General features: G+C 33.6%; 51 protein-coding genes and 2 pseudogenes. 18 read left to right on the forward strand and 35 right to left on the reverse strand.

From position 1 onward, the window contains the following. Nucleotides 1–72 precede the first annotated feature (72 nt). The 10 genes from EKL97_RS13025 to EKL97_RS13070 form a co-directional block, all read right to left on the reverse strand. Nucleotides 73–447: a DUF4236 domain-containing protein gene (locus EKL97_RS13025; RefSeq protein ID WP_126569025.1), complete on the reverse strand. Its 375-nt coding sequence runs from the start codon at nucleotides 445–447 to the stop codon at nucleotides 73–75. A 12-nt stretch (nucleotides 448–459) separates the two neighbouring features. Then, nucleotides 460–1,365 (reverse strand): hypothetical protein, encoded by a 906-nt coding sequence (locus EKL97_RS13030; RefSeq protein ID WP_126569026.1) that lies wholly within the window; start codon nucleotides 1,363–1,365, stop codon nucleotides 460–462. A 4-nt stretch (nucleotides 1,366–1,369) separates the two neighbouring features. Then, complete coding sequence (locus EKL97_RS13035; protein WP_126569027.1) at nucleotides 1,370–2,638, reverse strand: ABC transporter permease; 1,269 nt, start codon at nucleotides 2,636–2,638, stop codon at nucleotides 1,370–1,372. 3 nt (nucleotides 2,639–2,641) lie between these two features. Next, nucleotides 2,642–3,052 carry a hypothetical protein gene (locus EKL97_RS13040; protein ID WP_126569028.1) on the reverse strand — a complete coding sequence of 137 codons (411 nt, stop codon included), beginning with the start codon at nucleotides 3,050–3,052 and terminating at the stop codon, nucleotides 2,642–2,644. A 47-nt stretch (nucleotides 3,053–3,099) separates the two neighbouring features. Further along, nucleotides 3,100–3,369 carry a hypothetical protein gene (locus tag EKL97_RS15715; RefSeq protein ID WP_199742843.1) on the reverse strand — a complete coding sequence of 90 codons (270 nt, stop codon included), beginning with the start codon at nucleotides 3,367–3,369 and terminating at the stop codon, nucleotides 3,100–3,102. Between the two features lie 7 nt (nucleotides 3,370–3,376). Further along, nucleotides 3,377–3,655, reverse strand: coding sequence for a DUF4236 domain-containing protein (locus tag EKL97_RS16105; protein WP_126563031.1), 279 nt, complete (start codon nucleotides 3,653–3,655; stop codon nucleotides 3,377–3,379). Further along, nucleotides 3,636–3,842 carry a hypothetical protein gene (locus EKL97_RS13055; protein WP_126563030.1) on the reverse strand — a complete coding sequence of 69 codons (207 nt, stop codon included), beginning with the start codon at nucleotides 3,840–3,842 and terminating at the stop codon, nucleotides 3,636–3,638. Before EKL97_RS13055 ends, EKL97_RS16105 begins: the two co-directional genes overlap by 20 nt. A gap of 158 nt (nucleotides 3,843–4,000) precedes the next feature. Further along, nucleotides 4,001–4,669, reverse strand: coding sequence for a response regulator transcription factor (locus EKL97_RS13060; RefSeq protein ID WP_126563029.1), 669 nt, complete (start codon nucleotides 4,667–4,669; stop codon nucleotides 4,001–4,003). 9 nt (nucleotides 4,670–4,678) lie between these two features. Beyond that, on the reverse strand, nucleotides 4,679–6,319 hold the full coding sequence (locus EKL97_RS13065) for a tetratricopeptide repeat protein (protein ID WP_233588589.1): 1,641 nt from the start codon (nucleotides 6,317–6,319) through the stop codon (nucleotides 4,679–4,681). A gap of 130 nt (nucleotides 6,320–6,449) precedes the next feature. Then, nucleotides 6,450–6,683 (reverse strand): hypothetical protein, encoded by a 234-nt coding sequence (locus tag EKL97_RS13070; RefSeq protein ID WP_126569029.1) that lies wholly within the window; start codon nucleotides 6,681–6,683, stop codon nucleotides 6,450–6,452. 344 nt (nucleotides 6,684–7,027) lie between these two features. Here EKL97_RS13070 and EKL97_RS13075 point away from each other — a divergent pair, with 344 nt between their 5' ends. After that, nucleotides 7,028–7,906, forward strand: a complete 879-nt coding sequence (locus tag EKL97_RS13075; protein ID WP_126569030.1) for a hypothetical protein — start codon at nucleotides 7,028–7,030, stop codon at nucleotides 7,904–7,906. A 627-nt stretch (nucleotides 7,907–8,533) separates the two neighbouring features. Here EKL97_RS13075 and EKL97_RS15900 read toward each other — a convergent pair. From EKL97_RS15900 to EKL97_RS13090, 3 genes are all read right to left on the reverse strand, one after another. Beyond that, nucleotides 8,534–8,914 carry a Fic family protein gene (locus EKL97_RS15900; protein WP_255416348.1) on the reverse strand — a complete coding sequence of 127 codons (381 nt, stop codon included), beginning with the start codon at nucleotides 8,912–8,914 and terminating at the stop codon, nucleotides 8,534–8,536. A gap of 397 nt (nucleotides 8,915–9,311) precedes the next feature. Then, a complete protein-coding gene (locus EKL97_RS13085; protein ID WP_231507358.1) occupies nucleotides 9,312–9,779 on the reverse strand; it encodes a transcriptional regulator in 468 nt (155 codons plus the stop codon). Nucleotides 9,780–9,781: 2 nt separating this feature from the next. Beyond that, on the reverse strand, nucleotides 9,782–10,297 hold the full coding sequence (locus EKL97_RS13090; RefSeq protein WP_126463460.1) for a hypothetical protein: 516 nt from the start codon (nucleotides 10,295–10,297) through the stop codon (nucleotides 9,782–9,784). Nucleotides 10,298–11,183: 886 nt separating this feature from the next. On the opposite strand from EKL97_RS13090, the gene EKL97_RS13095 reads away from it, so the two are divergent. Further along, nucleotides 11,184–11,489, forward strand: a complete 306-nt coding sequence (locus EKL97_RS13095) for an HNH endonuclease (RefSeq protein ID WP_126455293.1) — start codon at nucleotides 11,184–11,186, stop codon at nucleotides 11,487–11,489. A 65-nt stretch (nucleotides 11,490–11,554) separates the two neighbouring features. On the opposite strand, the pseudogene EKL97_RS16110 reads toward EKL97_RS13095, so the two are convergent. Next, nucleotides 11,555–11,790 (reverse strand): annotated as a pseudogene (locus tag EKL97_RS16110) (group II intron reverse transcriptase/maturase); the annotation flags it as partial. 263 nt (nucleotides 11,791–12,053) lie between these two features. Here EKL97_RS16110 and EKL97_RS13105 point away from each other — a divergent pair. From EKL97_RS13105 to EKL97_RS13115, 3 genes are read left to right on the forward strand one after another with little or no spacing between them, the layout of a single operon-like run. Further along, a complete protein-coding gene (locus tag EKL97_RS13105; protein WP_126463458.1) occupies nucleotides 12,054–12,260 on the forward strand; it encodes a hypothetical protein in 207 nt (68 codons plus the stop codon). Then, entirely contained in the window at nucleotides 12,223–12,600 is a 378-nt protein-coding gene (locus EKL97_RS13110; protein WP_126569031.1) for a hypothetical protein, read from the forward strand. Before EKL97_RS13105 ends, EKL97_RS13110 begins: the two co-directional genes overlap by 38 nt. Further along, complete coding sequence (locus EKL97_RS13115) at nucleotides 12,601–13,053, forward strand: hypothetical protein (RefSeq protein ID WP_126463454.1); 453 nt, start codon at nucleotides 12,601–12,603, stop codon at nucleotides 13,051–13,053. Between the two features lie 356 nt (nucleotides 13,054–13,409). Here EKL97_RS13115 and EKL97_RS13120 read toward each other — a convergent pair whose 3' ends face one another. The 5 genes and pseudogenes from EKL97_RS13120 to EKL97_RS13140 form a co-directional block, all read right to left on the reverse strand. Continuing rightward, nucleotides 13,410–14,483 carry a PepSY-associated TM helix domain-containing protein gene (locus EKL97_RS13120; protein WP_126463452.1) on the reverse strand — a complete coding sequence of 358 codons (1,074 nt, stop codon included), beginning with the start codon at nucleotides 14,481–14,483 and terminating at the stop codon, nucleotides 13,410–13,412. Between the two features lie 10 nt (nucleotides 14,484–14,493). Beyond that, nucleotides 14,494–16,881, reverse strand: a complete 2,388-nt coding sequence (locus tag EKL97_RS13125; protein ID WP_126569032.1) for a TonB-dependent receptor — start codon at nucleotides 16,879–16,881, stop codon at nucleotides 14,494–14,496. Nucleotides 16,882–17,429: 548 nt separating this feature from the next. Next, nucleotides 17,430–17,498: pseudogene (locus EKL97_RS15905) on the reverse strand (histone H1); the annotation flags it as partial. A gap of 546 nt (nucleotides 17,499–18,044) precedes the next feature. After that, nucleotides 18,045–18,197 carry a hypothetical protein gene (locus tag EKL97_RS15605; RefSeq protein WP_158614932.1) on the reverse strand — a complete coding sequence of 51 codons (153 nt, stop codon included), beginning with the start codon at nucleotides 18,195–18,197 and terminating at the stop codon, nucleotides 18,045–18,047. 82 nt (nucleotides 18,198–18,279) lie between these two features. Beyond that, the gene (locus tag EKL97_RS13140; protein ID WP_126569033.1) at nucleotides 18,280–19,368 is read right to left on the reverse strand and encodes a Fic family protein; all 1,089 of its coding nucleotides are present in this window, start codon (nucleotides 19,366–19,368) and stop codon (nucleotides 18,280–18,282) included. 271 nt (nucleotides 19,369–19,639) lie between these two features. Here EKL97_RS13140 and EKL97_RS13145 point away from each other — a divergent pair, with 271 nt between their 5' ends. Then, a complete protein-coding gene (locus EKL97_RS13145; RefSeq protein WP_126462673.1) occupies nucleotides 19,640–20,485 on the forward strand; it encodes an RteC domain-containing protein in 846 nt (281 codons plus the stop codon). 95 nt (nucleotides 20,486–20,580) lie between these two features. Here the strand turns inward: EKL97_RS13145 and EKL97_RS13150 are convergent, their stop codons facing one another. Next, nucleotides 20,581–20,859, reverse strand: a complete 279-nt coding sequence (locus tag EKL97_RS13150) for a hypothetical protein (RefSeq protein ID WP_126569034.1) — start codon at nucleotides 20,857–20,859, stop codon at nucleotides 20,581–20,583. Between the two features lie 386 nt (nucleotides 20,860–21,245). Between EKL97_RS13150 and EKL97_RS13155 the strand changes: the two genes are divergently transcribed. The 7 genes from EKL97_RS13155 (at nucleotide 21,246) to EKL97_RS13180 (ending at nucleotide 26,776) form a co-directional block, all read left to right on the forward strand. Next, nucleotides 21,246–22,880, forward strand: a complete 1,635-nt coding sequence (locus EKL97_RS13155) for an AraC family transcriptional regulator (protein ID WP_126462679.1) — start codon at nucleotides 21,246–21,248, stop codon at nucleotides 22,878–22,880. Between the two features lie 569 nt (nucleotides 22,881–23,449). Beyond that, nucleotides 23,450–23,737, forward strand: a complete 288-nt coding sequence (locus EKL97_RS13160; RefSeq protein ID WP_039107836.1) for a helix-turn-helix domain-containing protein — start codon at nucleotides 23,450–23,452, stop codon at nucleotides 23,735–23,737. A 142-nt stretch (nucleotides 23,738–23,879) separates the two neighbouring features. Beyond that, nucleotides 23,880–24,818 (forward strand): transcriptional regulator, encoded by a 939-nt coding sequence (locus tag EKL97_RS13165; protein WP_126462682.1) that lies wholly within the window; start codon nucleotides 23,880–23,882, stop codon nucleotides 24,816–24,818. After that, nucleotides 24,802–25,461: an ATPase gene (locus EKL97_RS13170; protein WP_126569035.1), complete on the forward strand. Its 660-nt coding sequence runs from the start codon at nucleotides 24,802–24,804 to the stop codon at nucleotides 25,459–25,461. The genes EKL97_RS13165 and EKL97_RS13170 overlap by 17 nt, the downstream gene beginning before the upstream one ends. 100 nt (nucleotides 25,462–25,561) lie before the next feature. Then, complete coding sequence (locus EKL97_RS13175; RefSeq protein ID WP_126462688.1) at nucleotides 25,562–26,233, forward strand: hypothetical protein; 672 nt, start codon at nucleotides 25,562–25,564, stop codon at nucleotides 26,231–26,233. 152 nt (nucleotides 26,234–26,385) lie between these two features. Beyond that, the gene (locus EKL97_RS16000; RefSeq protein ID WP_255416347.1) at nucleotides 26,386–26,514 is read left to right on the forward strand and encodes a hypothetical protein; all 129 of its coding nucleotides are present in this window, start codon (nucleotides 26,386–26,388) and stop codon (nucleotides 26,512–26,514) included. A 52-nt stretch (nucleotides 26,515–26,566) separates the two neighbouring features. After that, on the forward strand, nucleotides 26,567–26,776 hold the full coding sequence (locus EKL97_RS13180; RefSeq protein ID WP_126462691.1) for a hypothetical protein: 210 nt from the start codon (nucleotides 26,567–26,569) through the stop codon (nucleotides 26,774–26,776). Between the two features lie 184 nt (nucleotides 26,777–26,960). Here EKL97_RS13180 and EKL97_RS16115 read toward each other — a convergent pair whose 3' ends face one another. From EKL97_RS16115 to EKL97_RS13220, 8 genes are all read right to left on the reverse strand, one after another. Next, on the reverse strand, nucleotides 26,961–27,092 hold the full coding sequence (locus tag EKL97_RS16115) for a helix-turn-helix domain-containing protein (protein ID WP_126462693.1): 132 nt from the start codon (nucleotides 27,090–27,092) through the stop codon (nucleotides 26,961–26,963). Between the two features lie 196 nt (nucleotides 27,093–27,288). Beyond that, a complete protein-coding gene (locus EKL97_RS13190; RefSeq protein ID WP_126462696.1) occupies nucleotides 27,289–28,560 on the reverse strand; it encodes an ice-binding family protein in 1,272 nt (423 codons plus the stop codon). A gap of 276 nt (nucleotides 28,561–28,836) precedes the next feature. Beyond that, nucleotides 28,837–29,325 (reverse strand): hypothetical protein, encoded by a 489-nt coding sequence (locus EKL97_RS13195; protein WP_126462698.1) that lies wholly within the window; start codon nucleotides 29,323–29,325, stop codon nucleotides 28,837–28,839. 191 nt (nucleotides 29,326–29,516) lie between these two features. Then, nucleotides 29,517–30,434, reverse strand: coding sequence for a hypothetical protein (locus tag EKL97_RS15720; RefSeq protein ID WP_199739624.1), 918 nt, complete (start codon nucleotides 30,432–30,434; stop codon nucleotides 29,517–29,519). Between the two features lie 5 nt (nucleotides 30,435–30,439). Further along, nucleotides 30,440–30,925 (reverse strand): T9SS type A sorting domain-containing protein, encoded by a 486-nt coding sequence (locus EKL97_RS13205; RefSeq protein ID WP_126462701.1) that lies wholly within the window; start codon nucleotides 30,923–30,925, stop codon nucleotides 30,440–30,442. Nucleotides 30,926–30,930: 5 nt separating this feature from the next. Then, on the reverse strand, nucleotides 30,931–31,371 hold the full coding sequence (locus EKL97_RS13210; RefSeq protein WP_126462704.1) for a response regulator: 441 nt from the start codon (nucleotides 31,369–31,371) through the stop codon (nucleotides 30,931–30,933). A gap of 257 nt (nucleotides 31,372–31,628) precedes the next feature. Then, the gene (locus EKL97_RS13215; protein WP_126462706.1) at nucleotides 31,629–35,915 is read right to left on the reverse strand and encodes a PAS domain S-box protein; all 4,287 of its coding nucleotides are present in this window, start codon (nucleotides 35,913–35,915) and stop codon (nucleotides 31,629–31,631) included. Between the two features lie 26 nt (nucleotides 35,916–35,941). Then, the gene (locus EKL97_RS13220) at nucleotides 35,942–37,291 is read right to left on the reverse strand and encodes a sigma-54-dependent transcriptional regulator (RefSeq protein WP_126462709.1); all 1,350 of its coding nucleotides are present in this window, start codon (nucleotides 37,289–37,291) and stop codon (nucleotides 35,942–35,944) included. 404 nt (nucleotides 37,292–37,695) lie between these two features. Here EKL97_RS13220 and EKL97_RS13225 point away from each other — a divergent pair, with 404 nt between their 5' ends. From EKL97_RS13225 to EKL97_RS13240, 4 genes are all read left to right on the forward strand, one after another. Continuing rightward, on the forward strand, nucleotides 37,696–38,043 hold the full coding sequence (locus tag EKL97_RS13225; protein WP_126462711.1) for a hypothetical protein: 348 nt from the start codon (nucleotides 37,696–37,698) through the stop codon (nucleotides 38,041–38,043). A 199-nt stretch (nucleotides 38,044–38,242) separates the two neighbouring features. Then, nucleotides 38,243–38,533, forward strand: a complete 291-nt coding sequence (locus EKL97_RS13230) for a helix-turn-helix domain-containing protein (RefSeq protein ID WP_126462714.1) — start codon at nucleotides 38,243–38,245, stop codon at nucleotides 38,531–38,533. 191 nt (nucleotides 38,534–38,724) lie between these two features. Next, nucleotides 38,725–39,972, forward strand: a complete 1,248-nt coding sequence (locus EKL97_RS13235; RefSeq protein WP_126462716.1) for a type II toxin-antitoxin system HipA family toxin — start codon at nucleotides 38,725–38,727, stop codon at nucleotides 39,970–39,972. A gap of 161 nt (nucleotides 39,973–40,133) precedes the next feature. Then, on the forward strand, nucleotides 40,134–40,679 hold the full coding sequence (locus EKL97_RS13240) for a hypothetical protein (protein ID WP_126462719.1): 546 nt from the start codon (nucleotides 40,134–40,136) through the stop codon (nucleotides 40,677–40,679). Nucleotides 40,680–41,026: 347 nt separating this feature from the next. Here EKL97_RS13240 and EKL97_RS13245 read toward each other — a convergent pair whose 3' ends face one another. The 7 genes from EKL97_RS13245 to EKL97_RS13275 all read right to left on the reverse strand — a co-directional run bounded on the left by EKL97_RS13245 (nucleotide 41,027) and on the right by EKL97_RS13275 (nucleotide 56,084). Beyond that, nucleotides 41,027–42,754 (reverse strand): hypothetical protein, encoded by a 1,728-nt coding sequence (locus tag EKL97_RS13245; RefSeq protein WP_126462722.1) that lies wholly within the window; start codon nucleotides 42,752–42,754, stop codon nucleotides 41,027–41,029. Nucleotides 42,755–42,803: 49 nt separating this feature from the next. Then, on the reverse strand, nucleotides 42,804–44,093 hold the full coding sequence (locus tag EKL97_RS13250) for an MFS transporter (protein WP_126462724.1): 1,290 nt from the start codon (nucleotides 44,091–44,093) through the stop codon (nucleotides 42,804–42,806). Next, nucleotides 44,093–45,151, reverse strand: coding sequence for a glycoside hydrolase family 130 protein (locus EKL97_RS13255; protein WP_126462726.1), 1,059 nt, complete (start codon nucleotides 45,149–45,151; stop codon nucleotides 44,093–44,095). The genes EKL97_RS13250 and EKL97_RS13255 overlap by 1 nt, the downstream gene beginning before the upstream one ends. 47 nt (nucleotides 45,152–45,198) lie before the next feature. Beyond that, on the reverse strand, nucleotides 45,199–46,905 hold the full coding sequence (locus EKL97_RS13260; RefSeq protein ID WP_126462729.1) for a hypothetical protein: 1,707 nt from the start codon (nucleotides 46,903–46,905) through the stop codon (nucleotides 45,199–45,201). Between the two features lie 163 nt (nucleotides 46,906–47,068). Next, a complete protein-coding gene (locus EKL97_RS13265; RefSeq protein WP_126462732.1) occupies nucleotides 47,069–48,544 on the reverse strand; it encodes a RagB/SusD family nutrient uptake outer membrane protein in 1,476 nt (491 codons plus the stop codon). 23 nt (nucleotides 48,545–48,567) lie between these two features. Continuing rightward, a complete protein-coding gene (locus EKL97_RS13270) occupies nucleotides 48,568–51,663 on the reverse strand; it encodes a SusC/RagA family TonB-linked outer membrane protein (protein ID WP_126462735.1) in 3,096 nt (1,031 codons plus the stop codon). A gap of 212 nt (nucleotides 51,664–51,875) precedes the next feature. After that, nucleotides 51,876–56,084: a two-component regulator propeller domain-containing protein gene (locus tag EKL97_RS13275; protein WP_126462739.1), complete on the reverse strand. Its 4,209-nt coding sequence runs from the start codon at nucleotides 56,082–56,084 to the stop codon at nucleotides 51,876–51,878. A 424-nt stretch (nucleotides 56,085–56,508) separates the two neighbouring features. Here EKL97_RS13275 and EKL97_RS16120 point away from each other — a divergent pair, with 424 nt between their 5' ends. Next, complete coding sequence (locus EKL97_RS16120) at nucleotides 56,509–56,823, forward strand: helix-turn-helix domain-containing protein (RefSeq protein WP_126462742.1); 315 nt, start codon at nucleotides 56,509–56,511, stop codon at nucleotides 56,821–56,823. The last annotated feature ends 675 nt before the right edge of the window (nucleotides 56,824–57,498 follow it).

Consider the following 57,498-nt stretch of genomic DNA (forward strand, 5'->3'; position numbering starts at 1 on the left):
AAAATACTTTCTCCTGTAAATTTTTCCATACTTTAAATATACATAAAAATCATAAGTATTTATCGGAACACCTCAATTTATTTTTAATAAATCATTCTTTAAATCTACAGTTTGTTTCTGTACAGTTAAGATTACTTCTTTTATACCTTGCATATCCTGGCTGGTTATTTCTTCTACATCGGAACTAAAAATGTTGTCTTCAGTTTCACAAAGTATCGGATCTACATTTTCAGATAAATTTTCAAGTAAATTCGGAATAGAATTATGATTTAATTTTTGTCTATTATGCAACCCTAACCCAGGAATAGATGTATTTAAATAAGTCCCCGATTTGCCAAAATTAATACTTGCTCCACGTACTCCAATTGAAGTACTGATACCTTTCTTACTGAAGTTCAAATGAATTCCAGGTATTATCTTTACTCTTTTATGATAACTCCATGCCATAGTACTAAGTGTTTATTGATGATTTTTATCTAGTATAAAGTCCTTTATGATTGCATCCATATTAGAGGGTAAGTCTGCGGTTTTAATTTCAAAATGTTTTATTTTCATTGCTGCAAACCATTTACTCCAATAGGCTCTGATTACTTTTTCTTCATAAGGATTGTTTTTGTTTGGGTTTATTCCTAAAACTAGAACTTCAAGATTTGATAAGCCATCGTTTGCTTTTATAAAACCATAATTCTTATTTTTAAGTTTTTCATTCCAATCCTTATTATTTAATCCATTTTTTCTAATGAGTTCCGGAGTGATATATGTAGTCAAATTCCCTTCTATAATTCTGGTGTCTTCATAAAACATATATCCATCAGTTAATACTACAAGTATGTTTCTGTGTTTATCATCTATACATTGATCTTTTACTTTGTTTTCAAAAAAACTCCATATATCTGAGCCTATATAATTATCATCTTTTATTGCGGATTCATATATTTTTGAAGTCTGGGAAGCATAATTTGAATTTATGGAATTCAGATACTCTTTGGACGCGTTATTTTTATCAATTGCAATTCTTAATTTTTTAGAAATGGAATTAATTTCAGGGTCTAATGGTTCTGGATTGAAAAATAATTGCATTTTATCATCAATCTGTTTTATTCTTTTTGATCTCAAATGTTGAGTGAAGGCTTCAGAAATGGATTTTATATACCCTAAATCCCTTTGGTAATATTCCATTGCTGGGTTAGGATTCTTTTTGATACTAATCCTGTCCGATAAATCTAGAAGTATACTAATGTTGTAATTTTCCTGAATAGGGTGACTAATTATAGTTTTATCGTTCTTATTTTCGGAATCTTCTTTACATGAAGATATAGAAACGATCAAAAATGATAGTAAAATAGTTTTTAAAATAGCTTTCATAAGATTAGTTTTTAGAATATACTAAATGTTGGAAATCAGGATCAACTAGATTTAGTTTGTCCAAATGTTCAATTGATAAAATATCGCAGTTTACCAATAATTCTGTTTTCTCCTTATGCGGCAAAGCTATTTCAGTATTAATGGCTTGAAACCAGCCTTCTTTATATTGATGATGATAATGAAGGTATTCTTTAACAGGAAAGACAAAACCATCTATTTTAGATTGCAGTTCTGAAATCTTACCATTAATGGTAACCATTTGTTGTTTAAAGTCATTGACTTTATTACTATATTCTGTTTTTAGTTTTTCTAAATCAATAAGTTTCTCTTTTTGTCCTCTAATGTAAGCTCTGATTTTATCGATGTTTTCGAATTCTTTCATCACAAAATCAAAAACAAGTCCCCAAATAATATACACTACAAATCCAGCAAATATGATCATCCAGAATTCAGCCTCGCCTAATGCAATGTTTAAATTATAAGGAGAGGAATCGGTAGTTTTATTAAATTCATATATTTTTTTCTCAATTTGATAAGCCAGAAGTGCGTCAAACAAAAATGTTGTAATAAATAAACCAATGATTCTAAAGATATTTTTGATACCCTTTACTTTTTGCACCATATGAATTACATAGCCTAATCCCATGAAGACAAAAGGAATAGTAATTACTAAAACCCCTTCTAACCAACTTGCTTTAAATGAGTTTGTCAATGCATCTGCATCAAAAATGGCAGCTGTTAAACTATCATTTGAAAACTCTTTGAAAAATGCAGAATAAGAGGCCGAGATATAAAATACTAATAAATAAAGAGTTATAGGTAATAACAAGATTAGTCCAATATAAAAATGTGCTTTTAGACCTTTGCCGTCTTCAATTCCAAATTTGTCAGGATTACGCTTTACTTCAACAATTTCACTTTTTATCTGATTAATATCTTCATTCAGGTCTTGCTCTTTTTTTTCGTAAATTCCTATTGCCGCCTCACACTTTTTTAGTTCTGTCCTGTTTTTTTCTTGCTCTTCTCTGTAAGGTTGCTTCAAACGGTCTTGCTCTAATTTTTGCTTTCGACATTGATCTTCAAAACTCATATATAAATTTTGCAGACAAGCTTTTAGAACGATTGGTTTTCCAGTCGCTTTTATTGATGCGGCAAAGCCACTCTGATAATAAGTGATTCTTATTTGTTCCCTGTCATTTTCATTTTCATCAATATCATTTTTAGGAGATTCATCAACTTTTTTAAGACTGAATAACTGTGTTAGTGATTTCATAATTTAAGAGTTTAGTTGATTAATAATTTCTTCTTTGCTAATGCCTTTCTTAACACAATCAATTAGATAACCGGTTAACTCGTTTATGTTTTCATCCAAAAAATTAAATTTACGACAGTATTTTTTGAGCATATTTAATTCATCATCTGTTACCTTCTCATCAGCCCAAATAATTCTGGCAAAATCATATAAGTATTCAATCCTTGTATCTAAATTTTCTGGAATACTCAACTCGGTATTGATTGGATTAAGAAAAAGTTTATCGAGTTCTTCTTTTGGAATCCCACGTTCATCCGCAAAATGATATAGCATTTGAAGTTCTAACACGTCAAATTGATCATCTGTTAAGGCCATTTGGTAAAGTCGAAGGAAATGACTTTTTAGTTGAATGCTCATGCTATCATTTGAATTCATATTTTGAAAATTAGATTATTAAAAATGTCTTATTTACTTTATTCAAACTAAGATTTTCTTGCTTTTTTTGAATTTTTTCTACTTTTGATATTTTTTGAAACTGGTTCCTTTTTTGGAGTAGGCGCACAAACACCGCAGGTTCCTCCTTCTTTGGCACAGTGTTTACAACCCGAACAATTTTTACATGCTGAACAATATTCAGAACCGGAACATCCCCTGCTCTCACAGGTTGAAGCAATTAATTTTTCCGAAGTGGTTTGACCTGAAATGGTCCAAGTAAAAAGGAAAAATAAAAAGGAGTATAAAAATATTTTCATAATAATATTATTTTAAGATTTGATAAAATAGTGCGCCAAAACTGAAGTAGATAATAACCGTCAAAAGACATCCACTTGATTTTGATGAATTAAATGATTTTCTATAAGAAACGCCAGACACCCCGGTCCTTACCGAGAAAGCCTTGTTACTAATCGTTCCGCCTTTAGTCCTTAGACTCGGAGAAATTCCTGATTTGCTTATATTCAAACCAAGTCCTCCTCCAAGCTTAATTCTTTTTTGAAATCGAAAGCCCATCACTTGAATCCTAAGTGGTATGACATTCATTAGAACATGTTCTGCATCCGTTGGATTTAGGATAGGTTCTCTTTGCTTCTACAACTGCCGGTTTACAATTTGAATATTCTCCCAAATATTTTCTATTTTCTGAGTTTGGAAGATAGCTACAATCTTCATTATGCACTTCATGGTCACCGTTTAATTGTGCATTTTTGTTCACATAATACTTTTTCATACTTTTTAATTTAATAATTTGTTTCAAATATAAAACCATTAAAATTCAACACCTTACGGTAAACCGTAATCCAACTCATTATTTTATTTGAGCCATAAAAAAAGCCCCCGAAGGAGCTAGAATGTGAAGAATAAATGTGGGTTGCTAGGAGTGAAACTTTAAATAATTCCTAAATCCTTGGCTATTGCTACAAGATGTACCGTATTATTTGCTTTGAAATAAATTTTGAGTTTATTGATATGTTTTTCAATAGAACTTTTACTGTTAGGACCTATGCCTTCTTTTTTAAATTCCAATTCTATATTTTCTTGAGATATTCCTATAGAGAGATACTTGATTAACTGCACGTCATAATTATCTATTTCACTTGTAGCCCTATCTTGAAGCAGATACAACAATTCAGGAGAAATATTTTCTTTTTCATCATTGTAGGTTTTTTGAATAGCTCTTTTAAGGTCGTATATTGTGTTTCTTCCTTTTATTACATAGCCATCTATATTAAGCTCGTCAAATAGTAATTTGACACGATGTGCTCTGTCTTCAATAGAAAAAACAATTATTTTAATGTTAGGACACTGCTTTTTAACCGCAGCTATCAGTTCTTCTCCCGAATTGAGTTGGTTCAATTGGTGATCCGCTTTAAAGGACAAATCAGAAATAAGCAGTTGAAAAGGAGCACCGTCTAAATGTGCTTTTTTAACCTTTAACAAAGCTTCATCACAATATTTTGCATATTGAATTTCAAGAACATTCAGTTCATTTAGTATCTGGGCAGCACCCAAATCATTAAAATCAATATCATCCGCAATTAAAACTTTTGTAAACATATTTATATATTATTTTGGAACTAAAATTTTAGCTTTGAAACCTTTATTGGTTTGAGAATCAAAAGTAAGTATTCCATTTACCGTATGAATACGGTTTTCCGCATTCTGGAGACCATTTTTTAAAATTAGTTTTTCTGAAAAACCAATTCCATTATCTGAATAGTCAATTTTAAGAGAATTTTGTTCCATATCAAAACCAATGACCACAAAACTGGCTTGACTGTATTTTTTCATATTAACCATAAGTTCTTGTAATACTCTTTGTATAGCGATCTTTTTTTCCGTTTGAACTTTTGACCAATCTATTGGGGTACCATTTTTAATAATAACTTCGGTACTACTACTTTTATAGCTATTGAGCATTTGTTTTAAATTCTGTTCAAAACGTTCTCCTGTTTCTATAGGACTATTCGCTTTAGAAAAATTTCGGGTCCTAATATATATTTTATCAAGATTATCTAAAAGAGTTTCTTTTTTTATCGGATTCTGTAAATCTTGAGTTCCAGCAAAAGTCATGGCATAAAAAACATCATTAGCCAATTCATCATGAAGTTCTTTAGAAATTCGGGTTTCGGTACTATAACTTGCCTCTAAGCGTTCACGTTTGGTTTTACTTTTATAGTAATTGATTATAAGTACAATCCCGCCGAGCAGTGTAAAAAATCCAAAAAACAACAGGTACTTTTGGTTCTTTTGCGTTTCAAGTTCCAAAAGGGTTTCCGCTCTTTGTCCCTTATATTTGATGCTTTCCAGGTTGGCTTTCCTAGAATCATATCTAATTTTAGCAAATTGATTTTTAGCATTATTTCGTGCTTTTTTAATACTATCATTTAAATTCACAAACAAAATGGCGTAAATATTTTCTCCTTTTTCTTGATTATGTGACATTAAAAATGCCAAAGCTTCCAATCGTTCGTCAATACTTTGCCGTTTCGTTGCTTCATCATAAGCATATAAAGCATTTACTTTCGATTTTTGGTAATCTTTATTTTGATAGTAATCGGCTAAATGCAAATAGCTTTCAATACTTCCATAGGAATCGTTAATGCTAGTTCTGATTGCTAAAGCCTGATTCATTAAAGCTAGTCCCTTTGGAATCTGATTGTCTTTATAATAAGCAAACCCCAAATTATCAGTAATGATGGCTTTTTTATACGGTAGTGTATCTAAAACATTCAATTTTAAAAGTGGCCCTAAAAGAATAATCGCATCCTTATATTTTTTTTGTTCTATATACACGTTAGCTATATTATTAAGGGGCGTTACCCTTAATAGTGAATCGCTCACAGTTTCTAAGATTTTATTGTAATAAAAAACGGCATCATCATAATTCTTTAGCTCTTTCGCCGAGATACCAAATAAATTATTTGCAGCTACCTGATATTGTAAATTATCATGCATATAAGGTAACGCCTCGGTCAGCGTTTCTTCACTGTTACTATAATCCCCAAATGTCTGCTGGATTCGTGCCAACTGAATTAACGTGTAAGCAGAGTATGTGCTGTCTTTTTCAGTTTCAAATATCTCTTTTGATTTATTGTAATAATAATAGGCACTATCAAATCTTTTTGCATTGTAATAAGAATCCCCTAAATTGGCGAATTTCTTAGCAAGGATACTTTTAGCCGTTTCTCTATTTTTAACATTCACAGAAGTTGTTACTGTCCCTTTTTGGCAAGATAAAATTGCAAATAACAACAATAAAACTAAAATCGGGGAACGCACCATACAATGTTACTTTCCCCGAAATTAGTAATTAATTATAAGCAAGGACTTATAATTAAGGTTTTTTTGGTGGTGTAATAATAATTACGTCGTCTCCAGGGCCGTCACTAGCCATTGGAGTACTTGTATTAGACAAGGGACTAGTATAACTTTGATTGAATTTCTGATCTGTTTTTTGAACTCCAAAATCTTTTGCTTGCGCACTTGCACTATCAATCGCATCAGCATCACATGAAACCATAACTAAGCCCGATACTGCCATAGCAGCTGTAAAAAATATTTTTTTCATTACTTTAATTGTTAAAAATTTGACTTAGGTTTGGCCGTTCGATATCTTTTATCGAATAATTAGTAAAGGCCAAACCATTAAAATGAGAACAGTTTTTTTGGTTGCGGGAAGTAAAGTGGGCTCTTACGGAATCATTTAATTATACTTCCCGGAATAAAAATTCTCTTCTGTATAGCCTCACTTTTATAGAAGTAGTTTTGTACATTTGTCCGTATCGCGAAATAGAACAAGAACTAATTCTGAAGCAAAGTAATGATGCTCCTGCAGTAAAATTGATCCGGAATTCCTATGATTCCCAGCAATACCGAGGATTCCTGAAAATTCCTAAAAATTCCTTTAAGCTTATGATGAAAAATACTTTAGAAGATTATAAAGCAGCGGTTAAATTGAAGTATGAGATTGAAAAGGTTGGCATTCATTCCAGTTTTTTGCTGAACCCTTCTCGTGCTAAATTGCGAAAATTGTGTGGTGAGTTATTTAAGAATAATGCTAACGCTGATGATTTAAAAAGCTTTTCTGCTTTTTTTCAATTTGATTTTATTTTAAATTGCTCCAACAAATTGAAAGACCAAACAGATAAATTCAGGCCTATTGAGACATTTTTTAAAGGAGAGACTGATTTAACTGATATTGAAGCAGTAAATATTGCAGCAATACTAGTCGATTTTAATCCGCGACCTTACCTAAAATTCTCAAGACTGGAGGCTCTTAAAAAAGAGAATACCTCCATTGCTAGTATTGAAAGTATAGATAAAGAAGATGTTGCTGGAGCATCTACGATTATTAAAAATAGCAGCATTAGTCTCGACCAATCAATGAAACCATCATCCTTGGAAAAGAAAGATTTAAATATTTTTCAAAAAAAGCTATTTATTCCTGGACTGATAATAGTTACAATGTTGTGTGGTTTTGGTTATGTTTTTTTGCCAAAAAAAGAGTGCATGCAATGGCAAAAAGACCATTTTGAAGCAGTTGTTTGTGAAACTAAAGCAAATGGTATAGTAAACTTGTATTCAACGATGCCTCTAAATAAAAATATGCTGAGTTTTAGAAAGATTGAAATTTGTGATACCACAACCTTTTTTAAACATGATAAACCAATATTGTGGTATTGTAAAACTGGAGATCATTTGGATTTTTTTAATGGACCAGGTTTTAACCCTGAAAATGAAAAACCTTTAAAACCGATTACCCAATATATGATTGATAAATATATTAAGTAAACCCGATAGTATAGGTTTGCAGTCCGTGAAAGTTCTCGATAAGAAAATGCCTCCGATGATTTTTGGGATAAAAACATTCAGGCTTGAAATCGAAGATTCATGAATACAAAAAACAATAATAACCCATGAATATTTTATTGTTACTTTTTTTTCATCAAGACAAATCGAAGATTCAGCCACCCGAGCGAAGCGAACAGGCGAAGCAAACTCCACTTATAATAAAAGTTAAGTGAGCTAAAAAAGCAAAGATTTTCTTCATCAACCAACCAAAAAAAATCAACAACAATAAACTAACAATAATGTCTTTTAAACCGCCCTGATAGTTGCCATACAAAAAAATCACGGTAAGGATTTTAGCATTTGCCTCAAGGAGTAACCCAAGAGTTGAGTGATAGAGTAAAACTTCACTTCTCCACGCCCTTAAATAAAAAGCATAGAAAAACAACGAGGAAGTGAAGTGGCAGGACGAATGGCTCGGGGTGCGGAACGGAACTTCAAGGTAGTTTTCAAGCTTTTTATTTGCAGGCTTGATTTTTTTGTTACTTTTTTCATCAAGGAAAAAAGTAAAGATTTTTCTTCATCAACAAAAAACTTGTATGCACAGTCTCACCCCAGCTGGCTTGAGCATTAAGTAACACAGGTGCTGGCGCGAGCGTCTCGCTCGTGCACGCAATCCGAGTTTTTACAGTAATATAAACAAAAGCAACCTCTTAACTGGGTTGCTTTTTTTACTTTACGGGATATCTTGGGATTTTTAACCAACCAGTCAGTAATATCCAAATCACCTTTTTGTGTACTTTCCAATATAGCATAATACGTATCACGTTCAGCTTGGATTTGAGCCGACATCGAATAAAATCGTTTTTTACTTTGGTCGGCGCGTGCCAGTTGCATATCAGTTATAGCTCTTGTGATGCGTCCGTTACCGTCTTCAAATGGATGTATGGTAACAAACCACAAATGGGCAAAAGCGGCCTTCAATACAGGATCAATATCTTGATTTGAAATACACTAGTTTCGGAACTCATTTATAAAAATTAAAATTGATTATTACAAAAATTTTGATTAACCGCTTTATGGGTATACTCATTTATTTTCCTGAATTATTAATGTTCTGGATTTGTCATCTAAAAATGTTGAAGTGCAAAAAAAAGTATTTTTCCTTTCTCATTAATTATTATTTCACTCAGATTTGATTCCATTTTAGAATTATTATTTCAGCTAATATAGAACTATTTTTACTACTAATTACAAGTATCTAGTATTCTATAAATCATATTTCTTTAGCAAATTTCACATAAGTCTTGACTGATTCTTTGTAAAAAAGCCCTCGTTAGAGAGCTTTCCATTTTTTTTCATAAAAAAAAATATTTTCACAATGAGTTCAGATTTATTTTTTTGATTATTATACTTCTACTAAATTACGGTAGTCATATTTTTCGTATTCTTTTGTATTAGCTTTTTCTTTGTTTAACTCAATCATCTCATTTTTTAGTTGAACTTTATACCATTGTTCTGGTTTAGTATGAGAAAATGTACTAAGTTTCAATGCTACTTGTGCATTTAATTTTCTTTCCCCTGAAAGATATTTATGAAGATTACTATCTCTCATTTCAAAATAAGTTGCTAATCTTTTTTTAGAAAGATTAAGGACTTTTAAATACATCTTAACAAAATCAAGAATTTTTAAAACCTCTGTATCATCACTTTCATTTCGAATATAATCTTCTAATTTATACTGAATAGAAAGTAACCGATTGCTTAATATTCGTTCTCTGGATTGAGTAGTAGAATGGGATAATATAGCTTTTTTTAATTCCCCTTTCTTTTTATCATTCCAAATATCTTCAATTTGAATTTCTTTAGTTTTCATATTCATTCATTTAAAAATTCATCAATTAATTTTTGCCCACCTTCAGGTGGAATAATCATAGAGGTATCACCAACCTTAAAAGCATTGTATTTTTTTGAATATACTGCCATTAGTTTTATTTCCTCTTCTTTATGTTCTTCAAAAACATCAAATGCTAAATAGCCTTCAAAGTCACCTTCTCCTTTTACGAAACTTAACCGACAAGCATATGCAATTAAACAACCTGCAACATTATCATATTCTTTTATCGTTCCTTTGTTATGAGGAGCAATTTCAACATAAGCCATATAGGGTTCAATCTTTTCCTTCATTTCAAAAATTAAACAACCTTCAATTTTTTCAGAAGTTTCTTCAGACACCAAAATATATGTTTCAAAACCTTTCTTTTTCGAGTGTTTATTAAAATTAAATCTCCATCCATCTGCCACTGACGGAAGATTTACTTTTAATAATTTTGAATCTGAAATTTTAGCATTTACTAAAACATTTCCATCGATTTTTAATATTTTTACATCCATTTAAGCAAAATTTCATTAGACAAATATACATAAAAATTATACATATTGTATAATTTATTGCAGTTAATTTTATTGGTTTAGATACTTGAAAAATGGAGATTAATCAATTCCCGTTGCTGGGAACTATCCACTTTAATATATTTCCCCTGGCGCGGGCATCTCGCTCGTGTACATGAAGTATCAGTCGATGAAAAACTCATAACCGTACAAAATATAAGAATATCTCTTTCATTAAATAATTTACTGAAGCACCTGGAAACTAAAGGTTATTATTTATTTGGCGAGAAAAAATTAGAAAACTGGAAATTCGGCAACCATAAAGACCAGTTGGAAGTTGCAACTTTAGTAATACGAAAAATAGATAGTAAAGATGTTATAAAAGTAGATTTGAAAGATGCCAGCACCTAACTGCTTTGAGCTAGCTGAAATTTAGTGGAATTACCGTTTCGCATCAAGTTTTAGTTAAACGGAAAATTGAGCGGTTACGAACTTCCAGCAAACTCAAGGCGGTATAACGTTAGCAACAACCTTAAAAAAAACCGAAAATTATTAATATTTATTTGATGAAAAAATGTTCTCGATGCAATAGCCAAAAAACGATTATTTATTCTACACATAAATTTCATAATATCTTGCAATGTGTAGATTGCAATAATTTAATTCTTACAACTCTTGGCGAATGTTGTAATGATCCTTTTTTTAATGTTACTATTGATAATAGAAATCCTGAAAGGTTGAGGCTTCATAGACAATGTCAAAATTGTGGAGGTTGCGTGGATAGAAATAAACCGTTAAGTCAAAACAATATTCAAAAGAAATTAGATTTAAATTTAGTTATCCGAACTATAATAATTGGGCAAATGAACGTAAAGAAAATTCAACGCAATTGTGGGAGTTTGTAAAGCCATTAAATTATAGCACTTCAAGATTTGCAAAATATACCGAATACTTGAGTTCTAATGCTTGGGCATTAAAAAGAAAAGAAGTTTTAATTCGGGATGAAAATTTATGTCAAGTCTGTAAAGAGAAACCTGCTGAACAAGTTCACCACAAAACTTATGAAAGATTATATGATGAAGCGTTGGAAGATTTAATTTCTGTCTGCAAAAATTGTCACGACGAAATCCATAGAGAAATTGATGAAAAGCGACGCGCTGAAATAAGACAAATGATCGATGAAGGCAATTACTAATCGAGTAGACGGCTCCGCCAGAAACTGACTGAGTGTGCCTCACACACCACCGTACGTACGGGTCTCGTATACGGCGGTTCGCAAAGTGATGGATTGAATTCAATGTAGGTTTCCAGCATAGACCGATACCCTTTCTTCTTGAGCCGTAGTAGGGTAATTGTAGAAGTTAGAATCGGACTTTGGGCAATGCGCCAGCCTCCTTTTCTGGTTCTGCTCCAAGCATAGGCGTGGTCTTTGTCAATCCCTAGTCGCATCAGGTTTTTCCTTTTACGTTCGGCTTTTTCCAGTCCGTACAAATGCATTTTAAGCTTGGTTTTTGAGTGTTTTCCTTCACTTTTGGGCATAAGTTCCCTTACCTATAAAATTAGCTTTCTAGTGTATATTCAATTTAAGTTAAAATATCACTAAATGTGGGTATTGTAACAATACTTATAAAAGTCTTTATTTACGAACTAGAATAAATAGCTTGACATATGGTAAAACTTTAAAAAAGCGTTATTTGTTGATGTTATTTACAAGTTACAAGCAAGCAGACCCTATGACACTTAAAACCAATAACAGAATATGACACCAGAACATAAACAAAGTATTTTACCTCAAATTGAAGAGTTTTGGAAACTCGATATAGATAAGAGAGTAGCGGAAACATATAAAGACTTTCAAGACTTAACAACTGTTTACATTGGTTATTATTCTGTGACTGAATTTACTGAATTCTCTAAAAAAGCAATCGGTGCAGTTAGGTCAAATTTTGCAATCAAAATTATTTAGTATTTTACCTTTTCAATATCAATTTCAAAATGATTTTGGAGCAGGGAATTTACGTGATGATTTAAGTAGTTTTTTAGCACATTGTGCTGGAAATGATTTCAATTCAGCTGTTGGATTTCTTTATAGATTAGTATATTATCAAGTTCAAAATGGAGTTTGGGATAAAGAGCAACCTATAGACAAAAAAAAGAAAATGGAAATTGTTGACGAGTTAGAAAGCCGTTTGCTATTGATATCAGAGAAATTAAACCAAAATATTGAATTAAATAACAAGCTAATTTCAGAACTTGAAACTAAAAAAAATAACATTACTCAATTAATAGCTACAAAAAACACTTGAATGAAAATTAGCAGACCTGCGATAACGAAATTATCCGAAATGATATGTGGGAACGAAGCTTTTAACCATTTCTCTTATCGTTCTTCATCTCAACTGACAAAATTTTTCATAGACAATGACCTAGACTTTGTTCACGACGGTTCAACCCGACATTCTTGGGTTCAAGACGTTTTAAATAAACTTAATGAGCAATCAAGCGAAATCGAAAATTTGCCAAATCGAGATTTAATCAAAGTAATAATATCGTTAGTAAATCCAGATTATTATCTCTTTGATGAAAAATTAGACCATAAAAAAGCTGTTGAAGATGTAAATAAGGCTTTAAAATCATCAAAAATAATACTTAAAGAAAAAGCTGACGGACAATATCTACTAACACACACCACCGAACCCTTCGGCTTCGCTCAGGATAAACCAAGCGGGTCACGTATACGGCGGTTAGCAAAAAGATGAGTTCAATTCGATTCTTCAGATAAGAATAATCTTCTTTTTGTAACGGTGTTTGGTTATATTTGAGGGTAATGTGACGGAGGTTATTTTATAGACTGGCGTTATCGGCTATCTTAAAAGACTGCTAAGTATTACTGGTAATAACAACTCGATCTCGATAGATTCTGTGTTGATTTACAATTAAAATATTGATTTATTTTTGTTTTTCAAAAAAAGACACTTCTGTAAAAAGTGTGTAAGTTTAAAAATATAGGGGTTTGACTTTTTAATTAAAGTTGAACTCTTTTTTCAAATATAGTTTAGAACTGGGTGAAGATTAATCCCCAGTTTTGAATTTTAGCGGTGACAATAAATTGCCGTCAACCAGGAAACTTCCTTAGTCTTCGTTTCTTAGAAAGATATATCCTAAAGCCAGTGATATACAATGTAAGGGGAATAAGTCCAGCGATAAAAACAAGAATCCTACCAAATAGTCCTGCAATTTCACCTGTGTGTACAGGGTAAAATTGTGCTGCCAAACGGTTGCTAGTAGCATCATTCCTATAATCTGTTAAAGAGATTGTTTTTAGGTTTGTGCTAACCGTCAGTTCTTTGGTTTTTCTAAGTCCTTGCGTTTTAAATCTACTCTCAATATATCTAAACCGATAGTTGTCATTTGCATCTTTAAGATAGTAAATGGCACGCAAGTCATAACTTTTATCGGAATCTAATAAAATCGTTGCAAAGGATGGGGGATTCTTATTTTGTGTTTCTTGTTTAAGAATTGTTCTACTATCTAGCACTGATAGCGCCTTTTTATAATAGGAATTATACGTAAAATAGGCACCTGTAAAGGAAATTGTCAAAAGTGGGATAAAAAAGCTAACCCCCAATACCTTATGAAGATCAAAATTAAATTTCTTTTTCTTACTCTTCCATTTAATTTTAAACCCGTTTTTAAGGGTAGAACTATAGGTTTTGTACCAAATGTAAATTCCCGAAAGCAATATTAATAAAAGAAAAACAATAGTACTTGTGCCAGTCACATACTTGCCTATTTTTGGAATGAAAAGGGTACGGTGAAATTTTAATAAATCTTCAAAAAACACAATTGAAGCTGACTTCTCTCCTAAAAACTGCCCATTTTCTGAATTATAATAATTGGTTTTCCCGTTTTTAAATTCAATAGAAATTGTTTGCTGCTCTCTATATGGTAGAAACATTTTGCTAATACTATCCGAGTGCGTCGTTGCTAAAGAGGATGCCGTTTTTAAAAAAACGTCATCCTCTAAACTATCTATGTTTTTCATCTTTAATAGCTCAGGGTTAAGTGCCGCGCTGAATTCTGGTTGCCATACATACATAGCACCAGAAAGGCCAGAAATCGAAGCAACTAAACCACATGTAATACCTACCCAAAAATGAATTTTACGCACTATATTCCCTAAAGCCATCAAACAGAAATTAAAAATTATATTGTAAACTTACTTTAGCGTTAGCCCCTTCGCCAGCTCCTGTAAATGTTTTTAATGGGGATGCCCATTGCGATCTTGCAGGAAGATAATACTCGTTTAACAAGTTATTTACCGCTAAGGACACAGACAAGTTAGGTTCTAATTGGTAAGCCAAAGAAAGATTAACTAAGGTATAACCACTTACTGGAAATTCAGTATGTCTATATTCATATTTGTTAGTGTTTACATTTAAAAAAGGATCAAATCTTTCTCTGTCTCCCGAATTGGTAACTCTAATAGAAGTACTTACTTTTGGTATCGGTCTCCAATTTGCATACACAGTCAATTTTGGTGCGGAGATAACATCACCTCCTAAATAGCTTAAGTTATTTTCATCTCCTATATTATATTTTGTACCTTCAACATACGAATAAGAGGTTCCAAATTGCCATTTATCGTTTGACGTAAAATAATCTACAGCAACCTCTCCGCCATAAATGCGTTGTGGTTGTTTTGAAGGTTGAAATGTATTTAGCTCATCAACAAAAACAATTCCCGTACCCAAACTTGAGGTACTGTAATACCCAACAGCCTCAAACTTCAGGTTATTAAATTTAGATAAAAAACCAAATTCATAGTTTTTAGTCACTGCAGCTTCTAACTGAATATCATTAATATTACTTGCTGTTGCAGAACGTAATACAGAACCTAAATCTGCAATTGAAAAACCTTGTGAGTAACTTACATATGGTATAAATTCTTGATGCTCAATATAACGTACACCAAAATTAAAGGCGAGATTATTAAAGTTTAGTTTACCACCCTGTACCTCTACAGACGGGCTAAAGTTACCATCACTTTTACCGGAATACGGCAAAGTACTATAATCAACAATGTCCATATTAATATCATCATAACGCAAACCCGTTTTGACAACCCATTTTTCATTAAATTTAAGGGTGGATTGTGCGTAAGGCGCCCAGCTAATCATTTCGATATTAGGCACCCATAACCTACCATCTAATAATCCTTGATTGGTTTTATCTCTAAGTAAATCTACACCATAAGTAAGTGTAATATCTGCCGTCTTGTTGTCTGATAACTTCGTGATAAAATTTGGTCTTAATCCATATTTTTCTGCATTTATTACAGATTGGCCTCCGTTTTCAAACTTATCAGAATAAAAGAAAATGTTCTCTGTGTTTTGGTAATATAAATCAGTTTGAAAGTCTGTATTTTCAGAAAATATATTGTTTAAATTATAGGTCAATTGTGCATTACCAAGGATCGAACCATTAGCTTTTTCTCCCACAATAGTCCCTTTTTCACCATATCCAGCTGTTATGGCATAATCTCCTTCTTTATTAAAAACGTCAACTATGGCAGCTACAGGAATAAATGGAGAGTTTTGTGTCGATTTATAAAAATTCCCTCCTAGCGTTATTTTTTGATTTGCAGATAATTGATACTCAATCTTTCCTAACGTACTGTATATTTTAGAATTATCAAATCCATAGGTCGGTAAAAGCGGAATGCCTTTAGCATCATATTTATTGCCCGTTTCTTCATAACTCCCGCTAATATAATACCTGAATTTATCTAAATTCCCTTTAAAGGATTGATAAACCCCAAATCCTAATGCGTCTTTTGTTTCTGCTACATTAGATGTACCCCAAACATTGGTGGAGCCTTCAAATTTTTTGATAGAATTAGGTTTTTTAGTAATGTAATTAATAAAACCGCCGTTACCACCGTTACCAAAAATAGAAGTAGCTCCTTTTATAACCTCCACGCGACTAATATCATTAGGAGTAATTGATTTTATTCCTAATTGTCCGTTTCTTAAAGGTGAAGATTGCGGAATACCATCAACCATAACTAGTAAAGATCGCCCACGTAATGTTTGTCCCCAGTTAGAAAAAGTACCTGAAGACATCGCTAAACCTGGCACTGTAAATTCTAGTATTTCACTAATATTTGAAGTAGATTTAGCAAACTCTTGCAGTGTAGCTTGTCCAATAACTGTAACCGAAGCCGGTATTTCTGATAAATATTCTGAGTGCCTGCTGGCAGAAATTACAACTTCATCTAAACGGCTTATATCATCTGATAAAGTAACATTGTATACTACTGAACTAGTACCATCAAACTTAAAGCTTTTGACTCTAGTTTGGTAACCAAGCATTTCAATCCTAACTGAATAAGTTCCCTCTTTTATGTTAGACAACAAATAATCTCCAGAAACATCTGTAATCGTATTATTTCCTAATTCTTTAATATGCACAGTAGCTCCTATGACTGTTTGATTATTTTGGTCTGTAACTCTACCCTTTAGATTTGATTGCGAAAATCCCTGAACTGATAGCAGCGCAGCAGCAATTAAAATAATAATTTTCATGTTATTCTTATTTAGATTTATTAAATATAAAGTACGAAAGTAAAACTAAAAAGAAAGTTAGCAAAGGAAAATTAAGTTTATTTTAAGAAATAAATGATTAGAGGGTAAGTCCAGCTTATGATCTGTTGAATAGCCGTGTTCATATAGACGATAAAGAATTTGCGTTGGATGATGGACTATTACCTGAAAATTTAGATCAAGGAAAAGTAAGGCAACAGTTTTTTGTCTTTGCGGTGCATATAGGCATCAGTGAGAAAAACTTTAATGATATCATGGAGTTGCGTTATCACAGTCAGAAAAGGCAGAAAAAGTGGTAGCTGCTTCTTTCCTAAACGATGCTACTAAGAGAAATTATTGGCAGTCTTACCAAGGCCGGCTAAAACAGTTAATGAAAGGATAAGCTTTCTATATAGTAATATGTACCACAAAATATAGAAAAGTGCTGCTGGTATTTGTTGAACTAGGGCTCCTAAAATTTAATTGGCATGATAAACACAAAAACCTCGTTTAAAACGATTTAAACGAGGTTTTTTTAGGGAAATATTATTTTTTGATTCTTCTACAGAAACTTTTCTAAACTCTTTTAATAGTTTCTCTAGCTCTAGAGTTGCTTTACGAGTATCCTAAAACTATTTTTTTAGTGTTTTTATCCAGATAATTAAAAGCTACTTCTACAACTAGAGCGTGGCCATTTTTGCCCCATGCTAAAGTTTTGATTGGTAGAAGGGAAAGGACGAATAGGATATGTTTTTTCATTAGTAATACGAATCAAGGGTTAAAATATTAAGTTTATAAAAGCGGAAGCAATTTTGCCGAAGATATGAATTAACAGTCCTTTGGCAGACCTCACTTTACTTGCTCTTTGAATATCTGTTTTTTGAATTAGCCAACTAAAAAATGCTTCTATAGGTTGTCTAACTCTTCATACTGCTGTCGAGAACAAATCATTTGCAGCTTTATCTCTATTTTTGATTTCTTGACATTGCCCTTTAATTCCTTTGATTGGAGTCATCATAATCGAATTTTTCTTTTGCTCTAATTCAGAAAAAAAATCTAGATCATTGTATATTTTATCTCCAAAAAAATTCCTGTTAGTTTTCTCAGACCAAGCTTCTTTGAATACAGTTAAATCATTTACTGAGGCTGGAGTTATTTGAATTTCCTTAGGAAAAGGGATTTTTATCTAAACGTCTAAAAGCCAATGCGTGTAATTTCACACCATAATAATACAAGCTTTTAGTAGAGCAATATCCTTTGTCGGTCAGTTCTTTAGCTACTTTTGCATTACGCTTTCCAGAACAAGTGATTATTGGCATTGAATCCAGTAAACTTTGATTAGCAAAGCAGTCAGAGGGTAGAAAATCTTCAACAAACAATTAAAAAATATAGAATACACTGTTAAATAGTAATCAACTTATACGAAGTACTCCTACCACTTCCTTCTTGCTCAATAATACCTTTACCCATTAAATCTTGAATATCTCTAAGAGAAGTGTCAGTAGAAACTTTAGTGATTTTGGCATATTTAGAAACAGTAAGCTTACCAAAAAAATCATCAAGAAGCAGTTCAAGCATTTTTTGTTGACGGGAATTAAAGTTGGTAGTACGGTGAGTTTCCCAGAATTGAGTACGCTTTAAGATTGCAGCGATAGTTTCATCGGTCTGTGCCATAGAACGCAACAAACAGTCAAGAAACCATTCCAACCAGTCAGTAATATCCAAATCACCTTTTTGTGTACTTTCCAATATAGCATAATACGTATCACGTTCAGCTTGGATTTGAGCCGACATCGAATAAAATCGTTTTATACTTTGGTCGGCGCGTGCCAGTTGCATATCAGTTATAGCTCTTGTGATGCGTCCGTTACCGTCTTCAAATGGATGTATGGTAACAAACCACAAATGGGCAAAAGCGGCCTTCAATACAGGATCAAAATCTTGATTTGAATTAAACCAATCTAAAAAAACATTCATTTCTGTAGGTACTTTATCCGCGCTTGGTGCTTCAAAATGTATAGTTTCTTTTCCCATTGGACCAGAAGTAACCTGCATGACATCGTCTCGCCAAGCTGCAGTTTTTATTTTATACATTCCACTTCGCCCGGTCGGGAAAAGAGCAGCATGCCATCCAAACAAACGATCATCACTTAAAGGTTCTTCATATCGTTGCGTAGCGTCCAATAGCATTTCTACAACACCTTCAACATTGCGTTCCGCAGGAACAGCACCGGCTATTTCAATACCTAAACGCCTTGCAATTGAAGAACGAACCTGTTCTGGATTCAATTGTTCTCCTTCAATTTCGCTCGACTTTAGTACGTCCAAGGTCAATGTTTTAAGCACAGTCTCCTCTTGCAATCGAAATCCAAGTCCTTGCATCACTCCAAGTATTTTGCCTTGCCTGTGTCTGACGGTTCCTAGCAGGGGCGTAATCACATCTGCATCCCAAGCGAATTTTGGCCAATCATTTTTTTGATGAACATACATATCTACCGCATTTTTGCGGTAAATATAAAACTTATTTACCGCAAATAAAAAAATATGCGGTGATTACTTTCATTTATCACCGCAATTATGCGGTAAATATAAAACTTATTCACCGCATTAGTATCAAAAAACAAAGTATGCAATTCGGGAATTTCACTATTCAATTCGGGAATCGAACACCACACCATTTGCAACCCAAGCAACCATCAAATAGATTTGCCTCCGGATTCAAGTACTGAATCAGTCAAATTGTAAATCTAAAACAGACCTAATGAAATTGTTTACTGAATCCTTGATGTCCCAATTAGAACAGCAATTACAAGTAATCTATCTGCAAACAGAAAATCCAATTCAATCGGCCGAATTAGCCATTAAAAGTAGCGTTACTGCCTTAGAGAGGCTAAAATCCTTTTTCATAAAATATAAATCGTTGAACAAGAAAGAAGAAATAGAGTTCTTTCGCGACATCAAGCCAAAGTTTGCGGCTAAACTCATTTACTACAGCGAAATATATACTATTGAAACCAACAAGCCATTGGGATCCCATAAAACAATAGCTAAATATTATAACTCAGAACTTTTTAAATTAAAAGTTTTCTTCAAACAAAACCAGGAATTTTACCGCTACTGCCGCACGGCTAACAACTGTCTTGACAGCAAATATTATATACGCGAAAAATACGATCTTAAATTAATGATGGACAGTGTTTATTTCCAAATAGACCATCGATTCGCAACCTCTCACGACTATAAGATGGCTCGCATAATAGCGAACGATGAAATAAAAAATTTTCTGCTGGAGCAAATGGAAAAACTAGAAAGAAAGCCAATAACAACACAATCGCCTTACCCACTCTATAAAAGCCTAAAATGGACAGGATCAAAAGTAGATCTGATAGAATTAATTTATGCGCTGCATTCAGAAGGCGTTTTTAATAATGGAGCCACAGGGCTCAAAGAAGTCATATCCTTTTTCGAGTCTTCTTTAGGAATCGAATTAGGGCAATTCAACAGGGTCTTTCTGGAAATCCGCAACAGGAAATCCGATAGGACAAAATTTATGAATACACTCAAAAACAAACTCATAATCCGCATGGATGATGCAGATGAGAATTGAAAAAGGCTGCTCAAATTGAGCAACCTTTTTGTTTTAATTGCAAAAAACTCATACTGTAATAATAATTACCGAAGTAATGCGTATAATTCTGATGTTTAGTCCGTACTTCCAGAACCATCAATAATATGGCCAACAAGTATTTTCCAGTCAGGATCAACAGCCATTGCTGGTTCCTCTGTACTAGTGTTAGCCGATAAACTTTCCGCAGCGAGCACTGTATCCCCTTTTTTGGGATAATAATGAATTTCATTCTTTGTATCTGCCTTGCTTATGGTATCGCCAGATACAACAGGTGTATCGGCGGTACAGGAATCAAGTGTAAATAGAACGCACAAACAAATTAATGTGCTAAGACCTGAATAGAATTTTTTCATCTTTGATAATGTTTTTAAATATTACTGATTACTTTTTTTCATCAGTTCATTTCTCCCGGGGTAATCTGAACAATGTTGGTGTTGGTTTTACTCATAACAAAACCGTTTGAATTCAGGGCAAAACTAGTGGGACGTTTCCTCCCTGGCAAGCCAACGACTGTTCAATTCGGGAATCTACTATACGCAATTCCCGAATTGAACACAGAACATTTTCCAATAAATAACAACTATCCAATGAGTTACATTCAAGAAAATAAAAAAATCCTTTACTAGGGTAATTCTTGCATGAATTAAGTTATTTTAGTTACATTTAGTGCATAGGAATAAATCACCATAGTAACTAATACTGAATTTTCTAATCAGTAAGCCCCCAATCTCTTAGGAATATGACGAAAAACTACTTGCTTATACTATGGGTATGCCTGTATTATAATGTCCAGGCACAACAAAATAAATTTGTAATTTTGGACAGTCTTTCAGCTAAAAACTATGAATATTTTAGCAACAACATACTTTATGAGGAAAAGGACAGTATCAAAGAAAGGTTGTATGCACAGTCATGGTTAGCTAAAGCAAAAAGGGAGAAAAACTTCGGCCAAATGGCGTTGGCTTATAAAGTTTTAATTTACAAAAACGATAAAAAGTTACGGCTTATATATGCCGATAGTATGGTGACGGCAGCTAAACGAACAGCCGATATCGAATTAATTGGAGCCGTTTACATGACTAGAGGAGCAGTGTATTATGACCGTAAAGAGCTCATGAAAGCACTTGACAACTACCTGTTAGCAGATGAATACATTTCAAAAACAAGCAACCAGTACCAAATTTACAAAATAAAATATGGCATTGCTCAGATCAAATATTACCTCGGGTTTTACGATGAGGCAATAGCATTATTCAAAGAATGTCTTGGCTACTTCAAGGAAGAAAATAGCCGTGCCTATCTGAATTCACTTCATTCTTTAGGGCTTTCTTACAACCGCATAGGTAAATATAAACTATGCACCCAGATGAATCAGTTGGGACTGAGTGCAGGTCTGCGCTTTAAAAACCTAGAAATGCAGTCCTACTTCATCCATTCCGAAGGCGTAAACCAATATTTTAAACACAATTATCCCGACGCAATAAAAAAATTGACAAAGGCACTGCCTTCTATGAAAGTGAATAAAGACTTTACAAACGAAACGACCGCCTATTTTTACATAGGTAAAAGCTACTGGGCTCAAAAGGCACAGGAAAAGGCACTACCCTACTTAAAAAAGATTGATGAAGCGTTCCAAAAACAAAAGTACATACGTCCCGATTTACGGGAAGCCTATGAACTATTAATTGATTATTATCAGCAACAAAACGACAAAGAATTAGAGTTATATTATGTCACAGCCCTTTCAAAAGTAGACCAAGTCCTAATTAAGGATTATAAATACCTTTCAGGGAAAATACACAAAAAATACGACACAAAAAATTTAATTCAAACTCAAAGAAACATTGAACACTACTGGACCATTATAATTACCATAATGACAGTAATCATTGCAATACTAGTGTACAGACATTATAAAAATAAAAGATTATTTGAAGAATTAATGAATCGCAAACCCGAAATCATCCAATCATTGGTTTCAAACAATACCAGTAAAGAACTCGGTATCAATCCAGAATTGGTTATTGCAATTTTAAAAAATCTAGAAAAATTCGAGCGCAATAAAAAGTACCTCGTAAAAGACATGAATTTGGGAAAAATGGCTTCATTACTAAACACCAATACGAAATACGCTTCAAAAATTATTGCACGTTACCGCGACAAAGGAACCGTCGAATATATCACCTATTTGAAGATTGAACATATTGTAGAATTACTAAAAAACGAAAACATATACCGCAATTACAAAAATAAGGCATTAGCTGACGAAGCTGGTTTCGGCTCCACCCAAAACTTTACACGAGCGTTCAAAAATCAAACAGGCCTCTCTCCCACCTACTTCATCAATAAATTAAGAAGTCAACAACATTCATAATAACAAGACATCATCTGAAATGTCCTTTATAGTTACCATTCCAAAAATCGTGCTAACGAATTAAGCGTTGGCCGAAGGGAGTGATCCTAGAGTCGAGTTATAGAGCAAAATCCAAATAAACTTCCACTTCTCCTCGCCCTTAAATACAAAGCATAGAAAACAACGAAAAAGTGAAATGGCAGCACTCCGCGAGTTGAGTCCTGCGGACTCAACTCGCGGAGTGCGGAATGGAACTTTGAGGTAGTTTTCAAGCTTTTTATTTTCAGGCTTGATTTTTTGTTTCTTTTGTATCAAGACAAAAGAAAAGAATTTCGTAATAAACAAAAAACGTGTAACAACAGTATAGGCTTAATTTTTTGTTTCTTTTGAAATCAAAGATTGACTAACTCCAATAAATTATTAACTCGTGAGTTATCAAGACAAAAGAAAAAATTTAATAAAAAGAAGTCAATAACCACAGCCCCTTCAAAATAAAAACCCATTTTTTCTTTCACAACTTGTGAACCACTTGTGATATAAAAACAATCAATTACAACAATTTTGCACCATAACAATATAAACCGAAAGTTATGGCAATCGAAATCCTTACCAAAGCAGACCTCTGTGAATTCCGTAAATCTCTCTTAGAAGATATTACAAAAATACTTAAAGGCACAAACGAGCAATCCAAAAAATGGCTGAAATCAACAGAAGTCAGGAAATTACTCAACATTTCTCCCGGAACACTCCAAAACCTTCGTGTCAACGGCACACTGACCTATACCAAAATCGGTGGAATTATGTATTACGACCAAACTGATATAGAAAAACTTTTAAACGGAAATAAAGTAAATGCCCTGCCTACCCTTTTCAAGTAAAGTCATTACAAGTAACCAAACAATCTGTCTAACCTAGACAAAGGAGGACAAGAGGACTTTATTCGAATTAGAGGAATAATCTCATTAACTCCTTACAACTTGTGGTTAATCAAACTGAACACTAAAAACTGAACACTATCTCATGAACTACATCAAACACCTCACCGGATTTTTCAATAAAATCAATTATGAACCCAACCTAAATCCAACGCACATTTCGCTCTATTTGGCACTTTTCCAATGTTGGAACGTAAATCGATTCAAGAATCCAACAGGCATTTCTCGGGAAGAAATCATGAAAGCCAGCAAAATCAATTCAAAAGCAACGTATCATAAATGCATGAAAGAATTAGAGCTTTTAGGGTTTATGGTATACAATCCGACATTCAATCCACACTCTTGCTCCAACATCATTATGATCAATTTTTCTGAAAAAGAAAAAACAATTTCAAAAATACCACACTCAACCCATTCAAAAAATGAACCCGTTCACAATTTGACCGAATCAAAAAATGAACAAGTCATTGAACAGGTAAATGAACAGCTCTATATATATAATAAAAAACAAACACCTAAAAACAATTTAAACAATACAAAAATAGATATAGAAAAAATTTCAAGAAATGAACCAGTTCAAAATTTGAATCCTTTGATAAATCCAAAAGAGAAAGAAATAAAAACGGAGACCGGTCAGCAAATACTTCCAGTATTCGCTGCTACCAATAAAAAACAAACTGAAAGCGGGCAGCAAAAAGAAAAAAGTTGCGCCAAAAAAGAAAAAGCTGTTGAACTCGATTTATTTTTTGAAACCACAGTGCCATCACTCGAAATGATACTGGAATACTTCTCTTTCAAGGAAAGCTCCCAAATAGAAGCCAATAAGTTTTTCAATTACTACTCCAGCATCGGTTGGCTCATAGGCGGAAAAACAAAAATGAAAGATTGGAAAGCTGCAGCAAGAAACTGGATGCTCAACACAGCTAAGTTTGCAACAAACACTCCAAAATCCGATTACAACGCCCAACCAAAACCGATGCACTTGCACACGGCAACCCAAAAAAAATATGACGAACCATTGTAAATCAGTCCATGAAACCTTCTTGGTCTACAAAGGTTTCAAAGTGTACAATTTCCAGAAATGCTTGGAATATTTAGAAAACCAAGGAAAAATAACCTATGGAAGTTCGTTTCATATCAGCGAAATGGATTACCCTACCATCTACAAATTGTTGATTTATATGATAAAAGATGAGAAAGCTGCCATAAACCAAAATATAGACTTAACAAAAGGCATTTTAGTATCAGGTTCAATTGGTTGCGGAAAAACATCCCTAATGAACTTAGTACGTCCTTTTACCTATCATGCGTCTGAGTACAAAATAAAAACATGCAGGGAAGTCTCGTTTGAATTTGCCAAAAATGGTTTTGAAGCCATCAACTGCTACACGCTAAAGCAAGCCAGTCAATCAAAACTAACCGGTTATTGCTTTGACGATTTAGGTGCCGAACAGCAAATAAAGCACTTCGGAAATGATTGTAACGTCATGGCTGAAGTACTAATAAGCCGATACGAACAATTTGTCGAAAACAAATCCGTCACGCACATCACCACCAACCTTTCCGCCTCCGAAATCGAAAACAACTACGGCAACCGCCTCCGCTCCAGAATGCGACAAATGTTCAATTTGATAACATTTGATAGTAGAACGAAAGACAAACGATAAAGTCATTGCGAGGAACGAAGCAATCTTATCACTTTGCGTAAAAATTGTATCGAGAAGCAACTTTAAACTTTTCAAACCTTAAACCTTAAACTTTTCTATCATGAAAAAAATCAACACTTTCTGGAACTGGTTCCAAGACAACAATCAAACCATCAAAAACCTCATCAACGAAACCCCTAAAAACCAAAAACACATCAGCTTTTGGATAAACAAAAACCTCGGTTATTATTGCAAGGAAATTGACTTTATGATTGTATATCCGAAAACCGCCAACGGAAAATGCGAGCTAATTTTAACCGCCAACGGCAACCAAGAATACTTTAATCACGTAATTGATTTAGTCGACAATGCACCGCAATTGAAAAACTGGAAATTCACCGCTTTCATCCAACCAATCGAAAGAATTGACAAACTCATGAAGGGTCTTGATGAACCTTACATCTTCCATGAGATTTCATTAAAAGCCAGCGAACTCACATTTTTACCTGTTGAGTATCATGAATTATCACATAAGTTAGACATTGTAGTTTTTTTAAAAAGTTACAATTTGTATTGTGATACAAAGACGTTACAACAAGCAATTTTCATCATCATACAAGACATAGTAGGAGAAAAATCCCTATACCAAAACATCAATTTTGTGCAGTTGGCACAAGTACCGGATAACAAGGACGGGTTGATTCAATTGTACGATTTTCAATTGTTTCTGGACAATCTAAATAGTGCAGAATTAAATAATTATTTTCTCAAAATGTGGGAAACCGTAAAGTAAAACAAAACCTAAAGATTATTTTTGATTTGTAATGACACTATTTGGGTATCGTTTACATAATAAAACAAATTAATCTGTATGTTTTTTGTGTAGGTTATTTCTTTAAAAAAGCATAGTTTTACGTTTCGCAAAATAACAAAAGATAATAATAAATGTCTACAAAGTTTTTTACCAACCAAAATGCAAACACATTATTGAATAAATTCAAAGGAATTTTTGAACACAATACAGACATAGAGCATTTTGATGAACTAGTTGGGTATTTCCGTACCAGAATTTAAAAAGGCTTTGTTAAAAGCACAAGAAAATATAATAATACAGTACAAAATAAAGTTGAGTGCAAAATTAACACGCTGTGAAATTCTGTTTTTAGGTCAGGAAGAACCTTCTGTCGATTTGCAATTTATTCAGTATCTAAAATTCCCGCAAGAGGAATCCGCTCTCAAAAAAGCCATAATGCATCTGACGGAACAACTTATGGAAGCACTGGACCAAAACAGGGTAGTTATAGTATTGTCCGATGAAACAATAATGTTAGAATAAATCGGAGCCATTGACCCTAAAATTCAACTCTAATTCAGGGGATCAAATAAAATTCGCTGTAGGATTGTTTATTCCCAAAGCCGAAGTATGGTGTAATAGAAAACGTTTACACTCTTCTTTGGGTTATAAATCTCCAGCATAAACGGAACAAGAATTTAACAAATTGAAAAATGTAGCATAGGTCTTAACTTTTTTGTTTCACTTTTTGTAGGAATTCCAGTATTGAGGCAATATAACTTTTAGACTTGTTTTCGTTTAAAAGTGTCTCAATAATTACCCTTTCATTAAGGGTTAATCTTTTACGGGATTTTTCCATAATTCAACAAAGATAAAATTATCATTTGTTGCATTAAGTTATTTAATTCTTCATGTATTGTGCTTGTATTTCTAGTATTTGGATTAAAAAGAATAGGAGCAGAAGAACTATAGGCCCGTTAGTACCTAAAATTTTATGTTGCGTGAAATTTTTTCATGCTGAATTTTCTTTTATATTTTAAACGAGTACCGTTTGGTTAGTTTCCTACTCTAATCAATGTTAAAATTCTATTAAGAACACTTATTTCGATACCATCAGACTTTTGTTCATCAATTTTCCATCTCACATCTATTGTGTCATCCACTTCAATTTTAGAAAGGGCTAGTAATGAAATGTCCGATGGTAATTCTACTCTTGTTCTGCTAGAATAAGGAATTAAGACGCCATTTTTATAAAGGCTAAAAGTAGCCATATGATTAATGGGGGTAACAAGCGTAGTTGATCCTGATTGAAAGATAGTTCCATTTACAGTTGCAGTTGCAGCAAAGCCTGTGATGGCACCTCCAGCTGTTCCAATATCTCCATTATATACTGAAGCACCAGTATTGGCAACTCCACCTGAACTGGTAAATATTACGAAATTAGACAAGCTCCTAAAATTTATAATGCTATTGCCTGTTGGCAAAGTAAGTGTACCTTCTCCGAAAGAAATTGCTCCCAATGTCGTTAATAATCGTCCGTTTACTGTGGTATTAGCCCCTGCAACAGCAGCTCCATGAGAAAATAAGGTTCCTGAGATATTTGTACTAGCACCGAGACCAACTGCTCCATCGGCAATCCAAAAAACATTTTTTGCGGTTGCTCCGTTTGTTAAAATTACATTAGTACCAGCCCCTGTATTAAATGCTCCTGCATTGGCTCTAACTATAAATATAGGGTTTATTTCATTATTACCATTTAGAGTAAGAGTGCCGGCAATTGATGCCGCGCCCGATACATTATAAACTCCAGGAAGAAGCGTTTCCCCACTTCCAAAAGTAAGTGCATGGGTACCGGTTACAGGTATTGCCATAATATCGTTATAAATTAAATTTAAATCTGCAGCCGCAGTAGCAGTGCTAAAACCAGTTGTATAATTAGCTGCGGGGATGTTTAATTGCCCATTAAAATGAATAGAATACATACCAGCCTCTACTAGAGTTTTAGTCATGTCTGTAATTACTACATCTGTAGTTGAAGTAGTTGAAATAATTGAAGAAGCAGTAACAGAACTATAACCAGCGGTGTTAATCAAGCTCAAAGATGCTGCGGCAGTGGTAATTGTTTCAGTGTAGATTATTTTTGTTTTTACCGCATACAATTTATCATTAGCTATATCATAAATTTGTGTACCAACGCCTAAATTAGCACCAAAGATAGTTGTTGCGTCAGGTATTTTCATTAATACTGAAGGTGCAACCAGCGCCTGTGGCGCCTGTGCAAACATCAGGGAAGGAAAAAACAGAAATAAAATAATTAAGTTTTTCATTTTAATATAACATTTAGTAAATCATTTATTTGAACACTATCAAAAGCAAATAAAAAAAAGATTCCTCTCTTCGGAATGACAAGACTTTTGATAGCAAATAAGGGAGAGCTGGCCTTACGATGAAATTGGAACGCTCGCTCTCCCTATATAAACCAAAATTGTTATTCCTAACAAAGTGAGGAATCTAAAATTTGTATTCCTTTATAATAAAACTTTAAAAACTCAATCTATGCTTCTGCAGGATAAAGAAAATCATCCTACAGAAACATAGCAATATTAATTGTTAGTATAAGTATAAGATACTACAAATTTATCATATTCTGATTGAGCAGAAATAATAGTTAGAACCTTCTCAGAACTAGTATAATCAGTTGTTGGCCTCAATGCCGCTCCATTCATCATAACAGTTATCGAAGTTGTAGGTAGCAACGGGAGATATGTAAGTGTGTACGTTCCTGGTGTAGCGGCTGCTTCAAATGATTGAACAAAGTAACTGACATTACTGTTAATTTTTACCAAATAATCTATGGGTGATGCTGCGGTTAATGCGGCTAATGCAGTGTCAATTGATAAAGCAGAAGGAATTCCGATTTTTGCTTGCCATAAAGTACGATCAGACACAACATAAATTTGCGTTCCAGCAGGCAGATTTTGGCCAAAAGCAGTTGTTCGATCTGCAACTCTCAATTGGGCTGTTGGTGTAGTTTGTGAAAATCCTAAATAGGAAATTGCAAATAATGCGATTGTTAGTATGTATTTTTTCATAATTTTACTCAGTTTATCTATACCACTGCAAGATGTTAATTGTTTATTTACTTTGTGTCAAGGTTGTTTTTCATTACAAATAAACCAACCCTGACATTTGGTTTATTGGTTTTATTTATTGGTTTTATTTATTGGTTTTTCATTTGTTTTCCCCAGTTTTTCTATACCACTGCAAGATTTTAGGTTAATATTTAATTTGTAACTGTTAATTTATCGTTTTGCCTTGTGTCAAGAATTAATGTTAAAGTAGTAAGACCAACTCCTGACCATTGATTTTTTCTTAGTAAAGTTCCATTATAATGAATTTTAGAAAAAACACCCAAAGAGAATGTTAAAGCAATACTATTTTCCCCGTCAGAAACTAACTCTTTTTCAAAATATTGCATTCCACCTGCTGCTGCGGTTATCGTAATATTTGCTGTTCCGTCAAACGGCACACCGTTGATTGTTCTTGCGGTCGCAAGCGCTGTGGCTGTTCCTGCATTTCCGGTTATGGTTGTTTGGTCACCTGTGTTTGTATTGCTTGTATTTCCAAGGACAGTTTGTTGAGCATTGGTAACATAGTTTTTATCTGCAGAAGCAGCAATACTTGCTGTAGTTGCGGGAACAGCCGAAACATTTGCACCATTTCCTGTTAATAACCCAGTTTGGGTTGTTGTTGTGGCTACAGTAATTATATTTGGACCGGCAGCGCCAGTTGAGCCAGCCGTTCCGTTTGCACTAAACAAAGCATAGGGCACACTCATTAATTCGTTTGTACCAGCAATGGTGTAAGCGGTTCCGCCTGTTGGGTCGGTTTCTGTTTTTATAAAATAAGGACCAGTTGCCCAGTTGATACCCGAAAATGTACCTGTTATAATTGTACCTGTTCCAATTTCTAAACTTACTAAACCATTGGAGTTGGTGCTTGGTGTTTGGGTTTCTACATACACAGCTGTGCCAGTTGATGAACTCTGCAATATGCTAATTTGCATTCCAATAGGTGTTGATGTTATTAATGCGTTACTATTGTTACGAATTACGGCTTGGTAACTCATTTTTTGTGGGGCTTGTGCAAATACGCTTACCGTTAATAAAAGCCCTACTATGATTAAATATAACTTCGTCACAGTTTTTATTTTTTAATGATTTTAAATGTTTTTACTTCTTTGTTATTGTTGACCACTTTCAAAAAATAAATGGCACTTGGTAAATTTTCCATACCAATTGTTTCGGTGCTGCTTACTATTTTTCGGCTTTCAATTAATTTTCCGCTGATGTCGTAAAGTTGAAATCTCAAAGTTGAAAGTTCGGCGTTACCTACATTAAGCGTTAAAAAATTGGTAGTAGGGTTTGGGTAAGCTGTTAATTCCAATTTAATGGAATTGTCTTCTATGCCCAACACAATAGAAATTATGTAGGATTGTTGCACGCCTTGTGCTACCGAACCGTTTGTACCTGTATTGGTGGTATAAACAACTTGCCCTACCGAATAAGCAACTGTTCCTCCGCTTCCAGAAGCATCGCCGCCAGTGGCAGTGATTGCTTGTTGTGCTTGTGCTGTTAGTAGCCCAAAGCCTAACAAGAATAATATAACTATTTTTATTTTTTTAATGTTCATATTACTTATTCTAAAGAAGGGTCTAAAAATTCATTTTTAGAGATTTCAATAAAAGTTGAGGTCGCTTTTTTCATCGAACTAATTTTATTGATAATAAGTGTCATTTTATCGTACACTAAATTGTCTTTAATTATATAATCATAGGCTTCATACTCATGAGCATCAACAGCTATTTTAATATTTTGCTGACCCGAAACCATTATTACATAAATGCTAGGATTGTAGCGTTTTATTTTTTTTAAAACTTCTAATCCTGTTATTCCATCCATGTTGTGATCCAAGAAAATAATGTCTGGATTTTGATTTAGATTATTTAGGCAATCATTCCCATTACTGAAACATTTAATATTGCTGTAGTTTAGGTTTAACAAATATTGTTCGTGCATTTTTGCACAAAAAACATCGTCGTCTACTATAAAAAATTTGAATGAATTTTGATTTTGCATATTATCTAACTATATTGTTAAGATCTAATCCAAAAGCAAGCCAAAAAGTTAAGTAGCTTATTATAAAGGTTTTAATAAAATAAAATGGTTTATTTTTTCCATTTTTTGGAAAGTATTCCAACTTTTGAAAAAAGCAAAATGATTGCTTTTTTCTATCCATGCGTCAGAGCTGCTGGAGATTACGCATCGGTAAGGAGATTACCGCAATGCGTTCGCAATGACAGATATAGCTATTATTTTCAATAAAAAAGAAAACTTTATGCGTTTAATTCATTTTTCTGAAGTTGGGAAATTACAAGTTGTAATGTTTTTTTTACCAAGATATAAATAGTTGTAATTTGCCCTTTATTTTGTGTTTCTTTTGCTATTTTTTCTAAAGTTTTCATTTCACTCTGAATAGACAGAACACCCATATGATCGGTGCTGGGTCTAATTTTATGGATTAATTGGCTAATTTCCAGAAAATTATTTGATTCCAACGCTGCATCTATTTTTTCAATAGTTGCTATTGTTTGTTCCACAAAGACACCGACCATTTTAAGCACAAATTCATTGTTGTTTCTGCTCAAGTTTTGTAATGTCGTCAAATTATAAAGTTTCTCAATCGAAGCTGTTTCTGGAAATTCTGGTTCAGCAACGGATGTTATTTTGTTCACGGTATATTTTGCAATGGTTTCAATTAAAATGTCTTCATCAAAAGGCTTGGCGACATAGTCGTTCATGCCTGCTTTTTTGCATTTATCAATTTCTGTTTTAAATGCATTTGCGGTAAGCGCAATAATCGGCGTTGTAATATTTAGTTCGTTTCTAATAATTAGGACTGCTTCGATACCACCCATTATTGGCATTTGGATATCCATAAGAATAATGTCGAAGGTTTTATTTTTCAAAATCTCGACGGCTTCCAGGCCATTTTCAGCTTCGGTTACTTCGCAATTATAATATTGCAAAGAATTTTGGGCCACCATTCGGTTCAAATAATTGTCTTCAACCAGAAGAATTGAAATATTTTTTAATCTGATAACGGGTTTAACAATATCAAGGTCAACGGCATTTTCCTTGCTTGACTTGGGATAATTGAGGTATAGACAAATAGTTGTTCCCCTATTTTTTTCGCTTTCGATCTCAATTGTGCCGCCCATTAACTCGACAAGCTCCTTGGTGATCGGCAAGCCCAGACCTGTACCACCATATTTCCGGGTGGTTTCTTTAACTTCCTGCGAAAATTTATTAAAAATAGTCGAAACAAAGCTGCTTTCCATTCCTATCCCGGTATCCGATATCGAAATTTTTAATTTTTGGGAGAAAGTGCTGTCGTCAACAACTTCACAATTAATTGAAATACTGCCTGTACTAGTGAATTTTATGGCATTACCAACAAGGTTGTATAAAATTTGTTGCAGCCTCATAGCATCTCCTACCAATACATTTCGTATTTCTTTTGAAATAGTGATGTTAAAATCCAATCCTTTTTGTTTCAGCATTGGATGCAACACTGTTGTAACATTTGAAATGGATTTTTCAAAGACAAAATCTACAGATTCAAGACTCATTTCTCCAGATTCGATTTTTGAAATATCTAAAATATTATTGATGATGGCCAGTAAATGCTTGGAGGCTATGGAGCAGTTATTGATATAGTCCTTTTGAAGCCCGGTAAGTTCCAATTTATCTAATTCCCTTAAAAAACCTACAATTGCATTAAGGGGCGTTCGTATTTCGTGACTCATGTTGGCCAAGAATACTTCTTTGGCTTTGGACGATTTTAACGCGTTTGTTTTTTCTTTTTCAAGATCGGACTCCAATTTTTTTTGGTCTGTTATATCCAGATGAATTCCTATCGAACCTATTACATTTCCTTTGTTGTCGTAGTTGGGAGCTCCACTAATTGTCAACCATCTCAGTTCCCCTCTTTTATTTTTGATCGGGATTTGATAGATGTCTGAAACGCCTTGTTGTCTGAGTTTGATTTTGGAAGTAAGGATGTCCAAATTGTCTTGACAATCAAAAAAATCTATTAAATTTCTGCCTACAAGTTCGCTTATTTCGTAACCTATTATGGCGGCAAAACTCTGGTTTGCATATTGAATAATCTCGTTATTGTCCACTTCTATCAATCCCAGGTTCATGTGTGTTATTACGTTTTGGAATTTCTCCTCTTGAATTTTTCGAATATTTTCTGCTGCCTTTTTATCGGAAATATCCTGAATGAAAGCACAGAAAAAAGTTTCTCCATCTTGTGTCATAGGAGTGATGGTAATTTCGGTAAGGAATTCATCTCCGGCCTTATTTACTCCGTAAAGCTCTACTTGTTTATTCAAGAACTCAGTATGTCCTTCACTTAAATACTGGTATATGGAATTATCCCAAAGTTCTTTATTACGGGTAGGAACCATAAAGTCTGTAAAGACTTTTCCTAATACTTCCTCCTCTTTCCATCCAAAAACAATTTCAGACTGATGATTCCAAAACGTGATTTTCTTGGCACTATCGATAGTAACTATTGAATTTAGTGAAGAATTCATAATTAAGAGATTGCGCTCTTCACTTTGTTCCAATAGTTTTTGGGTTTGTACTTTTTCGGTAACATCGTTATATTTCCAGAGCTGCCCTTTGAATTCATTATCAACAAACAAGGGGATGTAATCGCGCTCTATAAAGTGATTGTCCAAGGTTTCCAGTAATTCTCCTATAACAAGTTTTCTATCAATTAATGTTTTATTCGTTTTTATAATTAAGCGTTCTGCATCTTTAAAAAACAATGGTGCCTCATTTACTGCATTTGAACCATCCGTACCAGCCAATTCCTCTGGTTTACTATCGATATTACGCATATCGCAATAGTGTTGATTAACAAATAACAGATTACGATTTTGATCTTCCATTCTTATTCCGGATCTAAGGTTGGCCAATATCGTTTTTAATAATTTTGTGCTTTGGGATAGCTTTTTTTCGGCTTCCTTCCTTTTGGTAATATCTTGAATAAAGCCACTGTAATAGCGTATGCCATCTTGAACAATTGGTGTTATGGAAGTTTCTCCATAAAATTCGTTTCCAGCTTTATGGAGTAAAGTTAATTCTAGCAGTTGATTACTATATGAATTTTTCTCATTTTTAGGGTATTTATCTATTACTTTGTTCCACGTATCCCGGTAGCGCGAAGGAATTAATAAATCAATCATGTTCTTTCCTAACACTTCCTCTTTTTTCCAGCCAAAAACAGTTTCGGCTTGTAGATTCCAAAAAGTTATTTTCTTGGAGCTATTGATAGTTACAATTGAATTTGGAGAAGAATTCATTATAAAACGGTTATACTCCTCGCTTTGTGTTAGCAACTCTTTTGCTTTTTTTTGTTCAGTTATATCACGGGCAATTGCGTAAATTTTTCCGGTGACAGGATTGGGAGTTGCGTGCCAATCGAACCACAAATAATTTCCATCTTTTTTGCGATACCTGTTCTCAAAATTTATAGTTTTAACATCTCTTTGCAGTTTCTTAATTTCTTTTAGGGTTAAATCAATATCATCAGGATGTACGAAACTCAGAAATTGACTTTCGAGCAATTCTCTTTCGCTATAACCTAATGCCTTTTCAAAATTTGAATTAATGACTTCAAAATAACCCTCCACATTTGCAATACAAGAAAAGTTAGCTGTGTTGTAAAAAAAATGTTTGTATTCCGTTAGTTTTTCTTCTGCTTTTTTTCGTTCGCTAATATCACGTCCAACTGCGTAAAGTTCTCCTGTTATTTCATCAGAAATAGCATTCCAGCTTATTGACGGGTAATCGCCATTTTTTGTTATAAACCGATTTTCGAAGTTTATCGTTTTTTCTCCTGTTGCTAATTTTTTAATTTCATTAAAAGTGGTAGTAACATCATCAGGGTGAATGAAGTCATAAAACGGTTTTGCAAGCAATTCTTCTATTGTCCACCCTAAAGTTAGTGTAAATGCAGGGTTAAGTTTTTTGAAATATCCATCAGTACCAGCCACGCATTTCAAATCAATTGAAAGGTTGAACATTTTTTCTAATTTATCCTTTTCAGCATTTTTTTTTCTAGATACAATTTGTGAAACTACTTCATTAGCCAAGAGTGTCAATACCCGCCTTTGGTCGGCAGTTAATTTTCTAGCTTTTCTATCAATTACACAAAGAGAACCTAGCGCATAGCCATCGGGATCTATTAATGGATACCCGGCATAGAATCGGATATTGGGTTGATCTGTTACTAAAGGGTTGCTTAAAAAACGTTCGTCCTTTGTTGCATCTTCAATTTCAAAAAAGGATTCATCATTAATTGCATATTGGCAAAAGGAAATACATCTTGGAGTTTCGGGTGTCTCTAAACCAATTTTAGATTTAAACCACTGCCTGTCCTTATCAATTAAAGTAATTAATGCAATGGGAACTCCGCATATTATCGATGCTAATTGTGTGAGACGATCAAATTCTTCTTCTGGTAAAGTATCAAGAATATTGTATTGAGCCAAAGCATCTAAACGAGCTACTTCATTTTGTGGTATCGGGAGATTTTTATTCATCATATTTAAAAGAAGTTGAATGATTACGTTTATTTGGCATTCTCAGAAGATTGAATTAAATTATAAATGGTTGATTTTCCAATAGCTAGCTTTTTTGCTGTTTTTAACACATCATTATTGTTTTTTTTTAAATAATGAGCTATAATTTCGGCAGTATATTCTTTTAAAGTTTTTTCTACAGATAGGAAAAAATCGGTGTTATGGATACTGTTGAAAGTAAGGTCATCCGGCAAAATCTTGTTGTTTTCACACATTACACACGCTAAATCGATAACCGCTTTTAATTCTCGAATGTTTCCGGGAAAGGGGTATCTTAGTAGTGTATCTTTAGCTTCTTTTGATAAGAATATAGGTTTCATCTTATTGTCTTTTGTAAATAAGTCAATAAAATATTTGGCTAATAACAACGTGTCATTTCCTCGTTCTCTTAGTGGTGGCAACTCTATGGGTAAACCAATAATTCTATAATATAAATCTTCTCTAAAAGTTCCATTTTTTACTTCTTGAGCCAAATCTTTGTGGGTAGCAATTATCAATCGAGCATCAAATTTTATTTTAGTAGTTCCGCCTAAACGAACCACTTCTCTTTCTTGCAAAACTCTTAGTAATTTACTTTGAAGATTCAAATCTAATTCGGCAATTTCATCCAGAAAGATTGTTCCTCCGTTCGCTTGTTCAAATTTTCCAATATTTCTGGTATTGGCTCCCGTAAAAGCTCCTGCTTCGTGACCAAAAAATTCACTTTCCATTAATTCTTTAGGTATTGCAGCCATATTTATGGCGATAAATGGCTTATTTTTCCTTTCTGAATTATAGTGAATAGCTTTGGCAACAACTTCTTTTCCTGTTCCGGTTTTTCCAGTTATTGAGACATTGATATTCGTATTAATAGCTTTATTTACTTTATTAAAAATTTTTTTTATGGCATCACTTTGCCCAATTATCGTTTTTTCGAAACTGTATTTTTGTTCTAATTGTTCTTTTAATTCTTCTACTTCGTTTACTAATAGAAGATTTTCTCTAATTTTAATGATTGCATTCCAAAGCAAGCCTTTTGTGTGTTCGCTTTTAACAATGTAATCTTTGGCACCCGATTTTAAAAAGTCGACAGCAACCTCAATATCATCTTGACCGCTTATGATAATAATTGGGATTTTGTTATTTGTTTCCTGAATCTTTTTTAGCAGTTTATCCCCTGTAATGTCAGGTAAACCAAAATCTAAACATATAATATCTGGCTTTAGATATAAATTACTGATACACTCTTTTCCGGTTTTAAAAAGATGTATATCAAAATCAGGATTTAGCTTCAAATGGTATTTTAAAGCTTCTCCAAAAAAAGGATCGTCTTCAATTAAGAAAATTTTTAAGGAGGTCATTGGGTATTTGTGTTTTGATAAGTTGGGATTTGGTTTACGTCAAAATTACAAAAAAAATAAAATTAAAATATTTTTTCAGTTTTTAATTGTAAAGTTTTAATTTAAATCTAAATATGGTTGTCCGTTACTTTATCCAAACTACATTTTACAAATGAAATTTAGCTCTTTTGTCATTTCGACCAAAGGGAGAAATCACATAACGAGAGCAACTGATGTGATTTCTCCTTCGTCGAAATGACAAAATAAAACGCAATGGAATTAGTAACGGATAGTCATAAATCCAGAAAAGGCGCTATTTTACGAATTGCGCCTTTTTAATGTAGGAGTTCAAGTCTTATAATCTGTCTTTTATTATAATTTTTTTGATATAATTTTATCATCTGAAATTTGCCAAAGACGGTTTAGTGAATACTCGTGTAGACAACTTTTATGAAGTATGTGGTCAAGCACAAAAATCTATTCATTGGAAACATAAAAAAGGAAAGGAATTCTTTGAACATCTTTTACGTAGACTAATAAAAACAAGAAGTGGTGAGGAAAGAAGTCGTTTAGAAAAAGGAACTAAACCTGATTTAGAAAGATTATTGACAATAGCTAAGAATAGTAAACCAATGAATTTTGAAGTTTTTATAGTTCAACCGAGCTTATCCATAACGAATACATCTCAAAGTATCTTAACATTACTTGGGGTAACCGAAAATTATTTAAAGGAAGTCGGAGACATTAACCTGAAAGTAATAGTAAACAAATAACTATTATATTTTATATACTTATTTCAAGCTATCCCAAACTGTAGCGGTATCTTTTTAAACAGTAACACTTCTTTCGGATGAATATAAAGCCACTCTTTGTCATTACTTTATTATCATAACAAATAAGAAATAAAAAACAAATGTTTGCTATTTAAAACATAAAGGCTATTTTTGTTCAGAATAACGAACATTTTAAAAAATGGCAACGAAAAAACAGACCGTATTCCCAAAGTATGACAAGATATTGGAGCAAATGGGAGAAAACATAAAAATGGCTCGTAAAAGAAGAAAACTCACTATGATACAAGTCGCGGAGAGAGCCGACATTTCAAGATCCACATTACACCTAATCGAGTTAGGAAACACAAGTGTGGCAATGGGTGCTTATTTCAATGTACTCAGAGTATTAGGCCTTCAGGACGATTTCCTAAAACTAGCTTCAGACGATGAACTCGGAAGAAAACTCCAAGACCTCGAACTTCTAAAATAAAACCACTCTACTTAACTCGCACTAAAATTCCCCTCCTTTGGAGGGGTGCCCAAAGGGCGGGGTGGTAAATTAATAATATAAAATGGCAACTAACAAAACCGACATATACGTTTACGCACATTTGCAATATTTGATTTTAAGAGGAGGACTGCCAGTGGCAGTCTGGTATAATCTCAATTTAACAATATAAGATGTCTATAAAAACTGAAATATACGTATATGCACATTGGAAGGGTTTACCTGAACCCAAGATAATTGGCATCTTATCAGCACAACAAGCTAAAGGCAAAAAAGCATTCAGCTTTGAATACAATAAAGACTGGATAAAATCAGAACAAAAATTCCTGTTAGACCCGGACATTCAATTATATGGTGGACCACAATACCCAAACAAAAAAGAAAACTTCGGAATCTTTTTGGACAGTATGCCCGACACTTGGGGAAGAACACTGATGAAGCGGAGAGCGGCGCAATGGGCAAAAGAAGAAGGAGAAAAAGCACCAACACTCTATGATATTGATTTTCTGTTAGGTGTTTACGATGAAAGTCGTATGGGAGCATTACGCTTCAAAATAAATCCGGAAGGAGATTTCTTAGACAACAACAAAACAGCTTCAACACCGCCTTGGTCATCCATTCGCGAACTACAAAATGCAGCTGCTAATTTTGAAAATGACGATGACAATGATGAGGTAAAAAAATGGCTATCTGTGTTGATGGCACCAGGTTCTTCACTCGGAGGAGCTAGACCAAAAGCCAATATCTTAGACAATGATAAAAGCCTGTGGATTGCCAAATTCCCATCCAAAACCGACACCACAGACAAAGGTGCCTGGGAATTCCTATCCTATAAATTGGCAATAAATGCGGGTATAGAAATGGCACCATGTCGTATCGAAAAAATAATGGGGAACTACCATACATTTTTCACAAAACGCTTCGACAGGGTAAACGGAGAAAGAATACACTTTGCATCCGCAATGACCATGACTGGAAACAATGAAGATACAATCCGGCACAATCCGGCAAGCTATTTAGACATAGCCGAATTTATTAGTAATCATGGAACAAATATAGTAGCTAACTTATACCAATTATGGCGCAGAATAGTATTTAACATAGCTATTTCAAACACAGATGACCATTTAAGAAACCACGGCTTTATCCTGACCAAAGAAGGTTGGATATTGTCACCAGCCTATGACCTAAACCCCTCAATTGAAAAGGATGGTTTGGCTTTAAATATCGATACCGATAATAACGACCTCGATTTCGAATTAGCAAAAAGTGTTGGAGAATATTTCCGCCTAAACAAAGAACAAATGGAAACCATCATACAAGAAGTACTCCAAGCAACAAGCAATTGGAAAAACATTGCTAGTGAAATAGGTATTTCAAGAGGAGAACAAGAATTGATGGTAAAAGCATTTAATTCCTGAACATCATTATGATAGAATCATCTTTCGACAAAATAATTACAACGTTAACCCGTTCGCGCGGAATTGCATTCCGTGCCCATTCCTATTAGCAAATGAACAATTACTCCAAACCAGAACGTTAGCGCTAATATTTCAGAACTTATATCTAAAAAGAAATTCATATGAACAAACAGGAATTTAATGACCTACAAAAAAAATTTGGTGAGGAAACTAAAAAAAGAAAGTTTCAAAAAGTCTTCAATTTCTTTTCAACTCTAATTTCTATTCTAGGAATAACAGTCATTTCGTATTACTTTCTCGAAACTCTTTTTATAAAAAATGACACTCAAAAGTTAAAAATAGAAAATCAAAATATACAACTTCAGGAGCGTATATCTGAGTTAGAGAATAGGCTGAGAACAAAAGATTCAACTATTTCCATTTCGTCACCAAGTGAAGAGCGAATTCAAGATTTGGAAAAGAAGATTGAGACATTGAATAATATTATTATCGAAAATCCTGAGAAGTCATTAACAATTCCACTTTTGAATAAAGATATTGAAAATATCAAAAAAGAAAACGAGTTACAAATTGAATTAATAAAGGATAAAGTTGAAACCGTTGTGGATTTAAATAAGTGGATTTTAGGCTTAATATTTTCGTTACTAATTACAATTGTAATATCAAACTTGGCCAAAAACAAACCGAAGAATAATCTGGAAGAATAAATACTACTACCACTAACAGCTATGCTCCTATGTAAAGCAATTAAAATTATCAACAACTTTTTTAAATTGAGAGATATGTTGGTGTTTCTCGAGTTTAAAATGCCGTAGGCTTAAGATAGAAAAAGTTATTATGATTTTTTCAATAATACCAGCTCTTCGAGGTCTTCTGACCTCGAAGCTATAGTAGTTATTTACTCGCTTTTATAATACAGTTTTAAATCAGCTCTTTGAAGTTTACTTACCTTGAAATATAAATAGTTACAGTTTTTCATAATTAGGTATTCAAATTTTAGTAAAAGTGGTGCCCGTAAAAAGAGCGTCATAATTCAAAACTTCCTATCAAAATTTTATTTTTTTTGTTGAAAATTATAATCTACAACAATTCCGTCAACCAACATCTTAGAACCTTCATACGTAATTGCTCCGCCTGAAGGGACACAAATAATAACTGCAGCACTTTCTGGGGCAATCTTTATTTTGGCCAACGAAGAAACCTTTCGAGCAACAAAACGTCCGGATACTGTATTATATAAATCTACTTTTTTTCCCTGCTCTGTTTGTATAATAACTTTTTTAGTATTGCTATGAGGATTGTAATATAAAAAAGAAGGATAGGCTTTGTCTTTAAAAAAATCGGTAGCCAATAAATTTAATTGTAGAATTCCACTCACATTTGTTGCTCGAATAATACTTCCAAAAATACCCACATGTCCGCTTCCATAAACACTAAATTGAGATTCTTGAGGATTTTCACCCGCTACCCATAGTGGACCATCTCCTTGCGCAACAGGCCCTTTTAAATTTTCATACGCTTTATAACTGGATTGTTGAATGATACCTTCATATCCGATAACTCCTTTAGTAACCTCTGCCAATTGTGGAATCGTTTCATGTTCATCAGGCATGTATTGCGGATAGAAAAATCGAGAAGCATTCGCGGCATTCAACATCCATTTACCAATTGCCGTGGCATACGATTGATTGTAACGAACCATTGGAACCATTGGCCAAGCCATATCATAGGTATTCATCAAAAAACCATATCCTCCGTGATCCACCGTACTTCCCACTGTTCCTGAAATATCAAATCCATTCCAATTGCCTACTAATACGCCCCAACCTTCCCGGCAAATGGCGGTTCCATCGAAAGTCCACTCCAACATCTTAGCAGTGTCGTAATCTTCCCCCTCTTCAGCATTTATTCGGGCGGACAAATAAGCACCAAAAGGCATTAATAATTCATAGGTTGGATTTATAGATTGAGATTGTAGTGCAGATAAGGCACTTTTGGCTCCTTTTAAATATCTTGGATCTCCAAACTTTTTATAAGCAGAATACAATACCCAGGCATGTCCAGCAGCTGCATCGGGTTGGGCACAGATGTTATTATTCATTGGTTTCATTTTACCGTAATCAAAATAAGAATAATTATAATTCCCATTCAATATCGAATCAGCTTTGAAGAATTTTTCAGCAATACTTCTCGCAATAACATCAAAACCAGGCTCGTTCGGATATTGATCATAAACAGCATAAAACAACAGATTTGGATAAATATCATACCACCAGTCTCTCCCATAACCTCCTCCTAACAAAGCAACCTCTGGACTAGTATTATTCATCATAATGTCCCAACCCGTTTCAGTATTAAAATAATTTTTCATCATACTGACATGATTCCGATTCTCTTGATTGCTTTTATCAATACCTACTAAACTAGCACCTAAAGTAGCTCCCATAGTAGCCAACGATTCGTGAAACATTCCTTTATTATTAGAAGGCCCTTGTCTTACATCGCCAACAGCAGTGTACAAACCAACAACATCTTGAGGAAAATTATTTTGGCTCTTGTCAATCCATACCAATGGCCAATATTTACCTTTAGCGTTGAAATCATATACGGTACTGTCAAAACGGACCGCCATTTTCTTATAATCTATTATTTGAAATGGTTTCGGCAAGTTGGGCATTTGATCTACACGAGCAATATTTTTTTGCTTTATTTGTGCTGAACCACTTAGTACGCAAAGGATAAAAAATAGACTTGTCAAAGTGATTTTGAAAATAGTATTCATTATTTGTTTGATTTAATTATAAATAAAAATTTATTTTTTGATTCTGTATTTAAACAATTTTCTCTGCAACTTCCTTCATAACTTTACTATCAATTTCAGGTTCATCTGGAGAAAGTAAATTTCCTTCTGCAATAATTTTTTTGGCGACAAAAATAGAACTCAACTGCAATACCGCTACAATTACAATTGCATATCGTAAGGCAATTTCGGTTGAGATAGTATAGGCCAAAACCAAAAAAGTACCTGCTCCCAAAAAGCGACCTGCAAATAATCCTGCCTCATGATTCAAAATATAAGCAAATTCTCCTCTTTTTTCAATTTTTGAAACAATATCGATTACCTTAAATTGGATTGGAAAATAGGCCAAATCCATCAGCGGTTTTGCAATCAATAATAATAAAATAAAAATAATAACACCCGTTTGATTGAATAATAATCCATTGACCACTGCTCCTAAAGCAAACAAAACGAGTCCTGCTGTAAATATCTTAATTCGGTCTGAAGGTTTTGCAATTCTTCCTATAACATACATAATTACGGCTGCAATTATGGCTCCAATGGATTGTGCTGTACCCAATGCTCCTTCTTTTCCTATCAATAACATGATTAACATGGCGGGGGCTGTTACAAGAAAACCCTGTACCAAACCTTTCAATAAGGATAATGACAACAACTTATACCAGAGTTGGTGAAATTTAAAAAACACATATTTTTTCTGTATTGGATTTTGGAACGTCCCCCTAAAACAAACTATAGAGGCAATGACAGTTACTAAAAACACAATTCCGGTAATGATTAAATAAGCAGTATGAATTTGTGCGGTATCCCCGCTAGATTCAATAAACCAACCTATAGTAATCGGAATGACAACAGCAATAATCGTGTAAAAAAAAGTTTCCAAACCATAATAATAATTTCGGTTTGTATCATTAGTTATGGCCAATGCCAAATAATCTCGGTTAGACCAATAAAAACCAAAAGACAATCCCATAGTAATTCCAGCAAATCCTATTCCTACTAAATCAAGGGTCTTCAAGGACATCATAATCATCATAGAAACACCACTGAGCATCATTCCAGCTGAATATAGTTTTCTAATGTTGAAGTGTTTTAATAAATAACCATTTAGTAAAAAAGTGAGTGGAATCCCTGCATAAATTGTCAGTTGATAAATAACCACCTTAACGGGATCATTGGAACTTCGCATTACATAAGCAGCCACAAAAATATCTATTACTGGTAAAACGATGGCATACACCAGATTTGTAAGTACTAATATTTGAAAATTGTGCGTCTGACTTTTAAAATGACCAATTTCGGTTTTTAGTTTCTGGAACATTAGTTAAATTTTAAAAGTGAATAAATGTCTTTGATCGAAAATTCTGCACCACAAACAAACTCATCGGAAGCACCATAATAAATAGTGATAGTATCTCCGTCTGACTGCACAATATGTCCGTTAGTAAAAACTACGTTTCCAAAAAAACCACTCAATTCATAACTTGTTGTTGGAACCATTATAGGACCTTCTGTTCGTGCAATTACTTTAGTAGGGTCTTCTAAATCCATTAAAAAGGCACCCAAACAATATTGATGCGAGGCGTTAGCCCCATGATAAATAGACAACCAACCTTTTTCTGTTTTTATAGGGGCAGCACCTGCACCCACTCTTTTACTATCCCACAACCCGGCTCTGGTTTTAATAATACACTGGTGATTTCCCCAGTGCAAACCATCAGGAGAGGACGTAATCCAAATATAGTTCCCACCAATATCCACACTGCTTGGACGGTGTAAGGCGTAATACAAACCATTAATTTTCGCATCAAAGATGGCACAATCTTTATTATGCGGAGGCAACATCATTCCATGCGATTCAAAATTTTTCCAATCGGTGGTAGTGCGTAAACCAACGCCAACACCATTTGGAGAAACAGACGTAAAGGTCAAATAATACTTTCCGTCCAATAAAGCGACACGACAATCTTCAATTCCAAAAGTCTCCAACATACCTTCGCCAACCAAAGGAGGATAATTTTCTGGTTCATGAAATTCGATTCCATCCTCACTACATACTAATCGAAGATGCGATAGTGTCGTCAAATAATCAACCCCTTTATAATTAATGACTCTAGCATCACTGGCGTCTAATTCAGGATCATTTGTTGGGATTTCAATAATTTGAATCGCCCCTGTTTCCGTTAGTATTGGAAACGAAATGATATTTTCTTTTTGTTTGGGTCTTTCAGCAACTCTAACCAAAAGCCACGTTTTTCCTTCAAATTGAAATACTCCAGGATTAAGCAAGCAGGTAATTTCTAGACCCTCTCTACTAGGAGGAAGAGCTGCCGGTGATAATAAGGGATTTTGTGTAAAACGTTTTGCGATATCGATCATTTTTTATAGTGTAATTGTGTTTTTAATTTAAATAGTGTACTTCAAAATTAATAATGGTAATCGATGATATTTGTTCCTGCGATAAGTGTTTTATTTTTCATGGATGTTTTTATTTCTGATGGCACTAATATGAGTGTCATAGCTGTATTTGCATTTAATTTGAAATTAAAATTTCCAATAACCTTTCGTCCAATATATTTTTTTGATACACTATCATAAATATTTACGGAACTGTTCCCTACATTAAAGGATACATTTTTTATTTCTTTATAAGGGTTGTAAAACAAAAACGTAGGCAATGCTCTTGAAGAAAAGAAATCGGTTGCATTACAGTTTATTTTCAGAATTCCTTCCACATTTGTCGTGTCAACAATTGAGGCCAACATTCCAACCCAAGCTGATCCATAAGGACACAAATCGGTAGCTGAGGAATATTGTTTCATCTGATCACCCAAAGCATAAGGACCTTCATTTGCCAATACATCTTTATAAACTTCAAAACCATTGCCATGATCTAAATCTTTGCGAAGACCCTCATAGCAAATCACATGGTTTGGATCTCCCTGCCATACGGCACTGGTTTGTCTGTTTTTTGGATGTTCATCGCTATAGAAAAGTCGACTGGAATTTGATAAATTCAAAATCCATTTTCCAATGGTTTTAGAATAAGAAGGATTATATTTTACAATTGGAACCAATGCTGCCGCTTGCGAAAAGGTGTTCATTGCGAAAGCATATTGTTCCTCTTTTTTTTGCCCCACTAAACCATCAACATCATATTGCCCCCATTTTTCAGCCATTACACCCCATCCATTACGGTCGGAGTTTTGCCCGTCAAAACACCAATTCAATAGTTTTATTTCGTCGTATTTTGTTCCTAATTCAGCATTCATTCGTACTGCCATGTATGCACCATAAGGCATCATGATCTCATAATAAGCACCTTCTTTTTCTGGTCGGTTTTGTAAATAATCCATACAGGATTTACTCGCTTGAAGATAGGAAGCATCTCCCCATTTTTTCCAAGCGGTAAATTCAAGCCATGCTAAACCCGCAGCTGCATCTGGCTCATGCCAAACACCGTTATAAACTCCCTTGTTAGTTTTAAAATCGAAAGCAGTGAAATTAAAATCAGGATATTTTTTTTCTTTGGATAATCTATTTATACAGACAATCCACTTATCGGCATTCAATTTCATGATGTCAGCGATTTCCTTTTTTTTAGGATATTGGTCCACGAGCATATTGAACGCCATTCCTGGAAAAATATCATACCAAAAGGTTTCACCTGTTTTTCTGTCAACAGAATTCATAACTAAATTTTCTCCGTTTTTAGTATTATAAAATTGTCGACACATTGATACAAAATCAATTCCGTTGTAATTACTTTTATCAATTCCTACCAATGACGCACCCAAAACAGAACCAATTACGGGTAATGATTCATAGCTAGACTGTTTATTCATATTTCTTGAAGCACCAACATAACTTGGAATCCCGAAAGAACGAATGGGTACATTTACTTTATTATCATCCCACCAAATTAATGGCAGAAGTGGTCCCTTAGCATTAAAATCATATAAAAGCGAATCTTGTTGCGCTGTTACTTTTTTCCAATCCTTCATCTTGTAGGGCGTCGGCATATTAGGCATTGCATCAACCAAACGAATTGAAATTTGTTCTGCGGCTTTTTGTGCATATCCTAATTGAAAAGTCGCCAGAGCAATAAAAAAAACTATTTTGCTTTTTATCATGTTTTTATTTTTTAATGCTGGATTATATTGATTCTCTGATTCCGAATAAAGAGTTATTTCATAATTTGTTTAAAAAAAGAAGCAGTAATTTTTAGTATTTAACTACTACTTCTCAATGGTACTAACTAACTAACTAACTAATTCGCTAACCAAACTTTATTGTCTAATATCCAGGATTTTGTATCAAAAGACCTGCAGAGGCATCAATTTCTGATTGAGGGATTGGATACAACATATGTCGGTCTTGAAAATTTTTCCCATGAGCGGTCATAACTGCTTTCGCAATTCCCCATCTTTTTAAATCCAGCATTCTTTGATTTTCAAACCCGAGTTCGGCTCTTCTTTCTGAAATCAACCAGCCTTTGACAACTGCTTTGTCAGAAGAATTAGCTCTGTCTAATAATGTGCCGCTTGGCGGAACTAAACCAAGTGCATTTACCGTAGTTCTGGCTCTGGCTCTTATTTGGTTAATTATAGCAATCGCTCCAGAATAATCACCCGTTTCGTTAAGCGCCTCTGCTTTCCAAAGTAAAGCATCGGCCATACGCATGTAAATTTTATTATTAGGTGCTTCATCATTGCCTTTATTCGTTCCATCTAAGCTTCCTAACATTTTATTTACATTGCGATTTGTAGTATTTACAGTATATAATTTTCGGGGATCATTAACCTCAAAGGAATTAAGAAAGTCTGTACTGGGAGCAAAGAATCCCCAATCTAATGGTGCACAAATTCCATTTCCTTTTCTGGGAGTCTGCACTCCTTGATGATTAAACGCAAAAATAACCTCCAAATCTGTAAACTCGGTGCTAAAACTATCAAAATAATTAGCATTCAGGCTATATCCAAGCGGAGTCAATTCGTTTACAAGAGTGATTACTTCTGCCCAGTTTTGTGTATACATTGCTGCTTTGGCCTGAAGAGCGATTACGGCTCCCTTTGAGACTCTCCATTTTTCAGTAGTTGAGCTGTATTTTGAATTTGGCAAAAGCCCTTTTGCCAATACTAAATCGGCTTTAATACTGCCCCAGACTAATGCTTTGTCAGCTCGAATGGCATTCGTAAAAGCTTCTTGATAGGTTTGAACAGGAGCCAAAATTAATGGCACGTCACCAAAATTAGTCACCAATGAAAAATAATAATAGGATCTTAAAAAATAAGCTTCTCCCAAGAGTTGATTCTTTCTTTCAGAAGTGATACCCGTAACAGACTCAATGTCAGATCTTGTTAAGAAACCAATAGCAATATTAGTTCTTTTGATTCCTTCATAATCATATTTCCATAATCCGTTTGGTCCGCCATTAGTAGAAGTAAAAGTATAATTATTGATATCATCCATCCAAGGCTGATCTCCGTCAGGATTCCATTTTTTTTCCATATCGTCAGAAGCAATGTCCTGCATTACATAATCATTTTGAAAAACAAGCCCTCCATTCCAATCCCATTGTGCCAAAAGATTTAAACTATTTGAAAGTAAGTAGTAGGATGAGTTTACCGAAAGCTCTACCGAAGTAAGAGTTGGAGTAGTATTTGCCTGCTTCAAAGTTGTTGCTCCTATGGGATCAGTAGTAAGCTCATCTTGGCAGCTAACTGCAAACAATAAGCTCATAAAGATTGATGCTATAAATATTTTTTTCATAATTTAATATTTTAAAAGTTGAATTAAAGTTGAACTTGAAGTCCCAAAATAAATGCTTTTGATTGAGGGTAGGTTCCTTTATCAATCAATGAAGTTGATTCTGGATCTAATCCTGTGTATTTTGTAATTGTGAAAAGGTTTTGACTTGAAGCATAAATACGTAAATTTTTAACTCCAACAACCTTACTATCAAACGTATATCCTATTTCAATATTTTTTAATCTAAGGTAAGAAGCATCTTCAACAAAAACACTGGAAACATTTCCTCCTCCATTATTATTGAAAGTAACTCGTGGTGTTGTATTACTGGTCCCTTCACCATGCCAGCTATCCAGCACCGAAACCATAGAGTTGAATGGACGACTATCGTAATTTAAAATTTGCTTCAAATCGTTGTAACGATCCACTCCTTCTACCCCTTGTAATAAGAATGAAATATCAAAATTTTTGTATTCTCCCGAAAATGAAAAACCATAGGTCATTTTTGGAATAGGATTTCCTATAATAGCTCTATCATCAGCATTAATCTGACCATCTCCATTTAAATCCTTGAACTTAATGTCCCCGGGCTGTGTATTATTTGAGTTTGAAAATAAAGTAGTATTTATTTCAGTATCGTTTTGATAAATGCCGTCAAATACAAGACCATAATAGGAACTAATGGCTTGTCCAACTTCCGTTTTTGTATGGGTCCCATCATCAATAATATTCTTCACATAAGTTTGAAGTTTATTCACCCTATTAGTTAATGTGGCAACATTTGCATTTATATTATATTTAAAAGCATGATCATTATCCTGAAAATTTAAACCAAGTTCAAATCCTTTATTACTTACAGCCCCTGCATTTACAATTGTACTTTCAATTACACCAACAGAAACCGCTGGCAAGTTTACCGATAATAGAATATCAGTTGTGTTTTTTTCAAAGTAATCCGTTGACAATGAAAGTTTATTTTTAAGGATACTCAAATCCAATCCAAAGTTAGTTTGAGTTGTAGTTTCCCATTTAAGATCAGGATTCCCGTATCGAATGATGTTGACTATTCCGCCTGTTGTTGAAACTAGAGTTTCAAAAGCATTATTCGGTATTTCCTGATTGCCTGATTGCCCCCAACTGGCTCTTAATTTTAAGTTAGAAATCCAATCTATTTTAGACATAAAATTTTCTTTTGATACTATCCACCCACCAGAAACAGATGGAAAATAGCCCCATTTATTATTGGCTCCAAATCTGGAAGAGGCATCAGCTCTCATGGTAGCAGTTGCAAAGTATTTGTTATTAAATCCATAAGTACCCGAAGCAAAATAAGATAAAAGAGCCCAATTGCTCGCTGAACCAGAACTATATGGAAAGGCTCTTATTACATTCCCATCGGCATCTAAAACACCTTGACCACCATAATCAAGATATCTGAAAGAGTCAGAAGTGTTATCAAAATTTTGTCTGCTACCGCCTATTGCAGCAGCATCGCTAGTAATGCTTTCCTGACCTAACAATAAATTGACGCTGTGCTTTTCATTAATTGTTTTTACATAGTTTAAAGTGTTCGTAAAAGTGAATGTCATACCTTGACCTCTATTTTCATCTAGTACATTAGGTCTATTATTTCTTCCCAGACCATAATAAGTATTATTGACATCACTGATATTAGCATCTCCAAAATTTTGAGCGAAATTTTTGTTATGGGTAAATTGAATATCAACACCCACATTACTTTTAAATTTTAAAGAATTATCTTTTAAGAAAGCATATTCTCCATATACATTTCCAAATGTTTGAAACGTATTTCTTTTGTCATCTGTAAAATGGACTATAGCAATTGGGTTTGAAGTAAATTCATAATTTTGACTCCATCCATTATCAGGTCCCGTATAGAAAGGTAAATCCGTATATGGATTGCTTGCAGAATAGGTGGGATCATTAATGTCTTTATAAACCCCTAATATTGGCGAACGCAATAAAGCATGGCGAATGATACCCGGTGCATCTCCACTGGAAGATAATTTGTCTTGTTTTGCATGGCTAATCTGGAGATTAGTTCCCACATTAAACCGATCTGAAACATTCGCATTAATATTTGCTCTAAAATTTACACGCTGGTATTTATCATGGTTTTCTACTACAATTCCATCCATTCCAAAATAACCTCCTGAAATTAAGTATTGCAAATTTTCAGAACCTCCACTAATTGAAGCTTGGAAATTTTTTGAAATCCCAGTTGTAAACAATTCATCCTGCCAATTTGTATTGGCTAAATCACTTCTGCTTCTGTCTGCTACATAAGGGCTAATTGCCGAGGAAGAATTCCCTATAGTATTATGCCAAGCCTGATCTTTTACCGTTAAGTATTGATCTGTATTTAACATTTTAGGGAGATTCGTTGCAAAATGAAGTCCCGAGTAATAATCGGCACTAATTGTTGATTTCCCTTTTTGTCCGCTTTTGGTTGTAATAACCACCACTCCTCCAGCAGCTCTTGAACCATAGACTGCTCCTGCGGCGGCATCCTTCAATACCGTCATCGATTTCACATCCGATTGATTAAGAAAAGAAATATCGCGAGTAGAAACGCCGTCAACAACATATAAAACATCGTTATTTCCTAATGTTCCTTCTCCTCTTATTCGAATTTTAATACCATCACCAGGAGCTCCCGTATTTGCAGCTACAAAAACACCAGCTATTTGTCCTTGTAAAGCTTGTGCCACATCGGGTACTTTTGTTTTTGAAAGGCTCTCCATATCTACCATAGAAACGGCACTACTTATGGATGCCTTTTTTTGGCTATTGTACCCAACTATAATTACTTCATTTAAAGAATTCAAGTCTTCTTTTAGGGTAATAATTAAATCTGTTCTTCCTGATACAGGTACTTCTTGGCTTAGATAGCCAAGATAACTAATGACAAGGATAGCGTTAGAATTCACTGTAGAAATGGTAAAACTACCATCAATATCAGTTACCGTTCCTGTTGTTGTTCCTTTAACGATTACATTTACTTGTGGTATGGGACCATTTTTATCTGATACAATCCCTTTTATGGTTTGGGCATACAATGCACTCCCTGATAATATGGTCCAAAGTAAAAACAAAGTATAAACAGTACTTTTTTTCATGATAAGAAAGTATTAAATTGATTATTAACTAGAATATTTTTTTTCATGTTCATAAAAATTAGGTTAATTAAATGCATTAATGGTTTTTTGGTTTATAATTCATAAATCATTTTATAAAATTAGCAGGAGGACACATAGAATTATGTACACTATTTCATCAAAAGTGTACACGAATCAAAAACGCATTGATTTACAGATGTTTAAAATAATAATTAGTACTTAGCTTTGTACTTAAATTGATAGTTTTTTGGAGTGCTATCATACATTTTTTTAAACTCCCTGTAAAAATAGGAACGATTATTAAAACCTGATTGGTAGCATACTTCCGAAACCGTCAATACATTTTTACGCAAAAGTTCTGCAGCATGTTTTAAGCGTATTGTCCGAATTAAATCTCCTGGTGTAAAACCAAAAATCTGTTTTATTTTTCGATATAATTGAGAACTGCTAATACCTAATTCTTTTTCGATGAATAAACTTTGAAGATTCTCATTGTCAATATTTTTTCGAATTAACTCAATTACCTTTTTCACAAAGTCTTTTTCTTCCTTTTCTATGGGAAGATTTGTGAGGTTCTCGATAAGAGTATCCTGAGTAAAATATTTATGTATTTGTTCTTTTTCTTCCAGCAGTTTTTGAATTCGGATTAAAAGATGATCTGGATGAAAGGGTTTTGGAATATAAGAATTAGCACCGCTTTCAATTCCTTCAATTCGTTGTAAAACCGAATCTTTGGCAGTAAGCATGATAAATGGAATATGACAAGTCTTAATTTCTTTTTTTACTTTTTCACAAAGTGCTACGCCATCCATAAAAGGCATCATTATATCGCTAATAATAAGATCCGGAATTTGAATTTCAAGAATATTCAACGCTTCTAAGCCATTATAGGAGACAATAATTCTATACTTTTCTCCTAGTAATTCATTCAAAAAGAGATGAATGTCTTTTTCATCTTCAACAATTAATATTGTTTTACGATGGTCTTCCAGAATTGTAAGAGATGCTATTTTAGGGTTTATAGTATCCGATATCTTAGGATTTTCTTCCAGAATATTTTTGAGATGGTGAGAAATCAAAATAGGGCTTAACTCTGTATCCAATTCTTTTTCACTAAATACTTCTTTGCTGCAAGGTAATAGAATCGTAAAGATTGTTTTTTCATTTGCAATGCTTGAAACAATAATTTCGCCTCTCAAGACGGTAACAAGTTTTTTAATATAAGCGAGCCCAATACCGGTTCTAAACAGATCATTATCGGTTCCTTTATTTGTGTCAGAAAGAAAAAATCGATCAAATAAAGAATCTAATTTTTCTTGCGAAATTCCTTTTCCTGTATTAACTATCGTGATATTTAGTCGTTTTGGATCCCCGTCCTCAATATGAAATTTAAGGTCAATTTTACCATTAACTGGGGTATATTTAAATGCATTTGACATCAGGTTAAACACTATTTTCTCAATTTTATCTTTGTCAAACCAAGCCAACAATTCAGACGGAATATCCAGATGGTAATTAATATTTTTACTGAGCGCCCATTCATCAAATAGTTCCGCAATTTGTTCTACTAAATTCACCAGATCAAACTCTTTTACACTTACTTCTAAATAATCATATTCGGCTTTTCTAAATTCGAGTAATTGCTGTGTTAAGAACAGTAATCTTGAAGTGTTTCTCTGAATCATCTGAATAAACTTCTGATTCTTTTCACTCAAATTTGTCGTTTCAGACAACTTTTGTATGGGACCTACAATCAAGGTCAAAGGCGTTTGAAACTCATGGGCTATATTAGTAAAAAAGGTAAGGCGGTTTTCATGTAGCTCTTCTTCCCGTTTTCTAAAAAGAATATTTTGGCTCAAAGATTGGCGTTTCTTGTAATAACTGAGTACAAACAAGATGAAAAGCACAGCCAATACAGTATAAATTACAAAGGCAAGATTCGATTGCCAGAGAACGGGTTTAATTCGGATGTCAATTGCATGAACCGGATCACTCCAAACACCGTCACTATTAGACCACTTTATCCACAGGGAATAATTCCCTCTGGGAACATTCGTAAAGGAAATAATTCTTCGGTTATTGATTGTATTCCATTCCTTATCAAATTTTTTCAGTTGGTAGGCATATTGGCATTTTTCACTGTTAATATAAGTTAATGCGGCCAACTCAATATCAAAAAAGTTTTGATTATGATCTAAAACAATAGACGGATGTGTATCCGAATCAGGCGAAATAACCAATCCCTGATAATAGGGAACTGCTTGGTTTTGTCCACTAATTTTATCAATTAAAATATCAGGAATTACAGAGGATTCTTTTATATTTTGAGGAAGAAAATAATTAAACCCTTTTATTCCTCCCATAAAAATAAAATCTGATTTTGGATCTTGGTAAAATGCTCCATCAGCAAATTCATTGTTTTGCAAGCCTTCATTTTTAGTGTAATTGATAAACTTTGATTCTTCTAGAACAAAGTTGGACAGTCCAAAATTAGTACTTAACCATAGATTAGATTTCGAATCCGAAACAATCCCATGAATGGTGTTATTTGGGAGACCTTGATTGGTAGTATAACTTTTAAAAATAGCCCTGCCATCGCTTCCTAAATGATCTAAAAGATTTAAACCAAAACTGGTTCCTATCCAAAGCCTATTTTCTCCATCTTTTTTCAAACTCAATATATCATTATTGGATAGGCTTTTTGGATCACCTTTTATGTTTTTGTAAGTTTGAAATTTTTCTGTTATTTTGTCAAAAAGATTCAAACCTCCCAATCGGGTTCCTATCCAAAGTTGGTTCTCCTTCTCGGGTACTATGGAGTAAATAATATTACTGCTTAAAGCATTTTTTTCTTTATTATCAGCTTGGTATATCTTAAACTGACTTACTTTCAGGTTTTCTCCAGAACGCTCAATTTTGCAACGAATCATCCCATAACCATTCGTTCCAAGCCAAATGAATCCTTTTTTATCCTGATAAATGGCATAAACAGATTTGAAATAGTGGCATTGTTCCTTTCCCAGAATTTCTGACCAACTGACTAATTTTGATTTTGCCAAGTCGTAAACAGTAATTCCATTTCCATCGGTTCCTATAAAAACAAGCCCATCTTGTCCTTTGCATAAAGAAAACACCGCATTATTAATAAGGCTATTGTTTTCGTTAAAATTTTTATATTCTAACGTTTTATCCGGATTTTGATAAAAATTAGGAGCCAATCGAAACAGTCCTTTTCCTTTTGTTCCTACCCAAAATGAATTTCCCTTTATTTCTAAAAATGCCCTCACAATACCACCATCCAGTTCAGGAATTTGTGTTTTTGAAATTAGATTGAATGGTTTTTTAAGCGGATACATTTTAAAAATTCCATCCCCATCAGTACCGGTCCAAATCACATTTTCACTCCCTTGAATCAAAGCAGTCACTTTTTGATTCTTGAGATATTTCAACCAGGGTTTAGTGAAGACATTTCCCAAACTATCAATAATACGATAACCCGAATGGCTAGATAAAACAAGACCCTCAGGCACATGACCAATACTGTTTTCTATATTTTGTACTGGAATTTCCTTGTTTTTTTTATCCGACATGGAATGTAATATAACTTTCCCTGAGGTCGGAATAACAACTATTTTCTGATTAGACATTATTTCAAACGTTCTAATATTGACAGAAATCAAGGCTGTTTTTGAAATTATTTTTCCGTTTGCTTTGGCATTCTCAATAGACAAGGAATAAAGTTCTTGATCTTCAAACAATACGATCAAATCGCCCTTAGATGTAAATTCCATTTTTTTAACGGATTTTCTAGGAAGATTTTTAGAACTTAATAATTGAAAAGCCGTACCGTCGAAATAACCAATTCCCCAGTCTTTTACGGCACAAAAGACTTTTTTGGATGGATCAAGTGCCATATTGAATTCTGATTCCGATAATGGAGGGCTATTCTTTCTGGAAAAATAATAACGTTCAAAACGATCCGTTTTTTTGTTATATTGATTAATTCCGTGCATTGTCAAGATCCAGATCCTACCCAAATCATCTTCGTCTACTTTAAGAATGACCTGATTACTAAGGCTATTTTCTTTATTAATTTCGGGTCTGAAAATTTTGAAATTAGTCCCGTCATATCGGTTTAACCCATCCCAAGTCCCAACCCAAAGTAAATTTTCAGAATCTTGAAAAATAGTATTCACAGAGCTATTGGAAAGTCCCTTAGTATTATCAAGTTGCTCTAGAGAATATTTTAAATCACCTCTCCTAGAAGAATCTAGTAAGGACAAATTGATAGTGTCAGTTTTTGATCTTGCTATTAATGGACTAACTTTTTTTGAATCGTCCAAAGATGCTGATTCCTCTTTCTTGTTACAGGCAATAAATCCCATAAAAATAAAACCAACAACTATCTTTCTTATTTTCAATTTGGCAAATCTTTTTTTTAATTTATAATGATAATATTTACTTTAGAATAAAAAGATTTTTTTTGAATATGAGTAGCACAAATATTCAAAAGGGAATATGCTTAAAAACATATATCTAAAATAAAACATACCGAAATCGATATAACTAGGTGTCCAAATGTACACAAAAAAGAAGAAATAGAATAAGATAAACGCTAAAACACATACTATTTAGAAGGGAAACTTTGGATATCCTATTATTAATCTCAGTTTAATCAATTCATCCAAAAGCCTTATGAGTATAATTAATGACAAAAATTTAAATAATATTAAAATGAAGTGAAATTCAAAATTGAAGGTGAAGATGAAAACACAAAAAAATAATAGATTATTTAAGAGGAAAAGATTTTGAAGATGTTCGATTGAGTGGGAATCTAATAAAGGAATGGTGAGGTACTTTCGTAGGCATATTAATATTAAAAAAATAAGAGAACTGAAAAACTTAACACGTGATTTTGTTGCTGCAGAATTAGAAATGAGTACTAGTGGCTATGGAAAAATTGAACGAGGTGAAATTGATTTAACAATTTCGAGAGTTGTTCAAATTGCAGAAGTTTTATCGGTCTCTGTTTTCGATATACTATTTTTTGACGCGGAAATTTTTTTCATAAAAGATAATATTCCAATTGAAGTTAATATTAGCAAGAATTATGTTGAAAGAAAGAAATATACTATCCCGAACATCCGAATAAAATGCTAAAAAAACAGAATTAATTATTTTGACTGCCTTTCTAAATCGGCCACATGTGTATTTTTATATTAAAGCCACTACTTTTTAATCCTCTAAAAAGAGTTTGAACCTGCCACTTTATTTATAATAAACCATTGTTTGTTCGGGTTTATTGAATGAAACAATAATTAAAAACTCCATTTTTCCGTTTCGGTCAATGGTTTTACTCCCTGAAAGATAGCGTTTTCGGATAATGATAAAAATTGCCTGTTTTCAAATTATTGAACAACCAAAAAGCCTTAATCTCTTCCTGTTTTTGGTACGAATAAATTTTGAAATTATTTCTGATTCTGATGTAATACCAAATGTTGTTTTGGTTTAAAAACGCTAACCATTTTCCCCCGACAAACTCTCTATCAGCCAAAAGACAATCTACACTTTCCTTGCCGAACCAATTAGCTAATTCATAAAAACTACATATATTGTAAGTCTGCCATATCATTTCGCAAGAATTGCGCATTCCTGACGTAGCATTATTTCATGATCTGTTTTCTTATAATTTGTTCTGAGGTTATATTTCATGTCTTCGAGTTTTATGCTAATATTTTATTTTTTTTATAAATAATAGCACTAGTGTCCACTTAAAATAAGTTGAAAACCAGCTGGTTAGTATTATGTTCATTGACATTATTGTAATCTGATTTC

Origin of the sequence: Flavobacterium sp. LS1P28 (genome assembly GCF_003970335.1) — a bacterium.
Classification (GTDB): domain Bacteria; phylum Bacteroidota; class Bacteroidia; order Flavobacteriales; family Flavobacteriaceae; genus Flavobacterium.

Coding starts and splice junctions, on each gene's coding strand:
- EKL97_RS13025 (WP_126569025.1), bottom strand. CDS start 447: ATGGCATGGAGTTATCATAAAAGAGTAAAGATAATACCTGGAATTCAT.
- EKL97_RS13055 (WP_126563030.1), bottom strand. CDS start 3,842: ATGAAAAAGTATTATGTGAACAAAAATGCACAATTAAACGGTGACCAT.
- EKL97_RS13145 (WP_126462673.1), top strand. CDS start 19,640: ATGAAATTGTTTACTGAATCCTTGATGTCCCAATTAGAACAGCAATTA.
- EKL97_RS13060 (WP_126563029.1), bottom strand. CDS start 4,669: ATGTTTACAAAAGTTTTAATTGCGGATGATATTGATTTTAATGATTTG.
- EKL97_RS16105 (WP_126563031.1), bottom strand. CDS start 3,655: ATGAATGTCATACCACTTAGGATTCAAGTGATGGGCTTTCGATTTCAA.
- EKL97_RS15715 (WP_199742843.1), bottom strand. CDS start 3,369: ATGAAAATATTTTTATACTCCTTTTTATTTTTCCTTTTTACTTGGACC.
- EKL97_RS13265 (WP_126462732.1), bottom strand. CDS start 48,544: ATGAAAAAAATATTTATAGCATCAATCTTTATGAGCTTATTGTTTGCA.
- EKL97_RS13190 (WP_126462696.1), bottom strand. CDS start 28,560: ATGAAAAACTTAATTATTTTATTTCTGTTTTTTCCTTCCCTGATGTTT.
- EKL97_RS13040 (WP_126569028.1), bottom strand. CDS start 3,052: ATGAATTCAAATGATAGCATGAGCATTCAACTAAAAAGTCATTTCCTT.
- EKL97_RS13105 (WP_126463458.1), top strand. CDS start 12,054: ATGACACCAGAACATAAACAAAGTATTTTACCTCAAATTGAAGAGTTT.
- EKL97_RS13230 (WP_126462714.1), top strand. CDS start 38,243: ATGGCAACGAAAAAACAGACCGTATTCCCAAAGTATGACAAGATATTG.
- EKL97_RS13120 (WP_126463452.1), bottom strand. CDS start 14,483: ATGGCTTTAGGGAATATAGTGCGTAAAATTCATTTTTGGGTAGGTATT.
- EKL97_RS13175 (WP_126462688.1), top strand. CDS start 25,562: ATGAAAAAAATCAACACTTTCTGGAACTGGTTCCAAGACAACAATCAA.
- EKL97_RS13220 (WP_126462709.1), bottom strand. CDS start 37,291: ATGACCTCCTTAAAAATTTTCTTAATTGAAGACGATCCTTTTTTTGGA.
- EKL97_RS13140 (WP_126569033.1), bottom strand. CDS start 19,368: ATGTATGTTCATCAAAAAAATGATTGGCCAAAATTCGCTTGGGATGCA.
- EKL97_RS13150 (WP_126569034.1), bottom strand. CDS start 20,859: ATGAAAAAATTCTATTCAGGTCTTAGCACATTAATTTGTTTGTGCGTT.
- EKL97_RS13210 (WP_126462704.1), bottom strand. CDS start 31,371: ATGCAAAATCAAAATTCATTCAAATTTTTTATAGTAGACGACGATGTT.
- EKL97_RS13235 (WP_126462716.1), top strand. CDS start 38,725: ATGTCTATAAAAACTGAAATATACGTATATGCACATTGGAAGGGTTTA.
- EKL97_RS13245 (WP_126462722.1), bottom strand. CDS start 42,754: ATGAATACTATTTTCAAAATCACTTTGACAAGTCTATTTTTTATCCTT.
- EKL97_RS13155 (WP_126462679.1), top strand. CDS start 21,246: ATGACGAAAAACTACTTGCTTATACTATGGGTATGCCTGTATTATAAT.
- EKL97_RS13260 (WP_126462729.1), bottom strand. CDS start 46,905: ATGATAAAAAGCAAAATAGTTTTTTTTATTGCTCTGGCGACTTTTCAA.
- EKL97_RS13125 (WP_126569032.1), bottom strand. CDS start 16,881: ATGAAAATTATTATTTTAATTGCTGCTGCGCTGCTATCAGTTCAGGGA.
- EKL97_RS13085 (WP_231507358.1), bottom strand. CDS start 9,779: ATGAAAACTAAAGAAATTCAAATTGAAGATATTTGGAATGATAAAAAG.
- EKL97_RS13075 (WP_126569030.1), top strand. CDS start 7,028: ATGATGAAAAATACTTTAGAAGATTATAAAGCAGCGGTTAAATTGAAG.
- EKL97_RS13240 (WP_126462719.1), top strand. CDS start 40,134: ATGAACAAACAGGAATTTAATGACCTACAAAAAAAATTTGGTGAGGAA.
- EKL97_RS13160 (WP_039107836.1), top strand. CDS start 23,450: ATGGCAATCGAAATCCTTACCAAAGCAGACCTCTGTGAATTCCGTAAA.
- EKL97_RS13035 (WP_126569027.1), bottom strand. CDS start 2,638: ATGAAATCACTAACACAGTTATTCAGTCTTAAAAAAGTTGATGAATCT.
- EKL97_RS13030 (WP_126569026.1), bottom strand. CDS start 1,365: ATGAAAGCTATTTTAAAAACTATTTTACTATCATTTTTGATCGTTTCT.
- EKL97_RS13270 (WP_126462735.1), bottom strand. CDS start 51,663: ATGAAAAAAAGTACTGTTTATACTTTGTTTTTACTTTGGACCATATTA.
- EKL97_RS13195 (WP_126462698.1), bottom strand. CDS start 29,325: ATGAAAAAATACATACTAACAATCGCATTATTTGCAATTTCCTATTTA.
- EKL97_RS13250 (WP_126462724.1), bottom strand. CDS start 44,093: ATGTTCCAGAAACTAAAAACCGAAATTGGTCATTTTAAAAGTCAGACG.
- EKL97_RS13070 (WP_126569029.1), bottom strand. CDS start 6,683: ATGAAAAAAATATTTTTTACAGCTGCTATGGCAGTATCGGGCTTAGTT.
- EKL97_RS15605 (WP_158614932.1), bottom strand. CDS start 18,197: ATGCCAATAATCACTTGTTCTGGAAAGCGTAATGCAAAAGTAGCTAAA.
- EKL97_RS16115 (WP_126462693.1), bottom strand. CDS start 27,092: ATGGAAAAATCCCGTAAAAGATTAACCCTTAATGAAAGGGTAATTATT.
- EKL97_RS13255 (WP_126462726.1), bottom strand. CDS start 45,151: ATGATCGATATCGCAAAACGTTTTACACAAAATCCCTTATTATCACCG.
- EKL97_RS13170 (WP_126569035.1), top strand. CDS start 24,802: ATGACGAACCATTGTAAATCAGTCCATGAAACCTTCTTGGTCTACAAA.
- EKL97_RS13090 (WP_126463460.1), bottom strand. CDS start 10,297: ATGGATGTAAAAATATTAAAAATCGATGGAAATGTTTTAGTAAATGCT.
- EKL97_RS13165 (WP_126462682.1), top strand. CDS start 23,880: ATGAACTACATCAAACACCTCACCGGATTTTTCAATAAAATCAATTAT.
- EKL97_RS13115 (WP_126463454.1), top strand. CDS start 12,601: ATGAAAATTAGCAGACCTGCGATAACGAAATTATCCGAAATGATATGT.
- EKL97_RS16120 (WP_126462742.1), top strand. CDS start 56,509: ATGGTGAGGTACTTTCGTAGGCATATTAATATTAAAAAAATAAGAGAA.
- EKL97_RS13215 (WP_126462706.1), bottom strand. CDS start 35,915: ATGATGAATAAAAATCTCCCGATACCACAAAATGAAGTAGCTCGTTTA.
- EKL97_RS13205 (WP_126462701.1), bottom strand. CDS start 30,925: ATGAACATTAAAAAAATAAAAATAGTTATATTATTCTTGTTAGGCTTT.
- EKL97_RS16000 (WP_255416347.1), top strand. CDS start 26,386: ATGTCTACAAAGTTTTTTACCAACCAAAATGCAAACACATTATTGAAT.